Source organism: Streptomyces sp. YIM 121038 (genome assembly GCF_006088715.1).
In the GTDB taxonomy this organism is placed as follows: Bacteria; Actinomycetota; Actinomycetes; order Streptomycetales; family Streptomycetaceae; genus Streptomyces.
In genome coordinates, this window is the sequence record NZ_CP030771.1 from 8,487,873 (window position 1) to 8,545,543 (window position 57,671).

The 57,671-nt window shown below is 73.0% G+C and carries 37 protein-coding genes (2 of these 37 cut by a window edge); 32 read left to right on the forward strand and 5 right to left on the reverse strand.

Annotation, left to right across the window (positions count from 1 at the left end):
* The 7 genes from C9F11_RS35485 to C9F11_RS35520 all read left to right on the forward strand — a co-directional run.
* Positions 1-3,179: the final stretch of an AMP-binding protein gene (locus tag C9F11_RS35485; protein WP_138963446.1), read on the forward strand. 3,247 nt of this gene lie to the left of the window's left edge; the window shows 3,179 of its 6,426 coding nt (coding positions 3,248-6,426); its start codon lies beyond the left edge, outside the window; its stop codon occupies positions 3,177-3,179.
* Between the two features lie 6 nt (positions 3,180-3,185).
* On the forward strand, positions 3,186-3,968 hold the full coding sequence (locus C9F11_RS35490; protein ID WP_138963448.1) for an alpha/beta fold hydrolase: 783 nt from the start codon (positions 3,186-3,188) through the stop codon (positions 3,966-3,968).
* Entirely contained in the window at positions 3,965-7,924 is a 3,960-nt protein-coding gene (locus C9F11_RS35495) for an SDR family NAD(P)-dependent oxidoreductase (RefSeq protein WP_138963450.1), read from the forward strand. Before C9F11_RS35490 ends, C9F11_RS35495 begins: the two co-directional genes overlap by 4 nt.
* Positions 7,925-7,985: 61 nt before the next feature.
* Entirely contained in the window at positions 7,986-23,636 is a 15,651-nt protein-coding gene (locus C9F11_RS47650) for a non-ribosomal peptide synthetase (RefSeq protein WP_171075939.1), read from the forward strand.
* Between the two features lie 85 nt (positions 23,637-23,721).
* The gene (locus tag C9F11_RS35510) at positions 23,722-25,035 is read left to right on the forward strand and encodes a SidA/IucD/PvdA family monooxygenase (RefSeq protein ID WP_249402019.1); all 1,314 of its coding nucleotides are present in this window, start codon (positions 23,722-23,724) and stop codon (positions 25,033-25,035) included.
* Positions 25,032-25,277 carry an MbtH family protein gene (locus tag C9F11_RS35515; protein ID WP_138963452.1) on the forward strand — a complete coding sequence of 82 codons (246 nt, stop codon included), beginning with the start codon at positions 25,032-25,034 and terminating at the stop codon, positions 25,275-25,277. The genes C9F11_RS35510 and C9F11_RS35515 overlap by 4 nt, the downstream gene beginning before the upstream one ends.
* Positions 25,274-26,476: a cytochrome P450 gene (locus tag C9F11_RS35520; protein ID WP_138963454.1), complete on the forward strand. Its 1,203-nt coding sequence runs from the start codon at positions 25,274-25,276 to the stop codon at positions 26,474-26,476. Before C9F11_RS35515 ends, C9F11_RS35520 begins: the two co-directional genes overlap by 4 nt.
* Positions 26,477-26,584: 108 nt before the next feature.
* On the opposite strand, the gene C9F11_RS35525 is transcribed toward C9F11_RS35520, so the two are convergent.
* Complete coding sequence (locus C9F11_RS35525) at positions 26,585-27,160, reverse strand: LmbU family transcriptional regulator (protein ID WP_138963456.1); 576 nt, start codon at positions 27,158-27,160, stop codon at positions 26,585-26,587.
* Positions 27,161-27,568: 408 nt separating this feature from the next.
* Here C9F11_RS35525 and C9F11_RS35530 point away from each other — a divergent pair, with 408 nt between their 5' ends.
* From C9F11_RS35530 to C9F11_RS35585, 12 genes are all read left to right on the forward strand, one after another.
* On the forward strand, positions 27,569-27,808 hold the full coding sequence (locus tag C9F11_RS35530; protein WP_138963458.1) for a hypothetical protein: 240 nt from the start codon (positions 27,569-27,571) through the stop codon (positions 27,806-27,808).
* Positions 27,805-28,293, forward strand: a complete 489-nt coding sequence (locus C9F11_RS35535; protein ID WP_249402020.1) for a Clp protease N-terminal domain-containing protein — start codon at positions 27,805-27,807, stop codon at positions 28,291-28,293. Before C9F11_RS35530 ends, C9F11_RS35535 begins: the two co-directional genes overlap by 4 nt.
* Before the next feature lie 500 nt (positions 28,294-28,793).
* Positions 28,794-29,723: an ABC transporter ATP-binding protein gene (locus tag C9F11_RS35540; RefSeq protein ID WP_138967420.1), complete on the forward strand. Its 930-nt coding sequence runs from the start codon at positions 28,794-28,796 to the stop codon at positions 29,721-29,723.
* Complete coding sequence (locus C9F11_RS35545) at positions 29,720-30,565, forward strand: ABC transporter permease (protein WP_138963460.1); 846 nt, start codon at positions 29,720-29,722, stop codon at positions 30,563-30,565. The genes C9F11_RS35540 and C9F11_RS35545 overlap by 4 nt, the downstream gene beginning before the upstream one ends.
* 899 nt (positions 30,566-31,464) lie before the next feature.
* Positions 31,465-32,079: a response regulator transcription factor gene (locus C9F11_RS35550; RefSeq protein WP_138963462.1), complete on the forward strand. Its 615-nt coding sequence runs from the start codon at positions 31,465-31,467 to the stop codon at positions 32,077-32,079.
* 270 nt (positions 32,080-32,349) lie between these two features.
* Complete coding sequence (locus C9F11_RS35555; protein ID WP_138963464.1) at positions 32,350-33,057, forward strand: FMN-binding negative transcriptional regulator; 708 nt, start codon at positions 32,350-32,352, stop codon at positions 33,055-33,057.
* 9 nt (positions 33,058-33,066) lie between these two features.
* Entirely contained in the window at positions 33,067-33,765 is a 699-nt protein-coding gene (locus C9F11_RS35560; RefSeq protein WP_138963466.1) for an alpha/beta fold hydrolase, read from the forward strand.
* A gap of 13 nt (positions 33,766-33,778) precedes the next feature.
* A complete protein-coding gene (locus tag C9F11_RS35565; protein WP_138963468.1) occupies positions 33,779-34,609 on the forward strand; it encodes an SDR family oxidoreductase in 831 nt (276 codons plus the stop codon).
* Positions 34,610-34,646: 37 nt separating this feature from the next.
* Positions 34,647-37,613, forward strand: coding sequence for a non-ribosomal peptide synthetase (locus tag C9F11_RS35570; protein WP_138963470.1), 2,967 nt, complete (start codon positions 34,647-34,649; stop codon positions 37,611-37,613).
* Positions 37,614-37,698: 85 nt separating this feature from the next.
* Positions 37,699-38,886 carry a cytochrome P450 gene (locus C9F11_RS35575; RefSeq protein ID WP_138963472.1) on the forward strand — a complete coding sequence of 396 codons (1,188 nt, stop codon included), beginning with the start codon at positions 37,699-37,701 and terminating at the stop codon, positions 38,884-38,886.
* Positions 38,887-38,912: 26 nt separating this feature from the next.
* A complete protein-coding gene (locus C9F11_RS35580) occupies positions 38,913-40,103 on the forward strand; it encodes a cytochrome P450 (protein WP_138963474.1) in 1,191 nt (396 codons plus the stop codon).
* Positions 40,104-40,119: 16 nt separating this feature from the next.
* Positions 40,120-41,175 (forward strand): methyltransferase, encoded by a 1,056-nt coding sequence (locus C9F11_RS35585; RefSeq protein ID WP_138963476.1) that lies wholly within the window; start codon positions 40,120-40,122, stop codon positions 41,173-41,175.
* Positions 41,176-41,205: 30 nt separating this feature from the next.
* Here the strand turns inward: C9F11_RS35585 and C9F11_RS35590 are convergent, their stop codons facing one another.
* A complete protein-coding gene (locus C9F11_RS35590; protein WP_346347410.1) occupies positions 41,206-41,664 on the reverse strand; it encodes a flavin reductase family protein in 459 nt (152 codons plus the stop codon).
* A 319-nt stretch (positions 41,665-41,983) separates the two neighbouring features.
* On the opposite strand from C9F11_RS35590, the gene C9F11_RS35595 reads away from it, so the two are divergent.
* Together C9F11_RS35595 and C9F11_RS35600 are read left to right on the forward strand one after the other, a co-directional pair.
* The gene (locus C9F11_RS35595) at positions 41,984-43,582 is read left to right on the forward strand and encodes a tryptophan halogenase family protein (protein WP_138963480.1); all 1,599 of its coding nucleotides are present in this window, start codon (positions 41,984-41,986) and stop codon (positions 43,580-43,582) included.
* Positions 43,583-43,615: 33 nt separating this feature from the next.
* Positions 43,616-44,947 (forward strand): cation:proton antiporter, encoded by a 1,332-nt coding sequence (locus C9F11_RS35600; protein ID WP_138963482.1) that lies wholly within the window; start codon positions 43,616-43,618, stop codon positions 44,945-44,947.
* A gap of 98 nt (positions 44,948-45,045) precedes the next feature.
* On the opposite strand, the gene C9F11_RS35605 is transcribed toward C9F11_RS35600, so the two are convergent.
* Positions 45,046-45,924, reverse strand: a complete 879-nt coding sequence (locus tag C9F11_RS35605) for an SDR family NAD(P)-dependent oxidoreductase (protein ID WP_138963484.1) — start codon at positions 45,922-45,924, stop codon at positions 45,046-45,048.
* A gap of 280 nt (positions 45,925-46,204) precedes the next feature.
* On the opposite strand from C9F11_RS35605, the gene C9F11_RS35615 reads away from it, so the two are divergent.
* The 7 genes from C9F11_RS35615 to C9F11_RS35645 all read left to right on the forward strand — a co-directional run bounded on the left by C9F11_RS35615 (position 46,205) and on the right by C9F11_RS35645 (position 52,127).
* On the forward strand, positions 46,205-46,639 hold the full coding sequence (locus tag C9F11_RS35615; RefSeq protein ID WP_138963488.1) for a VOC family protein: 435 nt from the start codon (positions 46,205-46,207) through the stop codon (positions 46,637-46,639).
* A 190-nt stretch (positions 46,640-46,829) separates the two neighbouring features.
* Positions 46,830-47,639: an RNA polymerase sigma factor SigF gene (locus C9F11_RS35620; RefSeq protein ID WP_216676971.1), complete on the forward strand. Its 810-nt coding sequence runs from the start codon at positions 46,830-46,832 to the stop codon at positions 47,637-47,639.
* A gap of 391 nt (positions 47,640-48,030) precedes the next feature.
* Positions 48,031-48,903: an STAS domain-containing protein gene (locus C9F11_RS35625; protein WP_138963492.1), complete on the forward strand. Its 873-nt coding sequence runs from the start codon at positions 48,031-48,033 to the stop codon at positions 48,901-48,903.
* On the forward strand, positions 48,900-49,298 hold the full coding sequence (locus C9F11_RS35630) for an STAS domain-containing protein (RefSeq protein ID WP_138963494.1): 399 nt from the start codon (positions 48,900-48,902) through the stop codon (positions 49,296-49,298). Before C9F11_RS35625 ends, C9F11_RS35630 begins: the two co-directional genes overlap by 4 nt.
* A complete protein-coding gene (locus C9F11_RS35635) occupies positions 49,295-49,771 on the forward strand; it encodes an ATP-binding protein (protein WP_138963496.1) in 477 nt (158 codons plus the stop codon). The genes C9F11_RS35630 and C9F11_RS35635 overlap by 4 nt, the downstream gene beginning before the upstream one ends.
* Positions 49,768-50,859 (forward strand): ATP-binding protein, encoded by a 1,092-nt coding sequence (locus tag C9F11_RS35640; RefSeq protein ID WP_138963498.1) that lies wholly within the window; start codon positions 49,768-49,770, stop codon positions 50,857-50,859. Before C9F11_RS35635 ends, C9F11_RS35640 begins: the two co-directional genes overlap by 4 nt.
* Complete coding sequence (locus tag C9F11_RS35645; protein ID WP_138963500.1) at positions 50,856-52,127, forward strand: PP2C family protein-serine/threonine phosphatase; 1,272 nt, start codon at positions 50,856-50,858, stop codon at positions 52,125-52,127. The genes C9F11_RS35640 and C9F11_RS35645 overlap by 4 nt, the downstream gene beginning before the upstream one ends.
* Before the next feature lie 7 nt (positions 52,128-52,134).
* Here the strand turns inward: C9F11_RS35645 and C9F11_RS35650 are convergent, their stop codons facing one another.
* Together C9F11_RS35650 and C9F11_RS35655 are read right to left on the reverse strand one after the other, a co-directional pair.
* Positions 52,135-52,566, reverse strand: a complete 432-nt coding sequence (locus C9F11_RS35650) for an STAS domain-containing protein (RefSeq protein WP_138963502.1) — start codon at positions 52,564-52,566, stop codon at positions 52,135-52,137.
* Between the two features lie 186 nt (positions 52,567-52,752).
* On the reverse strand, positions 52,753-53,148 hold the full coding sequence (locus C9F11_RS35655; RefSeq protein ID WP_138963504.1) for an ATP-binding protein: 396 nt from the start codon (positions 53,146-53,148) through the stop codon (positions 52,753-52,755).
* 746 nt (positions 53,149-53,894) lie between these two features.
* Between C9F11_RS35655 and C9F11_RS35660 the strand changes: the two genes are divergently transcribed.
* From C9F11_RS35660 to C9F11_RS35675, 4 genes are all read left to right on the forward strand, one after another.
* Positions 53,895-55,172, forward strand: coding sequence for an MFS transporter (locus tag C9F11_RS35660; RefSeq protein WP_171075941.1), 1,278 nt, complete (start codon positions 53,895-53,897; stop codon positions 55,170-55,172).
* 85 nt (positions 55,173-55,257) lie between these two features.
* Positions 55,258-56,058: a phytanoyl-CoA dioxygenase family protein gene (locus C9F11_RS35665; RefSeq protein WP_138963508.1), complete on the forward strand. Its 801-nt coding sequence runs from the start codon at positions 55,258-55,260 to the stop codon at positions 56,056-56,058.
* Positions 56,059-56,074: 16 nt separating this feature from the next.
* Positions 56,075-56,659, forward strand: a complete 585-nt coding sequence (locus C9F11_RS35670; protein WP_138963510.1) for a DUF6309 family protein — start codon at positions 56,075-56,077, stop codon at positions 56,657-56,659.
* A gap of 8 nt (positions 56,660-56,667) precedes the next feature.
* A protein-coding gene (locus C9F11_RS35675; protein ID WP_249402021.1) for an amino acid adenylation domain-containing protein crosses the window boundary here: on the forward strand, positions 56,668-57,671 show its 5' portion. 3,211 nt of this gene lie beyond the right edge of the window; the window shows 1,004 of its 4,215 coding nt (coding positions 1-1,004); its start codon is at positions 56,668-56,670; its stop codon lies beyond the right edge, outside the window.

The window sequence follows — 57,671 nt, forward strand, 5'->3', positions numbered from 1 at the left end:
CCGGTGACCGCGCCGAGCTGGAGACCCTCGCGGCGCTCGACGCCGGGCACAACCCCCTCATGCCCGCGCCCTGCGAGCTGGCCGTCAACGCCACGGTGGCCGACGAAGCCGACGGGCCGCGCCTCGCGGCCACGTTCGCCGCGCCGCGGGGCGTGCTCTCCCGTGCCGAGGTGCGCGAGCTGGCCGACCTGTGGTGCGCCGCCCTGGAGGGCCTGGCCCGGCACGCGCGCGCACCGGGCGCCGGCGGCCTGACGCCCTCGGACGTGCCGTTGGTCGCCGTGGCGCAGAGCGAACTCGACGCGTGGGGCAAGGAACACCCGGGCCTCGCGGACGTATGGCCGCTGACGCCCCTGCAAGCCGGGATGGTGCACCACACGACGCTCGCGGACACGGACCCCGGTACCTACCACGTACAGCTCGTGATCGGGATCCGCGGCACGGTCGACGCCCCGCGGATGCGCGCGGCGGCCCGCTCCCTGATCGACCGGCACGCGGCGCTGCGCACCGCGTTCGCGACGACGGACGCGGGGGCCTGGGTCCAGCTGGTCGTCGCGCGCGCCGAGGCCCCGTGGCGCGAGGTCACGCTGCCCGACGACACCGCGTTCGAGGCCTTCCTGACGAAGGAGCGCGGCGAGCCCTTCGACCTGGCGGGCCCGCCACTGCTGCGGTGGACCCTCGCCCGCGTCGGCCCGAGCCGCGCCGAGCTGGTCCTCACCGCCCACCACGCCCTGTTCGACGGCTGGTCGGAACCGATCCTGGCGCGCGACCTGCTGCGCGCGTACGGCGGGGACAGCGCCGTCGCGGACCCCCGTCCCTTCAAGGACTTCCTGGGCTGGCTCGCGCGGCGGGACCGGGAGCGGTCGGCGCGGGCGCACGCGCGGGCGCTCGCCGGGCTGAGCGGGCCCACGCTGGTGGCCCCCACCCCCGCCCCCGCCCGAGCCCCCGCCCGCGCACCCGGCCCGGCCACCGCGCCTCCCGCGACCACCGACTCCACCGGCCCCGGCGAACTCGACGTACCCCTGAGCGACCGTGACGCGGACGCGCTCGCCCGGCGCGCCGTCGAACTCGGCTGCACCCTCAACAACGTCGTGCAGGCGGCCTGGGGGATCGTGCTCGGCCGGCTCACCGCGAGCACCGACGTGGTGTTCGGCGGCGCGGTGTCCGCCCGGCCCCCGGAGGTGGACGGCGTCGAGTCGATGGTGGGGCTGTTCCTCAACACCGTGCCGGTGCGGGCGAGGTGCGGGCCCTGGCAGACGCTCGCCGAGGTGGCGGCGGGGGTGCGCGCCACCCAGAACGGCCTGCTCGACCACCACCACTGCGCCCTCCTCGACGTGCACGAGGCCGTGGGTCTCGACGTCCTCTTCGACACCCTCGTCGCCTTCCAGTCCCATCCGCCCCGGCACCCGGAGATCGCCGCGGCGGGCGCCACGGGAGGCCTTGACGTCACGGCGTGCCGGTCCGTCGGCGCCTCGCACTATCCGCTGGTCGTGTACGCGGACCAGGACCACCGGCTGCGGCTGCGGCTCCAGTACCGGCGCGGCGCCTTCGACCGGACCGCGGCCACGCGGGTCGCGGACGCGTTCGGGCGCGTGCTGCGCGCGTTCGCTGACGATCCCGGCCGCTCGGTCGCCTCCGTGGCCGTGACGGAGCCCGGCGTGCCGGTCCCGGACGCCCCAGGCCCGGCACGGCCGACCGCCCGGACGCGCCGGGTCTCGGCTGCGGACCTCTGCGCCCGGCGCGCCGCCACGGACCCCGAGGCGGAAGCCCTGATCGCCGACGGCTCCGCGCCGACCTGGCGGGACCTGAACGACAGGGCGGACCGCCTCGCGCGGCGGCTGCGCCGACGCGGCCTGGGACCCGAAGCCGTGGTGGCCGCCTGCTGCTCCGACCCGGCGGACCGGGCCGTGGCGCTGCTCGCCGTGGTGAAGAGCGGCGCCTGCCTGCTGCCGATCGACCCCGGTGACCCACGGGCGTGGACCGCCGCCGTCCTGGCGGACGCCCGCCCGCACGCGCTCGTCGCGGACCCGGCAGCCGCCGCCCTGACCTGGCCCGGCCTGACGCCGATACCGGTCGACGCCCCCGGCGACGAGGGCACGGACCCCGCGCCTCCGCCGGGCGACCCGACCCCGCCACCGGCCCCGACCCCGCCACCGGCCCCGGCCGCGACCCGTCCCGTGAGGCCGGAGCACCTCGCCTACCTCCGCTACGGCCCGGACGCGGCAGCGCGGCCGTACGCCGTGGCCCTCACCCACGCCGCCCTGGCCGACGGCGCGCCCGCGACCGGCCCCGGGGCGAGCGTCTGGGACCCGCTGCTCGCCCTCTGCCTCGGCCGCGCCGTCGACGTGCGGCGCGACGCACCGCCGCCGGACGCCCTCCGCGCGGCGCCCCCGGAGCCCGCGCGCGTCCGGCTGCTCGGCCCCACCCTCGCCCCGGCCGGGCCGGGCGCCGTGGGCGAGCTGTACCTCGCCGGGGAGTTCGCCCGCGGCCTGCACCGGCGTCCCGGGCTCAGCGCCGGGCACTTCGTCGCCGACCCCTACGGGCCGCCCGGCGCCCGCATGCTCCGTACCGGAGTACGCGCCCGGCGCGGCGCCGACCACCGGATCGAGCCCGTGGGCGACCGGTCGCGCACCGAGGCCACGGCGGTGGAGACCGTGCTGCTGTCCCACCCCGAGGTGGCCGAGGCGCTCGTGGTCACCGACGGACACGGGACGACGGGGCCCACCGCGTACGTCGTCACGGTCGACGGACGCCCCGTGTCCACGCACGAGGTGCTCGACCTCGTCGTCCAGCGGCTGCCCGCCCGGGTGGTGCCCCTCGCCGTGACGCGGGTCGAACGGCTGCCGTCCGGCGGCGCGGCCGGGGCCGCCCGCCGCCCGCCGCGGAGCGCGACCGGCCGCAGAGCGCCGCGCGACGAGCGGGAGACCACGCTGGTCAAGCTGTTCACCGAGGCGCTCGGGCACGACGGAATCGGCATCGACGACGACTTCTTCGCCTGCGGCGGCAATTCCCTGCGGGCGACCAGGCTGATCAACCGCATGCGCGCCGAGCTGGGAGCGCAGGTGTCGATCCGGACCGTCTTCGCGTACCCGACCGTCGCCGAGCTGGCCGCGCGGTGGACGACCGTCGCCACGGTCGGCCGCCCCGGCCTTCGCCGGGTCACCGAGATCCCTGAGGAGTAGCCGCGCATGAGTGTCGACATCGAGGAGCTGGTCCCGGAGAGCCCCTACGTCTGGCGGGCGCGCAGGCCGGGGCACCGGCGGCGGCTGATCTGCTTCCCGCACGCGGGCGCGGGCGCCGCCGCCTACACGGCCTGGGCCGAGCGGCTTCCCGCGGACGTCGAACTGGTCGCGGTGCAGCTGCCCGGCCGTCAGAACCGGATCACCGAGGAGCCCTTCACCGAGGTCGGCCCGTTGGTCCGGGTCCTGGTCCACGCCCTGCGCGCCGTCCTGGACGGCCCGGTCGCCTTCTTCGGCCACTCCTGCGGGGCCGCGCTGGCCTACGAACTCGCCCGGGCGCTGCGCGCGCGGGGCCACCGGGGCCCCGAGCAGCTCTTCCTCTCCGCGCAACCGGCGCCGGGGCGAACGGGCGTCCGTCAGCTCCACGAACTGCCGGACGACGCGTTCCGCGCCGAGATCATCCGGCTCGGCGGGATCGAGGCCGAGATCCTCGCCGACGAGGACGTGATGGGCTCCCTCCTGACCGTCCTGCGCGCGGACTTCGCGCTGTGGGAACGACACCGCCTGACCGCGGGGCCGCCGCTGGAGTGCCCCGTCACCGTGCTCGCGGGCACCGCCGACCCCCGGTCCCCCGTGGACACCCTGAGCGCGTGGTCGGCGTGCACCACCAAGGACGTCACCACCCGGCTGTACGAGGGCGGCCACTTCTACTTCCTGGACCAGCTGGCCGACGTGGTCGCGTTCATCGGCGAGCGGACACTGGCCCCGGCGACGGATGGGGGAACGAGATGACGCACGTCGACGGGCCCGGCCGGCGCGACCGGGCCGACCGGCTTTCCCCGTCCGACCGGTTCAGCCCGTTCGGCGCGTCCGGGCAGCTCGACCAGGAGGCCCTCGACCGCGTCGCCGACGCGGCCCGGCGGCTCCCCGGCGTCGCCGACGCGGCCGCGGTCGCCCGCAGGACGGCCGGCCCCGCCGCGCCGCCCGCGTCCGCCGCCCCCGCCCCGCCGCCCGCGGCCGGCGCCGACGGCCCGCTCGCCGACCTCGACGGCGGGCCCCTGACCGTTCCCGACGGCGCGCCCGCCACGCTGCAAGCGGCCCTCCGCACGGCGGCCGCGTACGCCCCCGACCGCGGCACGCTCTTCATCAGGCGCGACCACGACGACGACGTCCAGACGTACCCGGAGCTGCTCGCCGAGGCCGAGCGCGCCCTCGGCGGTCTGCGCGCGGCGGGACTGCGCCCCGGCGACTCCGCCCTCTTCGTGTTCGCCGACAACCGCGCCTACCTCACGGCCTTCTGGGCGTGCGTGCTCGGCGGGTTCGTACCGGCGCCCGTCGCCGTCGCCCCGACGTACCGGACGCCCAACGAACCCAACCGCAAGCTGCACAACGCCTGGGAACTGCTCGGCCGGCCGGTGCTGCTCACCGACACGGCCACCGCCGGGACGCTGGCCGGGGTGCGCGCGCTGTGGGGCGAGCCCGACGTGCGCGTCCTCACCACCCACGACCTCCTCCAGGCGCCACCGGACCACGACTGGTTCCCCGCGACGCCCGATGACCCCGTGCTCGACCTGCTCACCTCCGGCAGCACCGGCGTGCCCAAGTGCGTACGGCACACCCACGCCTCAGTGGCGGCCCGTACGTACGCGGTCGCCGCGCACTGCGGACTGACCGAGCACGACGTCAGCCTCATCTGGATGCCGCTGGACCACGTGACCGTCGCGATGTACAACGTGCGCGACGTGTTCGTCAGGTGCTGGCACGTCAACGCGCGGACCGACCACTTCCTCGTCGACCCCCTGCTCTGGCTCGACTGGATGGACCGGTACCGGGTGACCAACACCTGGGCGCCCAACTTCGCCTTCTCCATGGTCAACGAGCGGGAAGCGGAGATCCGCCGGCGGTCCTGGGACCTGTCCCGCGTCCGCGAGCTGGTCAACGCGGGGGAGCCCGTCGTCGCCTCGACCAGCCACCGTTTCCTCGACCTGCTCGCGCCGCACGGGCTGCGCGCCGACGCGATGGTGCCGTGCTGGGGCATGTCGGAGACGTGCTCGGGGGTCACCTACACCCGGCAGAGCCGCGCCGAGCCCGCCGCTGGCACCGTCGCGGTGGACCCCGCGTCCCTGAGCGGCGCCGTCCGCCGGCTGCCGCCCGGCGACCGGCGCGCGGCGGTGCTCTCCACCGTGGGACGGCCGATCCCCGGGGTCCGGCTGCGCGTCACGGCCGACGACGGGGCCGTCCGGCCGGAGCACAGGGTGGGCGAACTCCGCGTCCAGGGCGCCACGATGATGCGCGGCTACTTCCGCAACGAGGAGGCCGAGCGCGCCGCGTACGACGAGCACCACTGGTTCCGCACGGGTGACCTCGCCTTCGTCAGCGACGGCGAGGTCGTCATCGCCGGGCGCGCCAAGGACCAGATCATCGTGCGCGGCATCAACTACCTGGCGCACGAACTGGAGAGCGTCGTCGAGCGGGTCGACGGCGTACGTCCCACGTTCGTGGCCGCGGCGGGGGTGCGCGAACCGGCCGCCACGTCCGACCGCCTCGCCGTCTTCTTCGTGCCCGAGGACCCGCCCGGGCACGACGGGGCCACGGCGCTCACCCGGATCGCCGAGGACACGCGCCTGGCCCTGGGGCGGGAGGCCGGGCTCGCCCCGGACCTCCTCGTGCCCCTGAGGGAGGCCGAGTTCCCCAAGACCAGCAGCGGGAAGATCCAGCGGTCCGCGCTGGTCGACCGGCTGCGCGCCGGAGCGTTCGACGACCGCCTCATCACGGCCACCGGGGAGACGGAACGACGCGCAGTCGCCCGGCGCCAGTGGGTGCCCCTGCCCGGGCCCACCCCCCGGAGCGACGACGGCGTGCGGCTGCTGCTCGCCGACAAGGAGGTGCTCAGGCGGCTGCGCCCCGACGGCCCGCTGGTCGTCGCGGCCCGGGGCGAGGGGTTCGTCGAGGAGGTACCGGACCGGTACCGCGTACGGCCGGACGACCGGGCGCGGATACGGGACCTGCTGCGGTCGGTGACCGGCCGGCACGGCGCGATCTCCACCGTCGTGTTCGCTCTCCCGCTGTCGTGCGACGGCGACCCCCTGACGAAGCTGACCGCGACGACGGCCGAACTGACCGCGCTGATCGGCGCGCTCGCCGAGGAGGAGTTCGGCAGCCCCCTCGTGCTCGTCCTCACCGCGGGAGCGCTGCACGTCCGCGACGGCGACCGGGTCGACCTCGGCACCTGCGCGGTGCCCGGCCTGGTCAGGACCGCGGTCGGCGAGTCCACCACACCGCGGATCCGGCACCTCGACCTGCCCGCCGACCACCGGCGGTGGGAGCAGGCGCTGCGCACGGAACTGACCGACCGGGACCGCACCGGCGTCGTCGCCGCACGGGACCAGCACCGCTGGCGGCCGGTCCTGGTACCCGTCCCCGAGGACAGCGGCACGGACGGCGCCGCACCGCCGGTGATCACGGGCGGCCGGTACCTGATCACCGGTGGCCTCGGTGGCATCGCCCTGGACATCGCCGGACACCTGCTGGCCGCGTACGGGGCCAGGCTGCTGCTCGTGGGGCGCTCGCCCGCCGAGGGGGAGAAGGCCGCCCGCCTCGCCGACCTTGCCGAGCTGGGCGACGTCCGACACCACCGGGCCGACGTCGCCGACGCCTTCGCCCTCGAAGCCGCGCTCGCCTCGGCCGAGGAGGCCTGGGGCGCGCCCGTGGACGGGGTGCTGCACCTGGCCGCCGCCGACCCGACCGGGCAGTGGGCGGCCCTCGAACGGCACACCCTCGCCCGGGAGACCGCGGCGACCTTCGCCGAGCAGTACCACGCCAAGGTGGCCGGAACGCTCGCCGTGGCGCGGGTGCTCCACCGCCGCCCGGACGCCACGCTCGTCCTCTTCGGCTCCGTGAACGGCGAGTTCGGCGGCCATTCGTTCGGCGCCTACTCCGCGGCGAACGCCTTCCTCGTGGGCTTCGCCGACCACTGGCGGCACGAACGCGGCCGTTCCGTACGGTGCTTGGCCTGGAGCATGTGGACCGGCGTCGGCATGAACCGGGACCGGCCGAGCGAGCCCGCGCGGCGCCGCGGGTTCCTGGCCGTCGACCCCGACGAGGGCCTGAAGCTGCTCCTGGGCGCCCTGACCTCCCCCCACCACTACCTGCTCCTCGGCCTCGACCTCGCCCATCCGCGGATCGTCGAGGAACTGGCCCCGCAAGGGCTGCGCGTCAGCGAACTCGTGGTCGCCTACACCAGGCGGGACACGCCCTCCACCCCGCGGGCCCCCGCCGCGGACGCCCACCCCGAGGCCGTGCGCGCCGCCCTGGAGTCCCATGTCCGCGCCTGCCCGGTGCCGGTGCGCCTCGTGGAGCTGCCGCGCATCCCCCGGCACGCCGACGGCACCGTCGACGCGCCCCGGCTCCTGCTCGACGCGGCCCCGCGCCGGGCCGCCCGCGCCCACACCCCGCCGGCCACCGCACTCGAACGGCGCCTGGCCCGCATCTGGTCCGACGCCCTCGACCGCCCGCGGGTGGGCAGGGACGACTCGTTCTTCGAACTCGGCGGCGACTCCCTGCGCGCCGCCCGGCTGCTCGGCCTGGTCGACGACCGGATCGCGGTCCGCATGACCACCCAGGAGTTCTACGAGGACCCCACGGTCGCGGGCATGGCCGCGACCGTCGAACGACTCCGCACGCCCCCGGCAGAAGCCACCCCCCTCGCACCCCCCTCCGAATCCCCCCTTCCGAGGCCTCCCTTCTGAAGAGCGTGCGCTGTCTACCGGCCCTGGCTCGCGTGGCAAGAACGATCGAGGAGCGGACGTAGTGATCCCTATCTCCTTCGCACAACGGCGGCTGTGGTTCATCGACCGGCTCGAAGGGCCCTCGGCGGTCTACAACGTGCCCTTCGAGGTGACTCTCCACGGCGAGCTGGACGTCTCCGCGCTGCGCGCGGCCCTGCGGGACGTCGTCGTCCGCCACGAGTCCCTGCGCACGGTGTTCATCGAGGACGAGGACGGCGTGCCCACGCAGAAGATCGTCCCCGTGGACCGCCTCGTGCTGCCCGTGCCGGTGACGGTCGTCCCGCCCGACGACCTGGAGGCCGCGGTGGCACAGGAGGCGGCCCACCGCTTCGACCTGTCCACCGACATCCCCTTACGGGCGTGTCTGCTGCGGTCCGGGCCGGACCGGCACGCGCTGGTCCTGGTGGTCCACCACGTCGCCGTCGACGGGGAGTCGACGGAACTGCTCGCCCGCGACCTGACCACCGCCTACCGGGCCCGCGTCACCGGGCAGGAGCCGAAGTGGCCGGACCTGCCGGTGCAGTACCGGGACTACGCCGTGTGGCAGCGGGAGATCCTGGGGGACGAGCACGACCCCGACAGCCTGCTCGCCACCCAGCTCAGGTACTGGAAGGCCGAACTGGCCGGCGCCCCCGCACAGTTGCGGCTGCCCACCGACCGGCCGCGGCCCCCGCGGCCGAGCCGCCGCGGCGACCTCGTGACCGTCGCGATCGAGCCCGGCCTGGTGGCCGCCGTCGAGGACCTGGCGGCGGCCAGGGGCGTCACCACGGCCATGGTGCTGCAGTCCGCCCTCGCCGTCCTGCTGCACCACTTGGGCGCGGGCGAGGACATCACGATGGGCGCCACCGTCGCGGGCCGCAACGACGACGCCATGGCCGACCTCATCGGGTTCTTCGTCAACAGCTGGGTGCTGCGGGCCGACCTCAGCGGCAACCCGTCGCTCGGGACGGTGCTCGACCGAGTCCGGGACAAGGCCCTGAGCGCGTACGACAACCAGGACGCCCCCTTCGAGCGGCTCGTCGAGGCCCTCAACCCCGAGCGCTCCACCGCCTACCACCCGCTGTTCCAGGTGATGTTCAGCTGGCAGAACAACCAGCGCATGGACCTGGACCTGCCCGGCCTGCGGGCGTCGATGCGGACCGTGCCGACACCGACGGCCAAGTTCGACCTCGAATTCAACTTCGCCGACGCCGCCCCGGGGATGGTGTGCCACCTGGAGTACGCCACCGACCTGTTCGACCGGGACACCGTCGTGCGCGTCGGGGAACGCCTGGTACGGGTGTTGCGCCGGCTCACCGCGGACGTCGACGCGCCGATCAGCGCGGTGGACGTGCTGACCCCGGCCGAGCACGCGCTGCTGACGCGGTGGAACGACACCGCGGCCCCGACACCGCGGGCGACCGTCCCCGAACTCTTCGAGCGCCAGGCCGGGGCGACGCCCGACGCGGTGGCGCTGGTCCACGACGGGCGCGAGCTGACCTACCGGGAGGTGGACGAGCGCGCGACCCGTGTCGCCCGCGCCCTGGTCCGCGAGGGCGCGGCCCCCGAGACGCTGGTCGCCCTCGCGCTGCCGCGGTCGGCGGACCTGGTGGTCGCCCTGCTGGCGATCCTGAAGTCCGGCGCCGCGTACCTGCCCGTCGACCCCCGCTATCCGAGCACCCGCCTGGAGCACGTCCTTGCCGAGGCCCGCCCGGTGTTCGTGCTCACCGAGGCGGGCACGGCCGGCGCGCTGCCGACGGGGGACCTCCCCGTCGTGTGCCTGGAGGACCTGACGGCCCAGGACACGGGCCCGGACGTCACGGTGGCCGCGCCGCACCCGGACGGCCTGGCCTACGTCCTGTACACCTCCGGCTCCACGGGCACGCCCAAGGGCGCCGCGATCACCCACCGCGGCGTGGTCAACGGCGTGACCCGGCTCGCGGCCACGCTCGGACTGCGGCCGGGCGCCCGCATGCTGGCGGGCACGTCGATCGGCTTCGACGTGTCCGTCTTCGAGATCGTCACCACGCTGGCCACCGGCGGCACCGTCGAGGTCGTGCGGGACGTGCTGGAACTGGGGGAGCGGGGCGGCTGGTCCGGCAGCGTGATCAGCTCCGTGCCCTCGGTCTTCGCCGAACTCGTCGACCAGATCGCCCCGCACACCCGCGTCGACAGCCTGGTCTTCGCCGGTGAGGCGCTGCCCACGTCACTGGTGCGCCAGGTGCAGCGGGCGTTCCCCGGGGTCCGCGTGGTCAACGGGTACGGCCAGAGCGAGAGCTTCTACGCGACCGCCCACGTCATCCAGGACCCGCCCCCGCCGGACGCGTCGAGCAGCTCGCCCATCGGCACCCCCCTCGGCAACATGCGCACCTACGTCCTTGGCCCGGGGCTCGCTCCCGTGGCCCCGGGAGTCGTCGGGGAGCTGTACGTCGCCGGCGAGGTGGGCCGCGGCTACCACGGCCGTGCCGCCCTGACCGCCGAACGCTTCGTGGCCGACCCCTTCGGGCCCCCCGGGCAGCGCATGTACCGCACCGGTGACCTCGTCCGCCAGGACACCGATGGCCGACTGGAGTTCGTCGGGCGCGACGACAGCCAGATGAAGGTCCGCGGCTTCCGGATCGAACCCGCCGAGATCGAGGCCGCGCTGACCGCACACCCCGGGGTGACCCACGCCGTGGTGACCACGCACGACCTGCCCACCGGCCGCCACCTCGTGGGCTACGTGGTCCCGACCGGGCGCACCGCGCGCGACACCGGCAGCGGCGGGCGCCACCAGAACGTCGACCTGTCCGCCGGGCTCTCGATCGCCGAACTGCGCGCCTTCGTCGTGAAGCGCCTGCCGGAGTTCATGGTGCCGGCCGCCTTCGTGGTCCTCGACCAGCTGCCGCTGACCCCGACCGGCAAGCTGGACCGCGCGGCGCTGCCCGCCCCCGAGTTCACCGGCGGCACGTACCGCGCCCCGAGCACCCCCGAGGAGGAGATCCTCGTCGCGGTGTACGCCGGAGTCCTCGGCGTGGACCGGGTCGGCGTCGACGACGACTTCTTCACCCGGGGCGGCGACAGCATCCGCTCGATCCAGGTCGTCGCCCGGGCCCGGGCCCACGGCATCGAGCTGACCTCCCGCGAGGTCTTCCAGTGCCGCACGGTGGCGCGCCTCGCGGAGCTGGCCCGCTCGCGCTCGGGCACCGACGAACACCTGGCGGAGCTGGCCGGAGGCGGCGTGGGGTTCGTGCCGCTGCCGCCCGTGGCCCGGTTCATGCGGGAGCTGGGCGGCGGGTACGACCGCTTCTCCATGTCCATGGTGCTCGACCTGCCCGAGGGCATCGACGAGGCCGGTCTCGTGGCGACCCTGACCGCCGTACTCGACCGGCACGACGTGCTCCGGTCCCGCCTCGACGCCGACGGCCTGCGGATCCTGCCGCCCGGCTCGGTGGACGCCCGCGCCCTGCTGCGCCGCGTGCCGTGGGACGGGTCGTGGGAGGACCTGGCCCGCGCGGAACTGGACGCGGCCACCGGCCGCCTCGACCCCGCGGCCGGAGTCATGGCGCAGTACGTGTGGTGCGACCCGGGGCGGCTCCTGATGGTCCTGCACCACCTCGTGGTGGACGCCGTCTCCTGGCGGATCCTGCTCCCGGACCTCGCGGCGGCGTGGGAGCGGGTGCGCGAGAACCGGACCCCGACCCTCCCCGACGTGGGCACCTCGCTGCGCCGCTGGACGCACGCGCTGGCGGAGGAGGCGCCGCGCCGGGCCGCCGAGCTGCCCCTGTGGCGCTCCGTGCTCCAGGGCCCGGACCCGGTGCTCGGCACCCGCCTCCCGGACCCCGCCGTGGACGTCATGTCCACCGTCGAGCACCTGTGGGTGCGGGTGCCCGCCCAGGTCACCGAGGCGGTGCTGACGGACGTGCCCCGGACGTTCCACGGCGGCGTCAACGACGGCCTGCTGGCCGCCCTGGCCCTCGCGGTCCGGCGGTGGCGGCGGGCACGGGGCGTCGACGAGAGTTCGCTGCTCGTCCGCCTGGAGGGCCACGGCCGCGAGGAGGACGTGGTGCCGGGCGCGGACCTGTCCCGCACGGTGGGCTGGTTCACCAGCATGTTCCCCGTACGCCTGGACGTCGCCGACGCAGATGACGTCGCCGACGCGGACGACGGCGCCGCACCGGACGACGGCACGCCGGACGGCGCCTTCGCCTCGGGCCCGGCCGTGGGCCGCGCCGTCAAGGCGGTCAAGGAGCAACTGCTCCGCATCCCGGACAAGGGGCTCGGCTACGGCCTGCTGCGCTACCTGAACGAGGACACCGAGGCCGAGCTGGCGGGGCTGCCCTCCGGCCAGCTCGCGTTCAACTACGTCGGCCGCTACTCCGAGGCCGACATGCCGGAGAACCTGCGCGGGCTCGGCTGGAACCGCGCCCCCGGCACCGCCGAACTCCTCGCCGACCTCGACCCCGACATGCCCGCCCTGTCCGCGCTCGACGTCAACGCGCTGGTCACCGACACCGAGGAGGGGCCCGTGCTCTCGGCCAGGTTCAGCTTCCCCCGCGGGGTGCTGACCGCGCCGGAGGTGCGCGAGCTGGCCGACCTGTGGTGCGCCGCGCTGACGGCCCTCGCGCGGCACGTCGCCGAGCCGGGCGCCGGGGGTCTGACGCCCTCGGACGTGCCGCTGGTGACGGTGCGCCAGGCCCAGATCGAGGAGTGGGAGCGCCGCTACCCGGCGGTGGCCGACATCTGGCCGCTGACCCCCTTGCAGTCCGGGCTGCTGTTCCACGCGATGCTGGCGGGCTCGGGCTTCGACCCCTACCACGTACAGCTCGTCCTGCACCTGTCCGGCCGGGTCGACCCGGACCGGATGCGAGCGGCCGGACAGAGCCTGCTCGATCGCCACGCGAACCTGCGCGCCGCCTTCGTACCGAACGGCGACGGCGATCACGTACAGGTCATATCGGACCGGATCGAGCTGCCCTGGCGGCACCTCGACCTCAGCGGCCGGGAGGGCCACGCCGAGCAGGGCGCGGACCTTGAGCGGTTCCTGGAGGACGACCGCAGCACCCACTTCAACCTGGCGTCGCCGCCGCTGCTGCGCCTGTCCCTGGTGACCACGGGCGCGGACACCGCGGAGCTGGTCTTCACCGCCCACCACGTCCTGTTCGACGGATGGTCGGTTCCGCTGCTGCTGCGGGACCTGCTGAAGCTGTACGGCACGGGCGGCGACGCCTCGGCGCTGCCCCGCGCGCGCGGCTACCGGGAGTTCCTCCAGTGGCGCGCGGAACAGGACCACGAGGCGGCCGCGCGCGCCTGGGCGGCGGAGCTGGACGAGGTGGCAGGGCCCACCCTGCTGGCCCCGGGCGCCTCCGCGGTCGGCGCCGCCGACGTGGGCCAGGTCGCCGTCCCGCTGCCCCCCGCCCTGGCCCGCGACCTGTCCCGGCGCGCGGCCGAGCTGGGCATCACCCTCAACACGCTGGTCCAGGGCACCTGGGCGATCCTCCTCGGCCGGCTGACCGGCCGCTCGGACGTCGTGTTCGGCGCCACCGTCTCGGGCCGCCCGCCCGCCGTCCCCGACGTGGACTCCATGGTGGGCGTGTTCATCAACACGCTGCCCGTGCGGGTGAGCTGCCCCGCCGACGACACCCTCGCCGAGCTGCTGACCCGCCAGCAGGACCGCCAGGCGGCGCTGCTCGACCACCATCACCGCGGCCTGGCCGACATCCAGCGGGCCGCGGGCCTGAACCCGCTGTTCGACACCTTCGTGGTCTTCGAGTCGTACCCCATCGACCACGTCGGCCTCAGCGAGGCCTACGCGGGCACCGGGGTGACCGTCACGGGCCTGACGCCCTACGGCGGTTCCCACTACCCGCTCGCGGTCGTGGCGGACGCCGACCCGCAGCTGCGGCTCGTCCTCCAGTACCAGCGGCACGTCTTCGACCACGAGGTGGTCACCGGCATCGCCGACCGCTTCCAGTGGATCCTGCGGCAGTTCGCCGAGGACCCGCGGACACCGGTCGGCCGCGTCACCCTGCTCGACCCGGCCGAGCGCGAGCTGGTGGTCACCCGGTGGAACGACACCGCCCACGCGGTGCCCTCCGTCACCCTCACCGAACTGATCGAGGAACAGCTCGCCCGGACACCGGCGGCCATCGCGGTGCGGTACGAGGACGAGGCCGTCACCTGCGCCGAACTCACGGAGCGCGCCGACCGGCTCGCGCGCCGCCTCGCGGCCCGCGGCGCGGGGCCGGAGACCGTGGTGGCGGTGATGCTGCCCCGCTCGGTGGAGATGGTCGTCGCCCTCCTGGCGACCCTGAAGACCGGCGCCGCCTACGTGCCGGTCGACCCGGACCACCCCGCCGACCGGATCGCCCACGTCCACGCCGACGCCCGGCCGGTGCTCACCCTCACCACGCCGGACGCGCCGCTCCCGAGCGGGGCCACCCGCGTCACCGTCGACGAGCCGGACCGCCCTGTCGACACCGACGCAGACGCCGACCCAGACGCCGGTACCGACGCCGACGCTGGCGCTGTGGCCGCTCCCGCGAGCGCCGGGCGCGGCACCCGCGCGACCCCCGCGAACCTGGCGTACGTCCTGCACACCTCGGGCTCGACCGGCCGGCCGAAGGGCGTGGCGGTCGAACACGCCGCCATCGTGAACCGGCTGCTGTGGATGCGCGACCACTACGCGGTGACCGCCCAGGACCGCGTCCTGCACAAGACGCCCCTGACCTTCGACGTCTCGGTGTGGGAGCTGTTCCTGCCCCTGATGTCCGGCGCCACGCTGGTGGTGGCGAGGCCGGACGGACACCGGGACGCGGCGTACCTCGCCGCGCTGATCCAGCGGGCCCAGGTCACGCTCGTCCACTTCGTCCCCTCGATGCTCCAGGACTTCGTCCAGGACCCCGCGGCGGCCGGGTGCACCAGCCTGCGCGAGGTCATCTGCAGCGGCGAGGCGCTGCCCCCGGCCCTGCGGGACCAGTACCACACCGTCCTCGGTGCCCGCCTGAACAACCTCTACGGACCCACCGAGGCCGCGGTCGACGTCACCGCCGCGCCGTGCCCGGCGGGGCCGGGCCCGGTCACCCTCGGCCGGCCCGTGTGGAACACCCGGCTCTACGTCCTGGACGAGCGCCTGGCCCCCGTCGCCCCCGGCATGGCGGGGGAGCTCTACCTCGCGGGCGACCAGCTCGCCCGCGGCTACGTCCACCGGCCGGGGCTGACGGCCGACCGGTTCGTCGCCGACCCCTTCGGCGCGCCGGGCACGCGCATGTACCGCACGGGCGACCTGGTCCGCTGGGACGGCCAGGGACAGGTCACCTACCTCGGCAGGACCGACGACCAGGTCAAGATCCGGGGCTGGCGCGTCGAACCCGGCGAGATCGAGAGCGTGCTCACCGCTCACCCCGGCGTCGAGCGGGCCGTCGTCCTCGCCCGCGAGAGCGGCTCCGGGCCGCTGCTGGTGGGATACGTGGTGCCGGACCAGGGCACGGCGTCGGCCGTGGCCAACCTGTGCCGCCTGCGCCGCGAGGGACGGCTCGACGGAAAGGAGCTGCACGAGCTGCCCAACGGCATGACCGTGCACGCCCGCAACCCCTCCAGCACCGCGTTCCTGTACGACGAGATCTTCGCGCACAACGCCTATCTCCAGGCCGGGATCACCCTGCCGCCGGGCGCCCGGGTGGTCGATGTCGGCGGCCACGTCGGCCTGTTCTCGCTGTTCGTCAGCCGGCAGTGGCCCGACGCCCGGATCCACGCGTTCGAACCGATGCCCGAACTCGCCCGGATGTTCCAGCTCAACGCCGAACTGCACGGCATCGACGCCGTGGTGACCAACTGCGGCATCGGCAGCGCGCCCGGCACCGCCGAGTTCACCTACTACCCCGACCTGTCCCTGCTCTCCGGGCGCTTCGCCGACGAGGGCGAGGAGCGCCGCATGCTGGAGCTGGTCGTCGGCGACGACGGCGAGCGGGCCGGGCTCGACGAGGCGGAACTCGCCGAACTGCTGACGGAGCGGCTGCACAGCGAGCGGCTCGACATCGAGATGCGCACGCTCTCGCAGGTGATACGCGACCACGACCTCCCGGTGATCGACCTGCTGAAGATCGACGCGGAGAAGAGCGAGCTGGACGTCCTGCGGGGCATCGAGGCCGAGCACTGGTCGCTCATCCGCCAGCTGGCCGTCGAGGTCCACGACATCGAAGGACGCCTCGCCCACATCTGCGGCCTCCTGCGCGAGCACGGCTTCGACGTCACCGTGCGGCAGGAGGACCAACTGGCCGGCACGGACATGCACTCCGTCTACGCCGTCCGCCCCGGGGCCGCGATCCCGCCGGCCGCCCCCGCACCCGCTGAGCAGCGCTGGTTCACCCCCCGCCGGCTCGGCGAGGACCTGCGCGCCCACGCGGCGAAACACCTGCCCGCCCACCTGGTGCCCACGACCGTCGTGGCCCTCGACGCCTGGCCGCTGACCAGCAGCGGCAAGCTGGACAGGACCGCGCTGCCCGCCCCCGACCTCGGCGCGGGCGCGGGGCGCGGCCGGGCTCCCCGCACCCGGCGCGAAGAGCTGCTGTGCCTGCTCTTCGCCGAGGTCCTCGGCCTGGAGAAGGTCGGCATCGACGACGACTTCTCGGCCCTTGGCGGCCACTCGCTGCTCGCCACCCGGCTGGTCAGCCGGATCCGGGTGGCCCTGGGCGTGGACGTGCCCATCCGCGCCGTCTTCGACGCGCCCACCGTCGCCGCGCTGGTCGAGCACCTGCCCACCGGGCCGTCGGAACGCCCCGTGCTGCGCCGCGCCGAGCCGCGGCCCGACCACGTGCCGCTGTCACCCGCCCAGCACCGCGTCTGGTTCGCCCACCGCTTCGACGGGGCGTCCGCGACCTACAACGTCCCCATCGTGCTGCGCCTGGACGGCGCCCTGGACGTCGCCGCGCTGCGCGGGGCGCTGCGGGACGTGGTGGCGCGCCACGAGAGCCTGCGCACGCTGGTGGCGCAGGACGACGACGCCGTGCCCTTCCAGCGGATCCTGCCGATCGGCCAGGTGTCCCTGGACGTCCCCGTCGTCCAGGTCGACCCCGCGGCCCTCGACGACGCCGTCGCCGAGGCCGCGGTCCACCTCATCGACCTGGCGACCGAACCCCCGGTGTGCGGCCGCCTCTTCCGGTGCGGCCCCCAGGAGCACGTACTGCTGCTGCTCATCCACCACATCGCGGGCGACGGCGAGTCGATCGCCCCCCTGATGCGCGACCTGAGCACGGCGTACGCCGCCCGGCTGCGCGGCGCCGCGCCGGAGTGGCGGGAACTGCCCGTGCAGTACGTCGACTACACCCTGTGGCAGCGGCAACTGCTGGGCGACGAGGACGACCCCGCGAGCGTGCTCGCCACCCAGGCCGACTACTGGCGGGCCGAACTCGACGGCGTCCCCCAGCCGTTGCGCCTGCCGACCGACCGCCGCCGGCCCGCCGTCATGAGCCACCGCGGCGACCTCGTCACCTTCCCCCTGGACCCCGGCCTGATGACCGCCGTGGAGGAACTGGCCACCGCCCGCGGCGCGACGACGTCCATGGTCCTCCAGGCGGCCCTGGCGGCGCTCCTGCGCGACCTGGGCTGCGGCGACGACCTCACCATCGGGTCCCCGATCGCGGGCCGCACCGAGGAGGCGCTGACGGACCTGGTCGGGTTCTTCGTCAACACCTGGGTGCTGCGCGTCCGGACACCGCGCAACCCCACGTTCGCCGAGATCCTCGACGAGGTGCGGCACCGCGCCCTGGCCGCCTACGACCACCAGGACGTCCCCTTCGAAAGGCTGGTGGAGCTGCTCAACCCGGAACGGTCCACCGCCTACCACCCGCTGTTCCAGGTCATGTTCTCCTGGCAGAACGTCACCGACGGCGACTTCGAGCTGAGCGGGCTCCGGACGGCCATGGACACCGTCGACACCGCCACGGCCAAGCTCGAACTGTCCTTCATCATGGTCGACGTCCCCGGACGCGGCGTGACGGGCTACGTCGAGTACGCGACCGACCTGTTCGACCGCGCCACCGTCGAGGACCTGGCGCACCGGTTCGTCGAGCTGCTGCGCGGCGCCGTGGCCGACCCCCGCGCCCCGCTCGGCGTGGTCGACGCCCCGGCCCCGGCCGCCGCGAGGCGGACCGCGCCCACCGTCGCGTACCAGGCGCCGCGCACGGCGACGGAAGCGGCGCTCGCCGCCGTCGTCGTCGACGTCCTCGGCATCGAGAGGGTCGGCGTCCACGACGACTACTTCCTGGCCGGGGGCGACAGCATCCGCTCCATCCAGGTGGTCTCGCGGGCCAAGGCGCGCGGTGTCGAGATCACTCCGCGGGAGATGTTCGAGCTGCGGACGGTGGCCGAGCTCGCGGCGCGGGCCGACGAACGGGCCGCCCCCGCGCACACCCCGGTGGAGCCGGGCGACAGCGGCCTCGGCGCCCTGCCGCTGCCGCCCATGGGGGCGTACCTGCTGGAGCACGGGACGATCGACCGCTTCGCCATGGCCACCGTGCTCGACCTGCCGGCTGGCATCGACGAGGCGGGGCTCACCGCCACGCTGACCGCGGTCGTCGACCACCACGACATGCTGCGCTCCCGCCTCGTGGACGGCGCGCTGCGGGTCGAGCCGCCGGGCTCGGTGGACGTCCGCACCCTCGTCACCCGGGTCGAGCGGGGCGACGACGACGGCACGGCCGGCCTCCAGCGCGCGCTGGACGCCGCCCTCGGCCTGCTCGACCCGGCGGCAGGCGTGATGGCGCGCTTCGTGTGGGCCGACCCGGGGCTGCTCGTCGTCGCCCTGCACCACCTGGTCGTGGACGCGGTGTCCTGGCGCGTCCTGCTGCCCGACCTCGCTGCCGCGTGGGACCGCGTCAGGGCCGGTGACACGCCGCGGCTCCCGGCGGTCGGCACCTCCTTCCGGCACTGGGCGCGCACGCTCGCCCACCTGGCGTCGACGGACGAGCTGACGGCGGAGCTGCCGCTGTGGCGGTCCGTCCTGGACGGCCCCGACCCGCTCCTCGGCGACCGGGCCCTCGACCCGGCCGTCGACGTCCAGGCCACGGCGGACAGCCTGGACGTGGAGGTGCCGCCCGACCTGACGACGGCACTGCTCACGACGGTGCCCGCCGCCTTCCGCTGCGGGCCGAGCGAGGGGCTCCTCGCCGCGCTCGCGCTCGCCCTCGGCCGGTGGCGCCGGGCGCGCGGCGTGACCGAGCCCTCGACGCTGCTGCGCGTGGAAGGCCACGGCCGGGAGGAGACCATCGCCTCAGGGGCCGACCTGTCCCGCACGGTGGGCTGGTTCACCAGCCTCTACCCGCTCCGCGTCGAGCTGCCGGGGACGGCGCTGCGACCGGCCGCCGACGACGCCGATCCGGCCCTCGTGGACGCGGCCGTCGGCGACGTGGTCAAGGCCGTCCGCACCCAACTGCTCCGGATGCCGCACAAGGGCCTCGGCCACGGGATGCTGCGCCACCTGAACGAGGAGACCGCCGCCGAGCTGGCGCGGTACCCCTCCGGCCAGGTGACCTTCAACTACCTCGGGCGCTTCGCGGCGACGGACCTGCCCGAGCACCTGCGCTCCCTGGGCTGGACCGAGGCCCCCTGCGCCGCCGACCTGACCGTGCGGTGCGACCCGGACATGTCCCTGATGTCCACGCTGGACGTGAACGCGTACGTCACCGACACCGCGGACGGGCCCCGCCTCACCGCCCGGTTCGGCTTCGCGGGCCGGGTGCTGACCCGGGACGAGGTGAGCGACCTCGCCGAGCTGTGGCGCACCGCCCTCGCCCAACTGGCGCGCCACGCCACGCGGCCCGGCGCGGGCGGGCCCGTCCCCGCCGACCTGCCACTGGTGGCGGTGCGGCAGGCGCAGCTCGACACCTGGCGGCAGCGCCACCCCGCGCTCTCGGACGTCTGGCCGCTCACGGCCCTGCAGTCCGGCCTGCTCTTCCAGTCCCTGCTCTCCGGCACCGGCTACGACCCCTACCACGTACAACTGGTGCACGACCTGGCCGGGACGGTGGATCCGGCCCGCCTGCGCGGCGCGGGGCAGGCCCTGCTTGACCGGCACCCCAACCTGCGTGTCGCCTTCGCGGGTGACGTCGCGGGCGAGTGGGTCCAACTGGTCCTGGACGGCGTCACGTTGCCCTGGCGGGAAGCGGACCTGCGCGACCTCGCCGAGCCGGAGCGGGACCGGGCGCTGCGGCGGCTCCTCGCCGACGACGCGGCCACCCGGTTCGACCCGGCGGTGCCGCCGCTGATCCGGCTCACCCTGGTCCTGACGGGAGCCGAGTCGGCCGTCCTGGTGCTCACCGCCCACCACGTCCTGCTCGACGGGTGGTCGGTGCCGCTGCTCATGCGCGAACTGCTGCGGCTGTACGCGGCCGGCGGCGACGCCTCGGCGCTGCCGCCGCCGCCCGCCTACCGGGACTTCCTCACCTGGCTGGGCGGACAGGACCGGGAGGCGTCCGCCCGCGCCTGGGCGCGGGAGCTGGACGGCGTCGAGGAACCCACCCTGCTGGCCCCCTCCCGGCAACCGCGGCCGACGGCGCCCGAGAGCACCGCCCGGCGCCTGGAGGTCCCGCTGCCCGAGGACGCCGCGGCCCAACTGCCGCGCCGAGCCGCCGAGATGGGCGTCACCCTCAGCACCCTGGTGCACGGAGTGTGGGGGATCGTCCTCGCGGGCCTGACCGGACGGCAGGACGTGCTGTTCGGCACCACGGTCTCGGGACGTCCCCCCGCCGTGGCGGACGTGGAGTCGATGGTCGGCCTGTTCATCAACACCGTCCCGGTCCGGCTCACCTGCACGCCCTGGACCACCCTCCAGGACGTCCTGACCGACCTCCAGCGGCGGCAGACCGCGCTGCTCGACCACCACCACCATCCGCTGACCGACATCCGGCGGCAGACGGGCCTGCCCGACCTCTTCGACACCGTCGCCGTCTTCGAGGCCGCTCCCTCCAGGGCCCTCGACCCCTCCCGTCCGCTCCCGGACGACGAGCCGAAGGACACCGGCGGCATCACGATCACCGGAGTCACCTCACCCAACGGCACGCACTACCCCCTCGGCGTCGCGGCGTCCGCCGACCCCGCCCTGCGCGTCGTCGTCGAGTACCAACAAGCCCTGTTCGCGCCCGAGACCGCCGCGGAGATCGTCAACCGGCTGGCCGCGGCCCTGCGCACCCTGGCCGAGGCCCCGGACACGCCGATCGGCGCGATCGCCACCGAGACCGCCCCCGCGCGCCGGCTGACGCCCGAGCCGGTCCCCGGCACGCTCACGGAACTCTTCGCCTCCCAGGTCACCGCGAGCCCCGACGCGACCGCCGTGGCGCACGGGCCGCACGCGCTGACCTACAAGGACCTCGACGCCCGCTCCGACCGGGTCGCCGGTGCGCTGCTCCAGCACGGGGTGGGCCCGGAGTCGGTGGTGGCGGTCTCCTCCCGGCGCTCGCCCGAGCTGATCGTGGCGCTCCTTGCCGTGGCCAAGGCGGGCGGCGCCTACCTCCCCGTCGACGCCGGCTACCCGGACCGGCGCATCGCCTACATGATGGCCGACTCGGGGGCGTGCCTGACCCTGGCGGACGCCACCACCGCCGAGGCGCTGTCACGGTTCCCCGTACCGGTGCTGCGCCTCGACCACCCGCTGCCCGAGGGCGAGGAGGTGACCGTCCCCGGCACCACCGACCCCGACGGCCTCGCGTACGTGCTGTACACCTCGGGGTCCACGGGGCGGCCCAAGAGCGTCGCGGTCTCGCACCGGGGCATCGCCGCCCTCGTCGCGGCGCACGCCGAGAGGCTGGAGGTGACGTCCGGCAGCCGCATGCTCCAGTTGCTGTCGCCGAGCTTCGATGTCTCGCTGTGCGAGATCTACACGACGCTGCTGTCGGGGGCGACCCTCGTGGTGGCCGACGAGGCCGAGCTGACGGCCGGGCCGGTGCTCGCCGCCACCGTCGCGAAGAACCGCGTGACGCACCTGATGTGCCCGATCGGGGCGCTCGCGCAGCTGCCGCCGGGAGCCCTGTCCACCGTCACCTCGCTCGCGACCGGCGGCGAGCTGATCCCGCCCGACCTGGTGAGCAGGTGGGCACCGGGGCGGCGCATGGTCAACATCTACGGCCTCACCGAGACCACCGCGGCCAGCCTCATGACCGCCCCGCTCACCGGGGACGAGGGCATCCCACCGATCGGCCGCCCCATCCCCGGCACCCAGGTGTACGTGCTCGACGCCGCGCTGCGGCCGCTTCCCGCCGGGGTCCCGGGGGAGCTGTACATCGCCGGTGCCGGAGTGGCGCGGGGATATCTCGGCCGCCGGGCGCTCACCGCACAGCGCTTCGTGGCCTGCCCGTTCGGGCCCGCGGGCGAGCGGATGTACCGCACCGGTGACGTCGTCGCGTGGACCGCGGACGGCGAACTGACCTTCCGCGGACGCGAGGACGACCAGATCAAACTCCGCGGACTGCGCATCGAGCTGGGCGAGGTCGAGGCGGCCCTCCTCGAGCACCCGGCGGTCGACCGGGCCGTGGTCGTCGTCGACGCGCCCGGCGGCGACGAGCGCCTGGTCGGATACGTCACGCTCACCGACCGGGCCGGCGCGACGGCACAGGAGGCCGAGCTGAGGGCCCACCTGCGGGAGCGCCTGCCGGAGCACGCCGTACCCGCCGTCGTCATGGTCGTCGACGAGATCCCGCTGACGGGGAGCGCCAAGCCGGACAAGCGCGCCCTGCCTGCCCCGGACTACGCCCGGTCCGCGACCGGCAGGCCCCCGCGCACCCTGCGGGAACGCCTGCTGTGCGACCTGTTCGCCGAGACGCTGGGACTTGACCGGGTCGGCCTCGACGACGGCTTCTTCGCCCTGGGCGGGCACTCCCTCTCGGCGGCGCGCCTGGTCAACCGGATCCGCGTCGTGATCGGCGCCGACGTACCGCTCGCCACCGTGTTCCAGCACCCGACCGTCGCCGAACTCGCCGAGGCCGTGGCGGCGGACGACGCCCCGGCCGGGCCCACGGACCCGCTGGCCCCCGTCCTGCCCCTCAGGACCCGCGGGGACCGCGAACCCCTGTGGTGGATCCACCCCGGCGGCGGGATCTGCTGGCCCTATCTGGGGCTCGCCGCGCTGCTTCCGCGGGACCGGCCGGCGTACGGGATCCAGGCCAAGGGGCTCGACGGGTCGGCCGCGCTGCCCCGGTCCGTCGAGGAGATGGTGGCGGACTACGCCGACGAGATCCTGGCCGTCCAGCCGCGGGGCCCGTTCCACGTGCTGGGCCACTCGGTCGGCGGGACGCTCGCCCACGCGGTGGCCGCGGAACTACAGCGCCGCGGCCACGAGGTGGGCCTTCTCGCCCTGCTCGACAGCGCGCCCGGTGAGCACCTGGCAGCCCACGCACCGCCCACCGAGGCCGCCGTGCGGGACTACTTCGCCGCACACCTCACCGGCGGGGCCGACGCGTCGTTCGTGGACACCGCGGTCGCCGCGATCGTCAACTACACCGGTCTGATGGGGGACTTCGCCTCACCCGTGTACCGGGGCGACGCCCTGCTCTTCAACGCGGTGCCGCGGCCCGGGGGCGGCTTCGCCGGGCACTGGCGCCCGTACGTCCACGGCTCCCTGCACCAGTACGACGTGCCCGGCGCACACGAGGACCTGTATCTGCCCGGCCCCGCCACCGAGATCTGCCAGGTCATCGCCCGTCATCTCGCCGGAGAACGACGGTGAACGAGGGCGCGCGCCGGTGGACGCCGGTGGGCGACGACGGCGGCCGCCGGCCGATGCCGGTGGAAGAAGACGAAGGGACTTCCCCGTGGACGTGAAAGGACCGGACACCTACGACGTCGTGGGCATCGGCTTCGGACCCGCCAACCTCTCGCTCGCCATCGCGCTGGAGGAGCACCCCGAGCCGTTCACCTCCGCGTTCTTCGAACAGCGGGCCTCGCTGAGCTGGCACCGCGGCATGCTGCTGCCGTCGGCGAAGATGCAGGTCTCGTTCCTCAAGGACCTGGCCACCTTCCGCAACCCCACCTCGCCCTACAGCTTCGTCGCCTATCTGCACGCGTCGGGCCGCCTCGCGAGGTTCGTCAACAACCAGGACTTCTATCCGACCCGCAAGGAGTTCCACGACTACCTGGAGTGGGCGGAGGCCAGGCTGCGCCCGCGCGTCCGCTACGGCTCGCGGGTCACCGCCCTGCGCACACCGGCCGGGGCCCGCACGCCGCTGGACCACGCCCTGCTCACGGTGTGCGACACGGCCCCCGGCGGCGCCACCCGCCTGGTGAAGGCGCGCAACGTCGTCATCGCCACCGGGCTCGTGCCGAGGATGCCGGCCGGGGTGGAGGCCGACGCGTCCGTGTGGCACAGCTCGGAGTTCCTCGACCGGTTCCGGCACCACCACCGCCCGCTGCGGCGCGTGGCCGTCGCCGGGGCGGGGCAGAGCGCCGCCGAGATCGTCGGGTTCCTCCACGACGCCCTGCCGGACGCGGAGATCTACGCGATCGTCCCGGCGTACGGCTACTCGATCGCGGACAACACGCCGTTCGCCAACCAGGTCTTCGACCCGACCGCGATCGACGACTACTTCCACGGGACGCGGCGCTCGCGCGACGCCTTCTGGCACTACCACAAGAACACCAACTACTCGGTGGTCGACAGCGAGGTCATCAAGGACCTCTACCGGCGGGCCTACGACGACGAGCTCGCGGGCACGGAGCGGCTGCGCTTCCTCAACCTGACGCGGGTGGCGGGCGTGAAGTCCGTCCAGAACGACGTCCGCGTCACGCTGCACTCGACGGCCCGCGAGGAGTCCTACGACGTGGACCTCGACGTGCTGGTCTGCGCCACCGGGTACGAGCCCATGGACCCCGCGGCGGTCCTGGGCGACCTCGCCCCCTGGTGCCTGCGCGACGCCGAGGGACGGCTCCACGTCGACCGGGACTTCCGGCTCGTCACCGCGCCCGGCCTGCACTGCGGGATCTATCTGCAGGGCGGCACCGAGCACACCCACGGACTGTCCTCGTCGCTGCTGTCGAACCTGGCCACGCGCAGCGGCGAGATCACCGTGTCGATCGCGAACAGGCTGGCCGGTGCGAGCGCCGGCGGAGACAAGGGAGTCCGTCCATGAGCGCCAACCCCTTCGACACGGCGGACGGGGACTTCCTCGTCCTGGTCAACGACGAGGACCAGCACACGCTGTGGCCGTCGTTCGCTCCGGTTCCCCGGGGCTGGCGCGTGGTCTTCGGCGTCGCGCGGCGGGACGCGTGCCTGGCGTACGTCGAGGAGCACTGGACCGATCTGCGGCCCCGGAGCCTGCGTGCGGCCATGGCCGCACCGGCCGACGGGCCGACGGCGGGTGCGCAACGATGACCTCCCTCGCCGAACGGTGGGGCATCCACCCCGATCAGTTCTGGCTGTACGGCCGCCCGCCGACGCGGCCCGTGCGGTACGACGAGGCCATGGACGCCTGGAACGTCTACGGTCACGCGGAGGTGCTCGAGGCCCTCGGCCTGCCCGGGGCCTTCTCGTCGGCGGAGACGGCGCGGCTCATGCCCGACAACGCCGGGGACTCCTTCACCGAGGGCGATCTGCTCCAGATGGACCCGCCCGACCACCGCTGGCTGCGCGACGTGGTGCGGCACGCCTTCACGCCGAAGGTCGTGGCCGAGCTGGAGCCCCAGATCACCCGGCTCGCCCGCCAACTCCTCGACGCCGTCCGGGACGAGGACGAGTTCGACCTGATGACGTCGGTCGCCTACCCCCTGCCGGTGACGGTGGTGGCCGAGCTGCTCGGCATCCCGGCCGGGGACCGCCATCTGTTCGAGGCGTGGATGACCGGAGTGGTCGGCGAGATGGGCGACACGTCTCTCGCCGACAGCGCCGAGGAACAGGAACGCGCCTTCGGGGCCGCGATGGAGTACATGCGCGCGATGCTCGGCTACTTGCGGGAGCACATCGCGCGGTGCCGCCGCAGCCCCCGGGACGACCTGCTGGGCGGGCTGCTCGCGGCCGAGCTGAACGGGCGGCGGCTCGGCGACGAGCACATCGTCGGCTTCGCCAAGATGCTGCTCATCGCCGGGTACCTGTCGACCACGATGCTGCTCGGCAACACGGTGCTGTGCCTGGATCACTTCCCCGGCCAGCAGGCGCGCGTCCGGGCGGACCGCACGCTCGTGCCGGGTCTGATCGAGGAGTCCCTGCGCTATCTGAGCCCCGTCGCGGCGACCTACCGGGCCACGGCCACCGACGTGGAGCTGGCCGGGCAGCGGCTGCCCGCCGGGAAGATGGTCCTGCTGTGGTTCGGCGCGGCGAACCGCGACGAGCGGGTCTTCGCCGACCCGATGGCGTTCGACCCGGGCCGCACGCCCAACCCGCAGCTCGGCTTCGGCCGGGGCATCCACTTCTGTCTGGGCGCCTCCCTGGCGCGGATGGAGGGCCGGGTCACGTTGAACATGCTCCTTGACCGCTACGCGGAGCTGCGCACCGATCCTGACAAGCCCCCCACCTTCATGCAGGCGCCCGACACCATGGGCGTCTCGTCGCTGCCGATCCGCGTCCGCGCCGGCTGAGCCGCGCGGGAGTCACGGGCGAGCGGGGCACGAGCCACGCGGAAAGGCCCGGCGCCGTCCCGCGACCCACGGGGTCGGGGGCGGCACCGGGCCGCGGGGCGTACGCCGTCATTCCACGGCGACGGCCGCTTCGTCGAGCACTTTGGCCATCCAGTCCTGGAGCGGCATGCCGACCGTGTCCGCGGCGTGCGTCCACAGGTCCTTTCGGCCGGCGTCCAGGCTCATGACGAACTTTATGGATTTCTCTGTCAGCGCTTCGTCCGCGGTTCCCTGGGTCTGGCGCAGTTCCTTACGCAGTCGCCGGGTCGACCATTTCTCTCTTTCCGCCTGTTTCAGCCAGCGGTCCTGGTCCGCTTTCGGTAGGGCGGCCACCTCGGCGTGGTGCTGGAGGCTCAGCGCGTCGCGCCGCCGGGAGGGCGGGAACCTCCGGGCCACCCAGGCGTAATTCCGCAGGGTCTTGTAGTCGAGCGTTGTCTCGTCGAGAACGACGCGATATCGCTCGGGGAACCTGTTCTCCCCGTACACCAGCCAGTCGCCGAGCCACCAACCGGAAGAGTTGGAGATCATGGTCAGGTTGCATCCGATGTGCCGCCAGGATTCGAAGGTCAGGCCCGCGGGGATGCGAAGCTCGGCACGGCGCGTCTGGATGCCGACATCGTTGCCGAGGCCTGCCGTGACGAACATCCTGTCCCTGTTCCCCGCCGCCGTGGGTCGCGTCGTATGCGAGCCACGCGTGCCACCGGACCGGTTTCCGGCCCTCGGTTCGGTCAGTGCCAGGTCCATGTTTCTCTCCACTGGTTGGAACCCGGATAAATGAGTAATCGTCCCTCCGTTTTGTGGTGCGCGCATATGAACGTGCGTAGGGGAATTGCGACTGGGCACAGTATGCACGAGTCAATCGCGTATACGCCATTGCGAACTTCATGCGTTGGTCGTGAAATTCTCATGGGAAAAGCGTGAATCGGTCCCGGTGTGCGGACGATGACCGTCCAGTCCCGGCGGGGTCGCGGTCGGGTCGCGGCCCGTGGTCCGCCCCCCCCCCGCTGAGCAACCCGACTTGACAAGCTTCGGTAGTCAACCTAGGTTGCTTGCATGGCGAGTGTGAGTGAGAGGGCCGTGTCACAGGACCCCGCCGAGCAGCTGGCGGCGGTGGTGGCGCTGCGGCGACTGGCCGATCAGATGGAGGACTCCGCCGTGGAGAAGGCCATGCGGACGGGCTGGAGCTGGATGGAAGTCGCCGAGGCGCTCGGCGTGACACGCCAAGCGGTCCACAAGAAGCATGCCCGGCGTCTGATCGATGTCGGGGTCGAGTTGAAGAGGAGGATGAAGTGAAGCGACAGCTCTTCGACGACTACGCCGGAGCCATCATGGAAGCCGGCGCGCGCGAGGCCCAGCAGGCGGGCTCCGTGACCATCGAAGCGGAGCATCTGCTCCTGTCGATCGCCGCCGAGCGCGAGAGCGCGGCGGGGCGGGCGCTCGGCTCGGCCGGGCTCGACCCCGGGACGATCCGCGAGGCGCTGCGGCAGGAGTTCCGGGCGAGCCTGGAGGTGGCGGGCGTGTCGATCGCCGAGCGCGACCTGCCCGCGCCGCGGGCGTCCACCGCGCCGCCCTCGAAGATGGGGCAGTCCGCCAAGCTGGCCCTGGAGCGCGGCGTGACGGCCGTCCAGAACAAGAAGGACCTGCGGCCCGGGCACCTGCTCCTCGGCATCCTGCGGCTGGAGCACGGCACGGTCCCGCGCGCCCTGTCCGTCGCGGGAGTCGACCGCGGCGCCCTGAGGCAGCGCGTCGAGCAGTCGCTGCGCGACGACCAGGCCTAGACGAGCGGTCCGGGGCGGCCCGGCCGAGACGTACCCGCAGGACGGTCGGCGTTCCTGCCCCCTCAGCGGCTTCGGCGCCGAACGGCTGCGCCTGTCCGGCGAATCGAGCACGAGCCGGCTCCGGCGCCGGCCCTGGCGCCGACCGCCGCCACCGTGCTCGCGGCGGCCTTCCCCGCCGCCCGGCGGCACCGCGTACCACGCGAGGCGACGCCGCACCTCACCGCCGGTCGACCCGCGGCGGCACATCCCTGAAGCCCGCGTTCCTCGCGGACCCTCCTCGCTTCGCTCTCCCCGAGAGCGTCGTCACGTCACGCCGCGACACGCCGACGGCTCGCGGCCGCGCGCCCTCTCCGCCCCGACGGAGGCCGCCCGCCCCGTACACCCCGTACGCCCCACCCATGTTCCGGTCGAGCGGCGACGACATCGGCCACCGATACGAAACACCTCCTCAAGGGACGGCCCCGATGGACGACTTACACCACGACACGAGAGGCAAGCCGATGAAACCGAGCGACGAAGTCGCCCTGAAGGTGGACGGGCTGCGCATGCGCTACGGCACCAACGACGTCCTCAAAGGCGTGGACTTCCAGGCGCGCAAGGGCGAGGTGCTGGTGATGCTGGGCCCCAACGGAGCCGGCAAGACCACCACCATCGAGATTCTGGAAGGCTTCCGGAAGCGGTCGGCCGGGCAGGTCGACGTCCTCGGCGTCGACCCGGAGCACGGCGACGAGGCCTGGTGGGCCCGCGTGGGCATCGTCCTGCAGTCCTGGCGGGACCACGCGAAGTGGCGGGTGCGCGAACTCCTCGCCCACATGGGCACCTACTACGCCGCCTACGCCACCCCGGACACCCAACGCCCGTGGGACACGACGGAGTTGATCGACCACGTCGGCCTGACGGAGCACGCCGACAAACAGGTCAGGATGCTCTCCGGCGGACAGCGCCGACGCCTCGACGTGGCGATCGGCCTGGTCGGCCGCCCCGAGGTCCTGTTCCTCGACGAGCCCACCGCCGGCTTCGACCCGGAGGCGCGGCGCACGTTCCACGACCTCATCCTCGACGTCGTCGCGACGCAGGAGACCACGATCATGCTCACCACGCACGATCTGGCCGAGGCGGAGAAGCTCGCCGACCGCATCATCATCCTCAACGAGGGCCGGATCGTCGCCGACGGCACGGCCGGTGAACTCGCCGAGCAGTTCGTCGGCGAGGACGAGGTGCGCTGGTCCATCGAGGGCCAGCGGTACGTGCGGTCGGTGAGCGACTCCACGCGGTTCGTCCGCGAGCTGTTCGAGCGGCACGGCGGGGCCGTCGCCCATCTCGAAGTCCACCGGTCCTCCCTGGAGGACACCTATCTGTTCCTGGTGCGCCGGGCCGAATCCGGCCGATCCGAGACCCGCGCCGACGAGGTGAAGGTGCCGACGCCATGAATCCCGCCACCACACCGATGCGCTCCGGGCTCTCCCGCGGCCTGATCGAGCTGCGCCAGGCGTTCGACCGCTCCGAGCTGATCAACCAGCTGCTGTGGCCCGTGCTGACCCTCACCGCCGTCTTCTTCCTGCGCAACAAGGAGTTCCAGGACAGCGGATTCGAGCTGGGCACCCTCGTGATGCCGGGCGTCCTCGGCATGTTCATCGCCCTGGGAATGCTCCTCATGATCCAGTACCTCACCGTGGAGCGTGAGGACGGCACGCTGCTGCGCGCCAAGGCGCTGCCGCACGGCATCCGCGCCTACTTCCTGGGCAAACTCGTGACCACGTCCGGGTCGATCGTGGTGTACCTCGCGATCCTGCTGATCCCCGGGACGTTCATCGTCGACGGGCTGCGGCTCGACGCGGTGAGCGCCTGGCTCACCCTGGCCTGGGTGCTTGCTCTGGGACTCGTGGCCACGCAGTCCATCGGGGCCGTGCTCGGTGCCCTGGTGTCCAACCCGCGGGCGGCGGGCGCCATGTCGGTCCCGGTCATGGGCCTGATCGGCATCTCCGGGATCTTCTACCCGATCACCTCGATGCCGGACTGGCTCCAGTGGGTCGCCCAGGTCTTCCCGGTGTACTGGCTGGGCCTGGGCATGCGGTCCGCGCTGCTGCCCGAGGACATGGTCGTGGTCGAGATCAACGACTCCTGGCGGCACCTGGAGACCCTCGGCGTCCTCAGCGCGTGGGCGGCCCTCGGGCTGATCCTCGCTCCGCTCGTCCTGGGCCGGATGGCGCGGCGCCAGTCGGGGGCCCGCGTCGCGGAGTACCGCGAGAAGGCCCTGCAGCGCACCGGCTAGGACCGGGCGAAGGCGACCGCTCACCACGGTCGGGGCGGCCGGGACACCGGCCGCCCCGACCGTGGTGCGTCCGGCCCGCGCGGGCCGTGGCCGGAACGGACCCGGCGGCGCGCGGCGGGAGAAACATGAGTCGTGAACGAAATTGTGGGGCCGCTGATACGGCGTCACCGGGCGGCAATGAGCCACATGCCGCACCAGAATTCCCGGGGGGCATCGCGCTTCCCCGAAGACATCGGCCGTGGCATGATGGGCAGTCACCTGGAGCCCTTTCACGGTACATCGAGGTACGGGTAGTGAAACCTCGACCGCCGAGGGGCTCCATGCTCGTTCCCGGTCCGGTGTCGCGCTCGTGTGACCGGCGCCCGCTGCTCACTCCGGGCATGACGTCCCGCTCGTTCGGATCACGTTCGCTGATATCGCCCCGGCACGGAGATTCTGAGAAGAGGGGAGTTGCACACATAGTGATCAGCCTGTCTGCCGCTCGCACCGGCATCGGCCGCGGTGGAGCCGCTGCGAGGATCCCGTGCACGCCGACCACTCGGATTTCCGTCCCACGGCGATCGGTCCGTCCCGCGACCAGTTCGAGGGCCACGGCTTTCGGACGCCTTTTTGATCACACGGGGAAAACCTGATGACGACACCGAACCGAGTCGTGATCCTCTCTGTCGAAAGAGCCGCCGACGCATATCGGGACAGCGCCTCTTCCTCACGCCGCACCGCCTCTCGCCGGACACGTCGACCAGCGTGGTCCGGTTGACGTACGCACCGATCAAGCGGCAGAGCGTTCAACAGTGGGCCTGCGGAGGTCCACCAGACACCCACGGCCCGTCCCGCTCCGGCAGGATTTCCTGACTGCGGTGGCCGTTCCCGGTATGTCCTGTTGAGGCAAGAGGTGAACCATGCGGGTGCTGAAAGTGCTGGTCGCCGACGAGCAACACATGGTTCGTGGGGCGCTGGTGAATTTACTGGAGACGGAACGTGACCTTCAAGTGGTGGCCAGCATCGGCCGTGGCGAACTCGTCATTCCGGCCGCCCTGGAATGCCATCCCGATGTCGCGGTCATCGACCTCGACATCGCCCGGCTCGACGGCCTGACCCTGGCGGAGACGATGCACGAGGCCCTGCCCACCTGCCGGACGGTGATTCTCTCCGGCCTCGCGCGACCGGGCGTGCTGCTGCGGGCGCGCACGGCCCACGTGGCCGGCCTGCTGCTCAAGACGGCCCCGTCCGAACGGCTCGCGGAGGCCGTGCGCGAGGTGGCGTCCGGCCACCGCCTCGTCGATCCCCAACTGGCCACGCTCATGTGGGACGTCGGGGAGAATCCGCTGTCGGAACGGGAGGCCGAGGTGCTGCGGTATGTCGCGCAGGGGGCCGAACCCATAGAGATCGCCACCGCCCTTCAGTTGTCGGTCGGCACGATTCGCAATTACCTGACGGCGGTGGTTGCGAAACTGAATGCGCGCAACAGGGTGGACGCGGTCCGCATCGCGACGGAGACCGGCTGGCTACCTTGACCGGCGCCCCCGCATCCGTCCGCGAAATGATCCTGGTAATGGCGCGCATTCGTCTGTACGGTAACCACGCTCAGGCCCCGTGGAACAGATCCGGGCGCCCCGGGAGACCGGCAGGCAAAGACCGTGATCTCCGCACCCGATTCGGGGCCATTCGACGGAGCGGCCCCCGATGTCCCGGCAGCAGGACATCGCCCGGTCTCACCTCACCTGAAGCCCGATCGACCCGGCTGCGGGAGACCGACTCGGCAGCGAGAGCGGAAGGAGCGTCCCGTGTTCGTTCCTCGTGTCTACCGCGAGCCCGAGGAGTCCTGGAAAATAGATCTTGTGCGTGGGAACCCCCTGGGCCAATTGGTGAGCAATGGAGCGGAAGGAGAGGCCCCGTGGGTGACTCATGTGCCGATCATCATTGACCCCCGGGTGACCGAGCCGGTGACCTCGCTGTCCGGCACCACCTTGTGGGGACACATGAACATTGGGAATCCCCATTGGCGTGCCCTGGGACCGGCCACACCCGTGGCCGTGACGTTCAGCGGCCCGCACGCCTATGTGTCGCCGACGGTGTACGAGACCCGGCCCGCGGCACCCACCTGGAACTTCACGGCTGTTCATATCGCGGGCGTACTGCGTAAGGTTGATTCCACCGACGAGACGCTGGCGACGGTGCAGGAGACGGTCCGGGCATACGAGCGTGAATTCGGGGCCGACTGGTCCATGACGGAATCCATCGAATACTTTCGCCGGATTCTGCCCGGCGTGGGAGCCTTCCGGATCGCCATCTCCCTCGCGGACGGCATGTTCAAGCTCAGCCAGGAGCAACCCCCGCACGTGCGCGAGCGCGTCCGGGCCTCATTCGCGTGCGAAGCGTCCACCGCCCATCGTGAGGTCGCGGCGTTGATGGGCCGACTCGGCACGGAGGACCGCGAAACCGTCTCGGCACGACCGGCCGCGGCACCACCACCGTCCATGGGTACGCCTTAGCGAGGAATCATGACTGCAGTGTCCTTCCCGCTGGTCTGCCTCCCCTTCGCCGGGAGCGGCGCGGGCTTCTACCGCGCCTGGAGCAAGAGACAGGACCACGGCGTCACGGTGCTGCCCGTGCAACTGCCGGGCCGCGAGGAGCTGTTCTGCGAGGAGCCGTTCACCGACGTCGTCGAGGCCGCCGCCGCGCTCGCCCCGCAGGTGGCCGAACTCGTCTCCGACGTACCCCGGTTCGGCCTCTTCGGACACAGCCTCGGCGCCGTGCTCTCGTACGAGATCGCCCGCGAACTCGGCAGACTCGGCAGAGCCGGCCTCGCCCACCTCTACGTCAGCGGCTCTCCCGGGCCCTGGACCGGACGCGACGACCGGGCCACGGGCCTGGACGACGACCAGTTCCTCGCCCGTGTCCAGGACTTCGCCGGATACCGGCACGCGGCGTTCGACGACCCGGACCTGCGGGACCTGCTGCTGCCCCCGCTCCGCGCCGACGTGGCCATGCACGAGAACTACAAGCCCTCGTCGAACGAACCGCTCGACGTGCCGGTGACCGCGCTGCGCGGCGCCGAGGACGCACTCGTCACGGGGGAGCACGCGCGGCAGTGGCGCGAGGTCACCAGGGGCCCGTTCAGCTATCGCGAATTCCCGGGCGGGCACATGTACTTGACCGACGGGCCCGACGCCCTGCTGCGGGCCCTCGGCCGCGACTGAACCGGGCGCGGGCATGGGCAGGTCACTCGAAGGCAAGGTCGTCGTGATCACGGGGGCCGCCCGCGGCATCGGCCGCGCGTGCGCCGTCCGGTTCGCCCGCGAGGGCGCCGACCTGGCGCTCCTCGACATCGCCGCGGACCTGCCGGGCGTCGGCTACCCCCTCGGCGGCCCCGAGCAGCTCGGCCACACCGCGACCCTGTGCGAGCGGGAAGGCGGCGCGGTCCTCACCGCGGCGGTCGACGTGCGTGATCCGCGGGCCGTCCAGGCGGCGGTCGCCGGGGCCCTCGACCGGTTCGGCTCGCTCGACGGGCTGGTCAACAACGCGGGCATCGCGGCACCGGCAGGCGTTCCGGTCCATGAGATCGCCGAGTCCGACTGGGCGCTCATGCTCGACGTCAACCTCTCCGGCGCCTGGCGCATGATCAAAGCCGTCGCCCCGGCCATGGTGGAGCGGGGGGCCGGCAGCATCGTCAACGTCTCCTCGACCGCGGGCCTCGTCGGCTACCGCGACTTCGGCGGATACGTCACCGCCAAGCACGGCCTCGTCGGCCTGACCAAGGCGGCGGCCCTCGACTACGCGCCCCACCGGGTACGGGTCAACGCGCTGTGCCCCGGGTCCGTACGCGACGATCCGCTGGTCGAGGGGCGGATGCTCCGGGAGATCGGGCACGCGCTGCGGCTGCCCGACGACGAGCACGAACAGCTCTTCCTGCGGGACCAGCCGATGAACGCCCTCGTCGAGCCCGCCGACGTCGCCGCCGCCGCGCTGTGGCTGACCGGGGACGCATCCCCCCGGGTGACGGGCACCGTGCTCACCGTCGACGCGGGTTTCACCAGCAGGTGAGCGGCCGAGACCACTCCGACACGGCAGGGGGCCGGGCATGGCGACGACGACCGGGACACCGCCGCGCGCGGCCGGGGGAGCGAGGCCCTCGGCCGCACTCCACGACCTGCCGCCCTTCCGGCACGCCCGGCCCGAACAGGGCCGCGCCTGCCACGCGGTGATCGTACGGCTGCCCCGTGCGGTCCGGCCGGCACAGGTCCACCAGCGGTGGGACGCGGCCCTGCGGCACTGGCCCGCGCTGCACGACTCGCGGCTGTGGGAGACCGCCGTTCCGGCGCCGCCCGAGGCGCCCTGTGCCCGCGAGCGGACGCGCCGCGAGGCGCTCCGCCCGGTGCGCGAGGCCGCACCGCCCCTGCGCGCGGTCCTGCTGCGGTACGCCGACGACAGTGCCGACCTCGTGCTCGCGGCCCGGCGCTCCCGCGTCCCCCACGCCGTACTCGACCAGCTCGCCGACCTCCTGGTCACCGGCTCGGCACCCGGCCCGCCCCCGGCACTGCCGGACGGGGCGGAGCCCCCGCCGCCGCGGTGCGCCGGCCTCCCCTGGGGGCTGCCCGACCCTGGACGCGCCGGTACCGTCCAGGTGCGCCCGCTGGCCCTGCCCGAGCCCGCCGCAGGAGGCGGCGGACGGCTGGTCATCGGTGCCGTGGCGCTCGCCCTGGCGCGCTACTCCGGCGCCACGACGGCCGAGGTGGGCCGGCTCGACCCGGGCCCCGGCGCGGGCCCCGGCGCGGCCGTCACCGTGGAAGGGATCGACGAGGACCGGAGCCTGGCCGACTACCTCACCCAGGTCGACGCCGCGCTCGGCGCCGCCCCCGACGCGACGGCACGCACCGAACGGCCCGGCGTGGGCATCGTGTTCTCCCCGGGGCGGGACGACCCGGGGCGGGACGACCGGATCCATCTGCCGTTCCAGGCGCCCCCCTTCCCCTGCACCCTCCAGGTCGTGGAGCGGGCCGACGGCTCGGTGGAGTCGTCCTGCTGGTTCGACGAAGGGGCGCTCTGTCCCTCCGTCGCGGCCGCGTTCTGCGCCAGCGTCGAGCGGTTGGCCGGATGCCTCGCCAAGGGCGCGGGGGAGGGCGAGGCCGCGGGCCCGGGAGCCGTGCCGCTGTCGGCGCTTCCCCTCCTGGACGCGGATGAGACGGCCCACGTCCTGCGGCTCGGCGGTGGCGGCCGCCCGCGCCCCGGCGCCGTCGACGTGCGGATCGAGCAGCGCTTCGAGGAGGTGGCACGGGCACGGCCGGACGCGGTGGCCGTCACGGGCGACGGCTCGGAGCTGACCTACCGCCAGCTCGACGAGCGCGCCGACGCCGTCGCCGCGGGCCTGCGCGCCCTGGACCTGCCCCCGGCCGGCAAGGTCGGCGTCTGCCTGGACCGCGACGCGCCCCTCGTGATCGCCCTGCTCGGCGTCCTCAAAGCGGGATACGCCTACGTGCCCATGGACCGCGGCTACCCGCCGGAGCGGCTGCGGTACATCGCCGAGAACGCCCGGGTCCCCGTGGTCATCACCGACCACGCCTCGTTCCCGGTGAGCGCCGGCGTGCGCACGGTCGGGCTCGACGACCTGGCCACGGCTACGCCCACGGCCACCGCCACGGCTACGCCCACGGCCACGGATCGCGGTCATCGGGCGCCGCCGCCGACCCGCTCCGCCGACGACCCCGCGTACGTCATCTACACCTCCGGATCGACGGGCCGCCCCAAAGGAGTGGTCGTCCCCCACCACAATGTCCTCTCCCTCCTCTTCGCTACCGCCCCGGAATTCTCACTCGGCCCCGAAGACGTCTGGACGCTTTTCCATTCCGCCGCGTTCGACTTCTCGGTCTGGGAGATCTGGGGCTGCCTGCTGACCGGCGGACGGCTCGTCGTCGTGCCCTATTGGACGGCACGCGACGCCGATGGATTCCGCGCGCTTCTGCTGGCGCAACGCGTCACCGTGCTGAATCAGACACCCTCGGCGTTCTCCGCACTGGCCCAGGCGGACCGCGGGGCGCGGGGCGACCTTCTCGTACGGCTCCTGATATTCGGGGGCGAGCCGCTCGACGTGCGGCTGCTCGCCCCCTGGTTCGCCCGCTATTCCCCCGCGCGCTGCCGCGTGGTGAACATGTTCGGAATCACGGAGACCACCGTCCACGTCACCGCGCATTCCGTCACTTTGGCCGATGTGACCGGAGAATCCCGTTCGGTCGGCCGCCCCCTGCCGGGCTGGTCGGTCTCCGTACGCGATCCCCGCGGCCGGGTGCTCCCCCCGGGAGCGGCGGGGGAGATCCACGTCGGCGGCGCGGGCGTCGCCCACGGCTATCTGGGCAACCCCGAGCTGACGCGGCAGCGCTTCGTCCTGGACGACGTCTCGGACGAACGGCTCTATCGCAGCGGCGACAAGGGCAGACTGCGCCCCGACGGGCGACTCGACCACCTGGGCCGCCTCGACGACCAGGTCAAGATCCGCGGTCACCGCATCGAACCGGGCGAGATCCGGTCCGTCCTGACGGCCGACCCCCGGGTGGGCGCGGCCGTCGTCACGGTCACCCAGGCCTCCGCGGCCGACAGCGCGAGCAGCCGGATCGACGGCTACGTGGTGCTCGTCGAGCCGTGCGACCCCCGGCAGATCCTCGCCGACGCCCGCCGGGTCCTGCCGGACTACATGACCCCGACGACCCTCACCGCCATCCCCTCGATCCCGCTCACCACGAACGGCAAGCCGGACCTGGCCCGGCTCCCTGCGCCCGCCGGCCGCGCCGCACCGCACTCCGGCACGGTACGGGACCCCGGCCCCGACGACGTGGCGGGGCGGGTCCTCGCCATCTGGAGCCACTGCCTGGACACCGAAGCGACCGCCGACGACAACTTCTTCGAACTCGGCGGCAACTCGCTGTTGATCCTGCGCGTCATCACCGCCATGCGGGAAAGGGGACTTCCTCGGGTGGCCCCCCGCGACTTCTACGTCAACTCGACCGCGAGCCGATTCATCAAGCTGGTGGAAGAGCGCTGCGCCGACGAGAGTTGAAGCGATTCCTTGACAGCCGCAAGCCCATCTTGAACGATGGGCTGGCCTGCATTTTCAGAGACTCCCCGGAAGGACGTGTTCGGAAATGCACGTTGACGAATGGGACGTCCACCCGAAGCATTTATGGCTGCATGGCCGCCGTCCGGGAAAGATCGTGGATTACGACGAGACCCTGAAAATGTGGAACGTCTACGGCTATCCGGAGGCCGTCGAAATCCTCACCCGGCCCTCGGTATTCTCGAACAACTGCGGACGTCTTGACGTCGGCGAGCTGCCCGAGGACATCTGCGCGGGCGACTTCTCCCAGATGGACCCGCCCGAGCACCGCACGGTGCGCGGCCTGGTCGAGTTCGCCTTCACGCCGAAGCTGGTGGCCGACCTGGAGACCCGCGTCGAGGCCCTCGTCCACGAGATGCTGGACGACCAGACGGGCAAGGACGGCTTCGACCTGGTGGCCGACCTGGCGACACCGCTGCCGCTGACCGTGATCTGCGAACTCCTCGGAGTGCCGCGCGAGGACCGCGCCCGGATCCACCACTGGTCCCAGAAGATGGTCGACGACTCCGGGGACTTCGAGTCGCCCGAGGCCGCGCAGGAGGACGTGCACGCGCTCCAGCGCGCCTTCGACCTGCTCCGCGAGATGCGCGAGTACTGGACCGGCCTCGCCGAGGTGCGGCGGCGCGAGCCGAGCGAGGACCTGCTCAGCCACCTCGTGCACGCGGAGGTCGAGGGCGAGAAGCTGAGCGAGACCGAGGTGTTCAACATCGCCAACCGCCTGGTGATCAACGGCCACCACAGCACGTCGATGCTCCTCAGCAACACCATGCTGATCCTGGACGCCTTCCCCGACCAGGCGGCCCGGGTCCGCGCGGACCGCTCCCTCGTGCCCACCACGGTCGAGGAGTCGCTGCGGTACATCTCGCCCATCTCGGCGGTCGGCAAGGCCACCAACACCGACGTCGTGGTGGCCGGGACCCGCATCCCCAAGGACCAGGTGGTCATGGTGTGGACGGGCGCCGCCAACCGCGACGAGCGCGTCTTCACCGACCCGCACACCTTCGACCCGGCGCGCACCCCCAACCCCCATCTGGGCTTCGGCCGCGGCGTCCACTTCTGCGTGGGCAGGCGCCTGGGACGCATGGTCGCCAAGACCGCGGTGAACGTGCTCCTGGACCGGTGCCCGGCCCTGCGCACCGACCCGGACCGTCCCCCCTCGTTCATCCAGATCGCCGACGCCGGAGGCATGGACAGCCTGCCCGTCCTGGTCAACTGACCCACCCAGCGCAGGGAGAGCCCACCATGACCACGGTCGTCGACCGGTGGAACATCCACCCCGAGCACCGCTGGCTGCGCGGCGAACGAGCCGACCCGGCCATCCAGTTCGACGAGACCCAGAACCTGTGGAACGTCTACGGACACGCCGCGTGCCGGGAGATGCTCAGCGACTACCGGACCTTCTCCTCCGGCACGGCCCGCCTGCTGCCCGTCAGCGTGGACGCCTCCCTCATGGAGGGCGACCTCTCCCAGATGGACCCGCCGGACCACCGCAAGTACCGCAAACTGCTCACCCCGGCCTTCGCGCCCAGCCGCATCGCCGCGATGGAGCCGCGGATCGCCGCGATCACCGACGAGCTGCTCGACGCCGTCACGGGCAAGCCCGACATCGACCTGGTCGCCGACCTGGCCTATCCGCTGCCGGTCATCGTCGTCGCCGAACTCCTCGGGGTCCCGGCGAGCGACCGCGCCCTGTTCAAGGGCTGGGCGGACAACGTCATCGAGAGCTTCAGCGGGTTCACCTCCCTGGACACCGAACAGGGGCCCGAGGACATCCGCGAGGGCACGCGGCAGCTGCAACCGCTCCTGGAGTACCTGGGCGGGCACATCGCCGAACGCCGCCGCCGGCCCCGCGAGGACCTGATGACCGTGCTCGCCACCGCCGAGATCGACGGCGAACGCCTCACCGACAACGAGGCGGTCAACATCGCCAACATCATGCTGATCACCGGGCACATCACCACCTCGATGGTGCTCGGCAACACCGTGCTCTGCCTGGACGCCTACCCCGAGCAGGGCCGGCGCGTCCGCGCGGAACGGTCCCTGGTCCCCGGCGCCATCGAGGACGCGCTGCGGCTGCTGCCGCCCGCGACCGTGCTCACCCGCGCCACCGAGACCGAGGCCGAGATCTGCGGCCTGCGCGTCCCGAAGGACCAGTTGATGTTCCTGTGGCTGGGCGCGGGCAACCGCGACCCCCTGGAGTTCCAGGACCCCGACCGCTTCGACCCCACCAGGGACCCCAACCCGCACTTCGGGTTCGGCGGGGGCATCCACTTCTGCATCGGCGCCGGACTGGCCCGCCTCGAAGGGCGCATCGCGCTGAACGCGCTCCTCGACCGCTTCCCCGTGCTGCGCACCGACCCGGACACCCCGCCCAGCTTCTTCGACACGCCCGACATGATCGGGGTCAACAAGCTTCCCCTCCACACCGTCTGACGAGGGAGCCACCACGATGCAGTCCCCCCTTCCCGCCATGGTGTCGGGCTACGTGTCCTCGCAGATCGTCCACGCGACGGCGGAACTGGGCCTCGCCGACGCACTCGCGGACACCCCGCGCGGATACACCGACCTTGCCGAGCGCACCGGGACCGACCCGGCCGCCCTGCGCCGCCTGCTGCGCGCCCTGGTCGGCCTCGGCCTCGTGGAACAGCTCGACGCCGACCGGTTCGCCCTCACCCCGCTCGGCGGCCAGCTGCGCACCGGGACGCCGGACTCGCTCCGCGACGACGTCCTGCTGTCCGTCACGCCGGAGCTGTGGCAGGCGTGGGGCGCGCTCACCCAGGCCGTCCGCACCGGCGAGCCCTGGCGGCACGCCAGTACCCGGCTCACGGCCCACGAGTCGGCGCTGCGCGACCCGCGGACGGCGGCGCTGTACCGCGAGGCCAAGGCGCGCGGCTCGCAGGAGTTCACACCCGGCCTCGCCGAGGTGTACGACTTCTCCCGCTTCCGTACGGTCGTCGACTTCGGCGGCGACGACGGCGCCCTCATGGCCGCGGTCCTGTCGTCCGCCCCCGAACTGCACGGCGTCCTGTACGACCTGCCCACCGCGCTCGACGGCGTCAGGGCCACCCTCGACGCGGCGGGCGTCGGCAAGCGCTGCGACGTCGTCGAGGGCGACGTCACGGGCCGGATCCGCACGGACGCCGACGCCTACCTGCTCAACCACCTGGTCCGGGACGTCGGCGACGACGCGGCGGTCGCCCTGCTCGCCCGGTGCCGGGCCGCCATGACCCCCACCGCCCGACTGCTCCTGTTCGAGACCGTGATGCCGCCGCTGCTCACCTCCGCCGACTCCGCGAGCTTCGGGCTCACCGACCTCAACAACCTCATCTACACGGGTGGCCGCGAACGCACGGCGGAGGAGTACCGGGCACTCCTGGAAGCGGCGGGATGCACCTTCGTCGCGGCCACCGCGGTACCGGCCGCCGACGGGCTGCCCGACTACCACGTCATCGAAGCCGCGCCCACGCCCGCCGAAGGCGCCACGACAGGGCCGGGGGAGAGGTGAGCGATGCGCTACGAGAGTCCAGGACCCGCCTCAGGAGTGCGGCCAGACGCTGTAGCGGCGCAGCCCGTACAGCAGCGGACGGCAGCGCGAACCGTTGGTCACCCCGTAGACCTCGCCGAACACGATGACGTGATCGCCGACGGGCTGCGGCGTACGGGTCCAGCAGTCGGCGACCGCGTGCGCGTCCTGCCGCAGGTGCGGACCGGCGCAGTCGCCGTCGAGGTGCCAGGGCACGCGGTCGAACCGGTCCTGGGCGCCCGAAGCGAACAGCTCGGCGGTCGTCTGCGCCTCGGCGTGCAGCAGATTCACCGCGAATTCCCCCCGGTCCACCACGGCCGCCAGCGTCGGGCTCTTCCCGCGCAGGCACACCAGCAGGGTCGGCGGATCGAGCGTGACACTGCATAACGACGAGCAGGTCATCCCCCACGGACGGTCGTCGAGATCGAGCGCGGTGACCACGGCCACTCCCGTCGGGAAACCACGCATCATCGCGCGGAATCCCTCGCCCCTTGTTGCCGCCCTGTCCCTGTGTTCGATCGACTCTGTCATTCCTGCCCTCTTTCTGCCGGCATCGAGCCAACGGTCGCATGCCACACCCATGAAGGAATCATCAACGGACGTGACGCGGGAGGATTTCGACTGACGGGAACGGAGCATCGCGAAGGGGCCAAGCGGTGGCCCGGACGGATCACCGTGGCGCAGTGCCCCGGGCACTGAAGCACAGCGAACGTATCACTGGCCGCCCGGCTCCGAAACCTTCGGATTCCAGCGAGTTCTCTCACACCGCGACCACGACAAGGAGTGCCCCATGGACGACAACCGCATACGGAACCTCGTAATTCTGGGCGGTGGTACCGCGGGATGGATGTCGGCGTGCTATCTCGGCAAGGCTCTCGGCCCCCAGGTGAACATCACGCTCCTGGAAGCGCCCGCGATCCCGAGAATCGGCGTGGGCGAAGCGACCATCCCGAACCTGCACAAAGTCTTCTTCGACTTCCTCGGTCTCGCCGAAGAGGAGTGGATGCGCGAGTGCAACGCCAGTTTCAAAGCGGGGATCAGGTTCATCAACTGGCGCACGCCCGGCGCGGGCGAGAGCGCGGCGCGGCCCGCGGCCGACGGCCGCGGGGACCACTTCGACCACCTCTTCGGGCTGCTCCCCGACCACGAGAACCTGCCGCTGTCGCACTACTGGACGCACCGCAGGGCGTCCGGCGCGACCGACGAGTCCTTCGACCGCGCCTGCTACGTACAGCCCCCGGTCCTCGACCACAACCTCGCGCCGCGCCACCTCGACGGCACCAGGTGGACGAACTACGCCTGGCACTTCGACGCGAACCTGGTCGCCGACTACCTGCGCCGCTTCGCCACCGGGAAGCTGGGCGTGGCCCACGTCAAGGACCGCTACACACACGCCGAGATGGACCACCGCGGGTTCGTCACGGCCATCAACACCGAGACCGGCAACCGGCTGGAGGCCGACCTCTTCGTGGACTGCTCCGGTTTCCGCAGCCTGCTGATGAACCAGGTGATGCGCGAGCCGTTCCTGGACATGAGCGACTACCTGCTCAACGACAGCGCGGTCGCCACCGCGGTCCCGAACGACGACGAGAAGGACGGCATCGAGCCCTACACCTCCGCCATCGCGATGTCCTCCGGCTGGACCTGGAAGATTCCCATGCTCGGCAGGTTCGGCACCGGCTACGTCTACTCCAGCCGCTTCCAGTCCGTGGATTCGGCGACGGCTGAATTCTGCCGGATGTGGAACCTCGACCCGGAGACGCAGCCGCTCAACCAGATCAAATTCCGGGTGGGCCGCAACCGGCGGGCCTGGGTGCGCAACTGCGTCGGCATCGGCCTCTCCTCCTGCTTCGTCGAACCACTGGAGTCCACCGGCATCTACTTCATCTACGCTTCCCTCTACCAGCTGGTGAAGCACTTCCCGGACAAAAACTTCGAGCCGATCCTGGTGAAGCGGTTCAACACCGAAGTGGAGAAGATGTTCGACGACACCCGGGACTTCATCCAAGGGCACTTCGGCTTCGCGCCCCGCAATGACACACCGTTCTGGCGGGCCTGCAAGGAACTCGAATTCTCCGACGACTTCGTCGAGAAGGTGAACATGTACAAGGCGGGCCTCTCCGTGGAGACGCCGGTCGTCGACGAGAGCAACTACTACGGCAACTTCGAGGCGGAGTTCCGCAACTTCTGGAACAACTCCAGCTACTACTGCATCTTCACGGGGCTCGGCATGCTCCCGGACCACCCGCTGCCGTCGCTGTCCCTGCGGCGGGAGGCCGTGGAGGCGTCGGGCGCCGTCTTCGCCGACATCAAACGCCGACAGGCCGAACTCGTCGACACGCTGCCGTCGACCTACGAGTACCTGCGCAGGCTGCACCACGGGCAGTAGCGTTCCGCCGGACCGCGAACGGAGAGCCGGACAGTGAGTACACACGTCGTCGCGGCCGGGTCCTCCTCCGCGACCACGGCGAGCCTGCTGAGCGCGCTGGCCCTCGTGCTCGCCGCCGCCTTCCTCTTCGCCAGGCTCGCCAAGGGCGCCCGGCAGCCCGCGGTCGTCGGCGAGATCGTCGCCGGCATCGCCCTGGGGCCCAGCGTGCTGGGCCTGCTGCCGGGCGATCCGGTCGAGACGCTGTTCCCCGCGGACATCAGGCCCCTGCTCCAGGCCCTGTCCCAACTCGGGCTCGTCCTCTTCATGTTCGGCGTCGGCTATCAGTTCCACGTCTCGCACCTGCGGCGACACGGCCGCCGCATCACGGCCGTGTCGCTCAGCTCCGTCGCCCTGCCGTTCGCCCTGGGGGTCGGGCTCGCCGCGGCCCTGGCCCCTTGGTTCGAGCGGTCGGACATGAAGACGGACGGCCTGCTGGTGCCGGCGCTGTTCCTCGGGGCCGCGATGTCCATCACCGCGTTCCCGGTACTCGCCCGCATCATCAGTGAACGCGGCCTCCAGAAGGACCCCATGGGGGCCGTCGCCATCGCGTGCGCGGCCGTCCAGGACGTCCTCGCCTGGATCATTCTCGCGCTGGTCGTCGCGCTCGCGGAGAGCTCCGGCCCCTGGCCGCTCGCCCGGATGGGGCTCGCCTCGGCCGCGCTGCTCGCCGGCCTGGTCTGGCTCGTCCGGCCCGCGCTGACCTGGGCGCTGGCCCCGGCACGCCCGTGGTCCGGCGCCCTGGTCACCCACGCCGTCCTCGTCGTGGGGCTGCTCCTGAGCGCCTGGGCGACCGAGGTCATCGGGCTGCACGCGGTGTTCGGGGCCTTCGCCTTCGGGGCCGTCGCGCCCCGGGCCGAGATCGACGCGAGCGCTCCCGAGATCCCGGAGCGCATCGAGCAGACCAGCCTGCTCCTGCTGCCGGTCTTCTTCGTCGTCACGGGCCTCGCGGTCGACCTCGGCGGACTCGGCGGAAAGGGCGCGGTGATCCTGCTGGCCGTGCTCGTGGTGGCGTGCGCCGGGAAGTTCCTCGGCGCCGCGGGCGCGGCACGGCTCACGGGGGCGACCGGGCGGGAGGCGGCCGTCCTCGGCACGCTGATGAACGCGCGCGGCCTGACGGAACTCATCATCCTCAACGTCGGCCTCGGCATCGGGGCCCTGGACGGCCAGATGTTCACCGCGATGGTGATGATGGCCGTCGTGACCACCGTCATCACCGGCCCGCTGCTGGACCACTTCCAGCGCCCGACGAGCCGGCGCGGCACACCCGGAGGCGCGAGCAGGACCGCCCTGCGCCTCCCGGCCGCCTCGCCGGACGAGGCTCGCTGACCAGTGGCGGACGGCGGCCTCGCCCGGCAGGCCCGGCCCGACCTGCGGCGCCGTCGTCGGTCGCCCTCGGTCGTCGCCGGGTCGTCGTCAGGACATCGTCAGGCCGTCGGCTCCCCGGCGGTGGTGCCCGGTGCGGCGATCGCCTGTTCCGCGGCGCGGCTGACGTCCTCCCACGCCGCCCAGGTGTCCATGCGGGTGCGCGTCAGGTCGAACGCGAGGTCGTAGACCATGCTGCCCAGAAGGAGCCGCAGCGGGGGCCTTTCGCTGTCCACGAGCTTGAGGAGGGCCTGCGCGGCGAGCCGCGGGTCGCTGTCGACGGAGCCCTCCGCGAACTGCTTCTCCAGCTCCGCCCGCAGCGGGGCGTACGCCTCCTGGGGCTCCGTGCTGCCCATGCGCGTGTAGAGGTCGGTCCAGTAGCCGCCCGGCTGGACGATGCTCACCTTGATCCCGAAGTCGGCCACCTCCATGGCGAGGGACTCGCTGAGGCCTTCGAGGGCGAACTTGCTGGCGCTGTAGAGGCCGCTGCTCGGGAAGCCGCCCAGGGCGCCGATGCTGGAGATCTGCACGAGGTGCCCGGAGCCCTGCGCGCGCAGGGTGGGCAGCACGGCCTGGCTCACCCAGAGCGCGCCGAAGAAGTTGAGGTCCATCAGGGCCCGGGCCTCGGCCTCGGTGAACTCCTCGACCATCCCCATCGACAGCGCACCCGCGTTGTTGACGACGACGTCCAGGCGGCCGAAGTGCCCCACCGCCTCGGTGACGGCCGCGAACACGGCGTCCCGGTCGGTCACGTCGACGCCCAGCGCCAGGACGCGCCCGGGATGGGCCGCCGCCAGCTCCTCCAGCGGCCCGGTGGTGCGTGCGGCGGCGGCCACGCGGTCGCCCGCCGCCAGCGCCGCTTCGGCGAAGGCGCGGCCGAGTCCGCGGCTGGCGCCGGTGATGAACCAGACGCGGTCGGTGCCGCGTGCTGTGGTCGACATGGGTCGTGCCCCCTGGTGATGGATGAACAGACGAGACGATACGCATCGTCGTGATCAATATCCCTCATGCGCCGCCGCCACGGTAGGGGCTCCCCCCCCCCGGGCCCCCCGGGCCTCCCCCCGGGCCTCCGACCGGGTTTCTGACCGGGCGTCGGGCCGGGGCTCTGGCCAGGCGTCGGACCGGGTCGGACCGGGTCTCTGACCAGGTGTCGGACCCCTCCGCTAGCCTCCCCGCATGCCTTTCACCGTTGATCAGCCGACCGGATACAGGGAGAGCCCCATGACCGGACCGGCCACCGGGACGCTCCACCACGTCGAGATCTGGGTGCCCGACCTCGCCCGCGCCGTCACCTCCTTCGGCTGGCTCCTCGAGGCCCTCGGCCACACGGAGTTCCAGCGCTGGCACACGGGGCGCAGCTGGCGGCTCGGAGCGACGTATCTGGTCCTGGAGGAGTCCCCCGCCCTCACCTCGGCCCGGCACGACCGGTGTCGGCCCGGCCTGAACCACCTGGCGTTCCACGTCCGGGACGCCCACGCCGTGGAGGCGCTGGCCGCCGAGGCACCCCGGCACGGCTGGACCCTGATGTTCCCCGACCGCCACCCGCACGCCGGGGGCGAACAGACCTACGCCGCCTACTTGGAGAACACCGACGGCTTCGAGGTCGAACTCGTCGCCGCCGACCCCACACCGGCGGCCGCCGCGCCCCGCGCTTGAGCGGCCGTACCCGGGGATCACCCGAATCCGCGTGCATGGAACAGCGAACGGCGGGCAGACGCACGTCACATCCCCCTCGGGGGAGGGGAGAGCCAGTGACGTCGAGAGAAGGGTGGAAGGTGTGGCTGCCGCGACAGGTGCAGTGTCCGAGGTCCAGGTGCCCGCAACGCACAGCGGCGCGGACGGTGAACTGCCACTGATCGAAGCGCCGCTGTCCGTCGAACCGCGCGACGCCCGGGTGTTGTCCAAGCAGTTCTTCGCCCGCCTCGCCGTGCTGGAGGAGGGCACCCATGAATACCAGTACGTCCGCAACACGCTGATCGAGCTGAACCTCTCCCTCGTCCGCTACGCGGCCACCCGCTACCGCAACCGCGGCGACGAGCGGGAAGACATCGTGCAGGTCGGCACGATCGGTCTGATCAAGGCCATCGACCGCTTCGACCTCACGCGCGAAGTGGAGTTCACCACGTTCGCCGTCCCCTACATCGTCGGCGAGATCAAACGCTTCTTCCGCGACACCAGTTGGGCCGTGCACGTGCCGCGCCGCCTCCAGGAGGCGCGCATCGAGCTGGTCAAGGCGACCGAGGAGCTGTCCAGCCGCCTCGACCGCGACCCCACCACCGCCGAGCTGGCCGAGCTGATGTCCCTGCCCGAGGAGGAGGTCGTCGAGGCCCGCAAGGCGGCCAACGCCTATACGTCCTCGTCCCTCGACACCACGCTGCTCACCGGCGCCGGAGGGGACGAGAGCGAGGCCGTCCTCGCCGACTTCATCGGCGCGGAGGACGCCGGATACGAACTCGTGGAGGACCTGAACAGCCTGGCGCCCCTGATCGGCGAACTGTCCGAGCGGGACCGGGAGATCGTCCACATGCGGTTCGTGGAGGAGCTGACGCAGGCGGAGATCGGCGAGCGGATCGGGGTGTCGCAGATGCAGGTGTCCCGCCTGCTGAACCGCATCCTCGGCCGGCTGCGCGCGGGCCTGCTGCCCGAAGGCGCCTGAGCCTCACCGGTCACGGGCCGCGGGCCGACCGGACAACTGCACGCGATGCGCGGCGTTCCCACGCCGCCGCACGACAGGAACGTGGCGGGGCCGGCATGCGGCCCCGCCACGTTCGTCTCGGTCCCTCCCTCCGTGCCCGCTCATGTGTTCCCGGGTCACCCGTAAGTGCCATGGTTCGTACGGGACAGAGGGGTACACGGAGTCGGACGAGTACGACGACCCCCGCTCCGCCGCCGCGCGGAACCCGCCGGTAGCGGCGGGAACGGGGTCGATAACATGTGCCGGGCAGCGGGCGACAACCGGCCGGGTGAGCCGCACCCCGCCCAACCCCCGGTCAGCAGCAAGAGGATGACGCCCCGTCGGGCGGCTCCGGAAGGTGAGAGGTTGGGCTGTGACTGGCAGCGACACCGCCGTACGTGAACGCGTCACCGAGGTCCTGCGCGCGAACGCCGACGACATCGCGGACCGCTGGGTGCGGCTCCAGCGCGAACAGGCCGTGCTCGGCAGCGACGTGACCGAGGGCGAACTGCACGAGGAGGCCGACGCCCTGGTGGCCGCCCTGACCGGGGCCCTCACGGGCCCGGGGCACGCGCACGGCCTCGTCCACACCCACGATGACCTCAACAGGAGCGTCACCGACCTCGCCCTGCGCCGGGCCCGCGCCGGTGCGTCGCCGACCGTGGCCTCGCTCGCCGTGCAGGCCCTCAAACAGGCCCTCCTCGAAGCCGTGCGCCGCGACACGCACGAGAGCGACGAGATGCTCGCGGCCGCGCTGCTCATCAACCAGCTTCTGGACAGCGCCGGGGCCCTGTCGTTCGAGGTCTACGTCGAGGGCCGCGAGGAGATCATCCGCCGCCAGAGCCGCCAGCTCCTGGAGATGTCCACACCCGTCGTACGCCTGTGGCGCCAGGTCCTCGCGGTGCCGCTGATCGGCACCCTGGACACCGCCCGCACCCAGATCGTCATGGAGAACCTGCTCCAGGCCATCCAGGACGACCAGGCGCTGGTCGCCATCATCGACATCACGGGTGTGCCCACCGTCGACACCGCCGTCGCCCAGCACCTCATGCAGACCGTCAAGGCGGTACGGCTCATGGGCGCCGACTGCGTCATCAGCGGGATCCGGCCGCCGATCGCCCAGACCATCGCCCAGCTCGGCATCGACCTGTCGACCATCCTGACCCGCGCCACGCTCGCGGACGCGCTCGCCGCCGCCATCAAGCTCGCCGACACCCCCGGCCCCGACGGGACGGACGGCCGGTGACCGAGCGCCCCACCGCGGGAGTGCCCATCCTGCGCCTCGGTGACGTCCTGGTCAGCGGGCTCCTCAACGAGCTCGACGACAAGTCGGCCCTGGCCTTCACCGAGGAACTCACCGAGACGATCGTGGCCGGCGGCGCGCGCGGCGTCCTCATCGACATCTCCCGCCTGGAGCTCGTCGACTCCTTCGTCGCCCGCATGCTGATGGACCTCAGCACCATGGCGCGGCTGCTCGGGGCCCGCGTCATCGTGGCCGGGATGCGCCCGCCGGTCGCCATCACCCTCGTCGAGCTCGGCATCGAGCTGGCGGGCGTCGAGACGGCGCTCAGCGCCGAACAGGGCCTGACCGCCCTGGGCTGGCGGAAGGGCACGCCGCCGCGGGAGAGGGCGGAGCCATGACGCGAGCCGACGCGGGCACCGCCGCCGCGCCCCGCACCGAGGGGGCGCCCGGCCGGGTCCGCCCGCAGGAGTCCACCACCCACACCGTGTACAGCGAGGAGGACCTGCTGCACGTCCGGCACGCCGTGCGGGCCGCCACCGTGCTCGCGGGCTTCGGCATCGTCGACCAGACCCGGGTGGTCACCGCCGCCAGCGAACTGGCCCGGAACGCCTACGTGCACGGTGGTGGCGGCACCCTCACCGTCGAGATCGTGCGCAGGCTCGGCACCACGGGCCTGCGGCTGACCGTCAAGGACGACGGGCCGGGCATCGCCGACGTGGAGGCCGCCCTCACCGACGGCTTCACCACCGGCGCGGGCCTCGGCCACGGCCTCGGCGGCGCCCGCCGGCTCATGGACGACTTCACGCTGCGCACCGAGGCCGGGCGGGGCACGGTCGTCACGGCCGTGCGGTGGCACAAGAGGCGCGCGTGACCCCTGGCCCCGGCGGTGGACCCGGCGCCGCGCGGCCCGTCCTCGCGGAGCCCACCCGCGCCGTCCCCATCGACCACTTCAGCGCCGTGCACCTGGCCGCGGCCACCGCCCGCACCCTGGCCCGGCGGTGCGGGCTGCCCGGCGCCCTGCCCGACCGCGCGGCCGTCGTCGCCTCGGAGCTGGCCAGCAACATCGCCAAGCACGCCAGCGGCGGCAGCGTCTACCTCCAGCGCCTCGCGCACGGCGAGGGCCTGGAGATCATCGTCGCCGACCGCGGGCCCGGCATGCGCGAGCTGGAGCGCTGTCTGACCGACGGCTACACCACCACCAACACCCTCGGCGCGGGGCTCGGCGCGATCCGCCGCATCGCCACCACCCTGACCATCCGCACCCGGGCGGGCACCGGCACCCTGGTCTGCGCCCGCCTCGCGCACCCGGGGCGCACCACGGACGCCGAGCGGCCCGTGGGGTCCCTGTGCCTGCCCGCCGAGGGGGAGCGGCACTGCGGCGACGCCGCGGCCGTGGCCTTCACCGACCGCGGCCCGACCGCCCTCGCCGTCGACGGGCTCGGCCACGGGGCGGAGGCGGAGGAGGCCGCCCGCGCCGCCGTGCGCTGCTTCCACCGGCTGCCCGACGCCGACCTGCCCGACCTGTTCGCCGCGGCGCACCGCGCCCTGCGCCACTCCCGCGGCGCCGCCATCGGCGTACTGCGCCTGCGGGACGACACCGTCGACTACTGCGGCGTCGGCAACGTACGCGTCGCGCTCCTGTCTCCCGACGACGTCGTCCGCAGGCTCAGCGGACAACCCGGCGTCGTCGGCTGGAACATGCCGCCACCGCAGGTCCGCCGCCTCAGCGTGCCCGCGGGCACGACGGCCGTGCTCCACACCGACGGCGTCGACCAGCGGTGGGCCCGGGACCCGGAGCCGTTCCTGCTGCGCCTGCCGCCGCCGCTGCTCGCCACCGCCCTCGTCCACGGCTTCCGCCACAGCCGCGACGACGCGACCGCCGTCGCCGTCAAGACCCCTCAGCCCCAGCCGTCCCAGCCCAAGACCCCTCGGATCGAGACCCCTCAGAGGCCCCGATGACCGCCACCGACCTGCGTTCCCTGCCGGCGCTCAGGCACGCCGTCCGCTCGCTCGCCGACACCCACCGCCTCGGCGTGGAGGCACGCGCCCGCCTCGCGCTCGCCGTCACCCGCGTGGCCGCGCCGGTCGTGGAGGCGGACCACCCGGTCACCCTGACCGCCACCCGGCAGGGCACCGGCGAGGACGGGGCGCAGCTGCTCGCCGTGACCCTCGACCACGGCGCGTGCCGCGTCGACGTACCCGACGACGAGCTGCCCCTCGCCGCGCACAGCACCACGGGGTCCACCGTGACCTGGCACATCGCCCTCGACACCGCCGGGGCCACGACGGAGCCGCGGGGCGCGGGCGAACTGCCGCACGGCGAGACCGAGGTGCTCCTCAAGGAACTCGGCGCGGCCCTGGCCCAGGTCGACGCCCTCAAGGCCGAACACCGCCTCCTCAAGCACGAACTGGCCGAGACCAACAGCGGTGTGCTCGCCCTGTACGTCCAGCTCGACGAGCGCGACCAGCAGGTGCGCCGCGCCCACGGCCGCGTCCTGCGCGAACTGGAGGACGCCCTGCGCCCGCCCGTCCTGGACGTGCCCGGCCTCGAACTGGGCGTGCACTACGCCCCGGCCGACTCCGAGGCGCCCACGGGAGGCGACCTCTACGACTGGTTCGTGCTGCCGGACGGCACCGTGCACATCACGGTCGTGGACGCGCTCGGCCACGGTGTCCGCTCCACCCGCACGGCCCTGAACGTCACGCACGCCGTCCGCACCCTGGCCCTCGAAGGCCACCCCTTGCAGTCGATCGTGGCCCGCACGAACGAGGTGCTCGCGCCCTTCGACCCCGCGCTGATGGCGACCGTCCTGCTGGCCCGGCTGCGCCCGGAGACCGGCGAGCTCCACCTCGCGGGCGGCAGCCATCCGCCCGCGCTGCTCATGCGCCGGGACGGCGGCACCGAGTACCTCGAAACCCCCGGCCGGGGCATCGGCTTCCCGCTGCCCGGCAGCGAGGAGGTCCGCCGCACCCGGATGCGCCCCGGCGACCTGCTGCTGCTCTACACCGACGGCCTCACCGAGAGCCGCAGGGACCCCGAGGAGGGCGAGGCGCGCCTCGCCCGCGCGGTCCGCGACCACGCCCACCGCCCCACCGCGCACCTCCCCAGGGCGCTCGCCAAGGAGATGCACGCGGTGATACTCCACGCAGACGACACCCTCGCCCTCGCGGTGCGCCTCGGCGCGGGGCCGACGGGGCCGGGGCGGGAGCCGGGGCGGCGGGAGTAGGGCGGGGTCAGGGGCGCGGCGCCGACGCGTCGCCCACGGGGTCCAGCGCGGCGGCGGGGCCCACCGCATCCTCCACGGTGTCTTCCACGCGGTCCTCCACGACGTGGAACACCCGCTCCGTGTGCGTCAGGCGCAGCAGATGACGGACGCTGGCGGACGGCCGCGCGAGCTGCAGCCGGGCGCCCGATTCCGCCGCCCGCTGCCGCAGGTTCAGCAGGGTGTTGAGCCCGCTGGAGTCGCAGAACGTCACGCCGTGGCAGTCCAGGACGAGGGTCCGCGACCCGACCGCGAGCAGCGGTCCCGCGGCTTCGGCGAGTGCCGGGGCGCCCTCCAGATCCAGCTCGCCACAGAGCCGCAACACGGCCCGTACTTCCGTGCGTTCGCCCTCGTGGCCGATCGCTTCCCCGTCCTCGCGGCCGAGCCAGAAGCGGTTGTCCATGGCTGCGCACCTCTCCCGGGCCGTCACCGCCCGACTCGCTGCTGACGTGCGTTCGTGGAGCTGACCTGTACCCCAACTCCACGCCCTTACCTGCGCGTCGGTGATCGGAACACGTGTCGCCTTGCTCACACGCGGCACGCGCGGCACGCCTGTGGTCGGTGAACTGGCCCGCGGGATCGCGGCAGTTCACCGCAGCGGCACGGTGGCGCGCACTCTCTTGCCGCCCGGACACCACTCGACGTCGAGGCGCCCCGCGAGGTCCCGCACCAGGTGGAGCCCGAAGCCCCCTGGTCGCGACGGGTCGAGGGGCAGGGTGCGCGGCGGCTCGTCGGCGGCGTCGTACACGGACACGGTCAGGCCCCGGTCGCTGTGGCCGAGCCGGAGGGCGGTCACGCCGCGGGCGTGCCGCAACGCGTTCGTCACCAGCTCCGACACGACCAGAAGCACCGCCTCCGCCTGCCGCTCGTCGTCGTATCCCACCGACGCCATGAAGTCACGCGCCGCCGCGCGTGCCTCGGCCGCCGACACCGCCCCGTTACGCTCCCACTCGCGCACCACTCGCTGCTCCTTCGGAGGGTGCATCACGACAACCTCCCGTCGTTCCGCGGTTCACACCGATCGCTTGCCCCGATCCCCGCGGACTACGCGGTGGTTCTGGAGCGGTACGCGGACACGGTGGACGCGGTGGCCGGACGGGCGGGGAGCCGGGGGCGGGAGCAGGCCGCGGGTGTCGATCCCGTCGGCGGGCCCACCGGCGCGCCGCCTTGCTTTCCCGGTGTCCTCGGGGGAGTGCGCGCGGAGGAAACAGACCCACTGGAATGGAAAGGGCGGCGGTCGGCTCGAATGCGGACGGGCGGCCGATGTTAACTCGCCGGTATAACTTACGAGTAGTTTATGGGGCGCGTCGGCGCCAAGGGCGCGAGCGGGCAGCGCAAAGCCCGCACATTCCCGTAGAAGTGGTGTAGACCATACTCCTGGCGCGGCACCCAGTCAACGTCTTGTCTTTCCATTCGGGGCGCGGGTAGATTCCCCGGCCAAGCACCGCCTGGAATTAGCCGCCGTTGCACATGGTGAAATCCTCGGCGTTGCACATGTTGAAATGGTCTCAGATGGCAGGACAAGGATGGTGGAACCGGAGCTTCCTGTGCTTCTCTGAGCCCGAGCCGACCGACATCCGAGGGCACCGTACGGACCACCCCGTGCGCGCTTCCGTTTTCCTTTTCTTTTCTTGGCGGGGAGGGTCAGTGATCGCTGTGCACACGCATGGGCGGCGCCCGTATGTCACCCGCTCCTCCCGTGCGGCCTGCACCCGGTGTCGGAGGCCCGTGGTGAAACGGGACGCCCAGCGGCGCGACGAGCGGCTGCTGCGGACGGCCTTCATCATTTCCAGCACCGGGGACTGGGTATTCCGCTTCGCCTTGCCCGTGCTCGTGCTCCAGCTGACCGGTTCGGCGGTCTCGACGGCGCTCACCTACGCGATCGAATTCGTGCCCTTCGTGGTCATCGGACTCTTCAGCGGAGTCGTCGCCGACCGGGCCGACCGACGGCAATTGATGATTGCCTGCGACGTCGTCTCCGCGGCGATCGTCGCCGGGATCGGCGTGCTCTGTCTGATCGATCCGCCAACGGTCCTGGTGATGGCGGCGGCCTTTCTGCTGGGGTGCGTACGGCCGTTCTCGTTCCCGGCCTTCCAGGGGTTCATCACCGAGCGGGTCGCCGAACACCGGCGGGCCTCGATGAACGCCTGGGTCCAGGGGGCGGACGGCACCCTCGGCATGCTGGGCCCGGTCGCGGGCGTCGCGGTGGTCACGCTGCTCGGCCCGACCGCGGCGAGCTTCGTGAACGCGGCGTCGTTCGCCGTCTCCGCCCTGCTGATCGCGGCCACCGCCGTCGTCACGGTGGGGCGGCGGCTGCGGGCCTCGTTCGGGGCGGCGTGCCGCTCGCTCGTGCCGGACGCCCTCGCGGCGCTGCGCATGGTGATGACGCAGAGCGCCCTCCTGTGGGCCACGGTCCTGCTGACCCTGGCGAACTTCACCTTCCCCGCCGCGGCGGCCAACCTCGTCTACATCGTGGCCGGGCCGAGCGGGGACGTCCCCGCCTCCCTCGCGGTGATCGCCGCGGCCCAGGGGCTCGGGGCCGTCCTGGGCGCCGCCGCGTCCCCCGTGCTCCTTCGGAGGTTCTCCGCGGGCGCGCTCATGGCGGCCGCCATGGCGGTGAAGGTCCTCGCCCTGACGCTGCCCGCGCTCTGGCCCGGCATCGGCGCGCTGACCGTGTGCTGGTTCGTCGTCGGCACGACGACCTCCACGTTCATCGTGCCGTGGCGGACCTATCGGCAGGGCGCGGTCGACCCGGAATTCCTCGGCAGGGTGGTGGGGCTGCAGCGGGCCATTCCGTTCGCGGCCGTTCCGGTCAGTTCGCTGCTCGGCAGCTGGCTGGTCGTCGAGTTCGGGGTGGCCACGTTGTTCACCGCCATCGCGGTCATTCAGTTCTTCGTCTGGCTCGGTACTCGTTTCTCGCCATTGGGGAGATCCGGCTCGTCGAGTGTCGAAGTGGCCGGTCCGTCCGTAATTCCGGTGGCACGGCCGAGTCGCACCGGCGGGAATTGAGCCGACAACGGTTGTTCGAGCCGGTCGCACTGATAACATCCACAATTCACTGCGTCATTCCTGGTCACAGAAAGGTGTGGGGTAGATGCCATTATCCTTTGAAGGCAGTGAGACGCTGTCGGCGCAGCGGGAGCACTTCGCGGACTCGGGCTATCTGGTCCTGCCCGGCCTGCTGCCGGCGGCGCTGCGGGACCGGCTCGTACCGGAAGTGGACCGCTGGGTCGACGAGGGGCTGCGCTCCCGCTCGATAGCCGCCTGCCTCGACCCGGGGCCCGACGACGATCCACCGCCCGTGATGGAGCTGGAACTCTCCGCGCACGGGGAACTCCTCACCTACGATCCGCTGCTGCGGATCATCGCGGACCTCCTGGGCGCGCCGTTCGTCTTCCACCATCTGCACAGCGACCGGCACAATCCGGGAGCGCCCGGCAAGTCGTGGCACCACGACCACGAACCCAACGACCTGGGCAACCGCGACCTGGTGATGGTGCACGCGCTGCACTACCTCGGCGGGCTCGACGGCACGGTCGGCACCCTGACCGTGGTGCCCGGCTCCCACCGCGACCCCTGGAGCAAGTCCGCGCTCGCCCACCTCGGCACCACCGAACTGCCCGACGAAGTGGTCATCGACGACCTGCCGCCCGGCTCGACCGTGCTCATCAACTCGGCGCTGCTGCACGCCCGCAGGCCCGCGCCCAGTCCGCCGGGCACCCTACCCCGTTACTTCGTCGACGCCTCATACTGCCAGACCGGGGCGCGCTGGCGGCCCGTGAAGCCGTACTGGCGACACATGCTGGCCACGGCCCGCGCCCGCGACCTCGACGGCGGGCGCTGGCCGGAGCTGTTCGCGGAACGGCACTTCACCGAGTACGCCCGGTCGGCGTGAGAAGGGAACAGCACGGATGCACATCATCGGCCCCATCACCTTCGACGAGGTGCGCGCCCGCTTCCACCGGGACCATCCCGTCGGCCGCGCCCACGAGGTCAACACCAACGAGGACGCGGACAGCGCGCTGCGCCTGGCCGACGCGACCTTCGGCACCTGGTCGACGATCAGGCTGTCCCGCGCCGACGTCCGGTCGGTGCTGCTGCCCTGGCACCTCAGCTGCGGCGGCGGCCGCGAACTGGTGCCGCGCACCGGCCTCACCGTCGGCCAGGCGGCGGACCTGCTGCGCGCGCACGAGGCGGAGTTCACGGCGGCCAACCCCGTCTGCACCGGCAAGATCGCCCTGTTCCGCGACTCCGCCTTCAGCTCCATCTACCTCACCACCCGGCCGATCCCGCACGACCACTACGCGGACCTGCCCACCGACGACGGCCTGGTCCACCTCGACGGCCTGCACCGCCTGCTCGCCTGGGAGCTGGCCGAACGCCTCTCGCCGAGCGAGGAGTTGACCGCGTACATCGCCGGTGACCTCACCCCGCTCGCCCCGGCCGCCGGCGGCGCGGACGCACCGAACGCCACCACCGGAGGTCTGCGCCCATGACGCGAGCGATGCGACCCCCCGCCTCGCTGCCCGACGCCACGCTGCCCGGCCTGCTCGAACTCAACGCCCGGACCCACCCGGACCGCCCCGCCCTCAGCGACGGGGCCCGCACCCTCGACCACCGGCAACTCGACACCGCCGCCGGGCACATAGCCGCCCGCCTCACCGGCCTCGGCACCGACCGCGGCGACCGCGTCGCCCTGTTCGGCCCCCGGGACGCCCGCATGTGCGCGCTGCTGTACGGCGTCCTGCGCGCGGGCGCCGCCGCCGTCCTGGTCGACCCGGGGTGGAGCCCGCGCGACGTGCACCGGCGCCTCGACGCGGTCAAGGTGCGCCACGCCCTGACCACCGCGCCCGAGCTGCGCGCGCCCGAGCCGTACCGCACCGAGGTCGTCGACGTCGACGCGCTCGCCGCGAGCGCGCCCGCCACCCCCGCCGCGCCGCCCTGCGCGCCGGACGACCTGGCGTACCTGTCCTTCACCTCCGGGTCCAGCGGGGAGCCGAAGGCCGTCGCGGTCACCCACGCCAACGCGGCCCACTACGCGCTCGCCCTGCGCGACCGGCTCGGCCTCACCGACGCCGACGCGCCCCGCGTCGCCCACGTCACCACCCTGGCCGCCGACCTCGGGCACACCTCCTGGCTGCTCGCCCTCGCGACCGCGGGGTCGGTGCACGTCGTGCCCGACACGGCCGCGCGGGACCCCGAGGCGTTCTGGGCCGCGATGCGCGAGGCCGGGGTCTCGGTCCTCAAGACGACGCCGTCCCATCTGACGGCGCTGCTCGCCGGGCGGCCGTCCGACGCGCCCGCCCTGGACACCGTCCTGCTCGGCGGCGAGGCCCTGCCCCGGTCGCTCGCCGCGCGCCTGCTCGACGAGGGGATCGCCGCACGGGTCGCCAACCACTACGGCCCGACCGAGACCACCGTCGGCGCCACCTGCTTCCTCGCCGCCGCCGCGGCCGACCTGCCCGCCGACGAACCCACCGTGCCCATCGGCACCGCCATCGGCGAGGC

Excerpts from the sequence above, each read along its gene's own strand:
- C9F11_RS35490 (WP_138963448.1), top strand. The coding sequence starts at position 3,186 with ATGAGTGTCGACATCGAGGAGCTGGTCCCGGAGAGCCCCTACGTCTGG.
- C9F11_RS35495 (WP_138963450.1), top strand. The coding sequence starts at position 3,965 with ATGACGCACGTCGACGGGCCCGGCCGGCGCGACCGGGCCGACCGGCTT.
- C9F11_RS35515 (WP_138963452.1), top strand. The coding sequence starts at position 25,032 with ATGAGCGCCAACCCCTTCGACACGGCGGACGGGGACTTCCTCGTCCTG.
- C9F11_RS35520 (WP_138963454.1), top strand. The coding sequence starts at position 25,274 with ATGACCTCCCTCGCCGAACGGTGGGGCATCCACCCCGATCAGTTCTGG.
- C9F11_RS35525 (WP_138963456.1), bottom strand. The coding sequence starts at position 27,160 with ATGTTCGTCACGGCAGGCCTCGGCAACGATGTCGGCATCCAGACGCGC.
- C9F11_RS35530 (WP_138963458.1), top strand. The coding sequence starts at position 27,569 with ATGGCGAGTGTGAGTGAGAGGGCCGTGTCACAGGACCCCGCCGAGCAG.
- C9F11_RS35540 (WP_138967420.1), top strand. The coding sequence starts at position 28,794 with ATGAAACCGAGCGACGAAGTCGCCCTGAAGGTGGACGGGCTGCGCATG.
- C9F11_RS35545 (WP_138963460.1), top strand. The coding sequence starts at position 29,720 with ATGAATCCCGCCACCACACCGATGCGCTCCGGGCTCTCCCGCGGCCTG.
- C9F11_RS35550 (WP_138963462.1), top strand. The coding sequence starts at position 31,465 with ATGCGGGTGCTGAAAGTGCTGGTCGCCGACGAGCAACACATGGTTCGT.
- C9F11_RS35560 (WP_138963466.1), top strand. The coding sequence starts at position 33,067 with ATGACTGCAGTGTCCTTCCCGCTGGTCTGCCTCCCCTTCGCCGGGAGC.
- C9F11_RS35565 (WP_138963468.1), top strand. The coding sequence starts at position 33,779 with ATGGGCAGGTCACTCGAAGGCAAGGTCGTCGTGATCACGGGGGCCGCC.
- C9F11_RS35570 (WP_138963470.1), top strand. The coding sequence starts at position 34,647 with ATGGCGACGACGACCGGGACACCGCCGCGCGCGGCCGGGGGAGCGAGG.
- C9F11_RS35575 (WP_138963472.1), top strand. The coding sequence starts at position 37,699 with ATGCACGTTGACGAATGGGACGTCCACCCGAAGCATTTATGGCTGCAT.
- C9F11_RS35580 (WP_138963474.1), top strand. The coding sequence starts at position 38,913 with ATGACCACGGTCGTCGACCGGTGGAACATCCACCCCGAGCACCGCTGG.
- C9F11_RS35585 (WP_138963476.1), top strand. The coding sequence starts at position 40,120 with ATGCAGTCCCCCCTTCCCGCCATGGTGTCGGGCTACGTGTCCTCGCAG.
- C9F11_RS35590 (WP_346347410.1), bottom strand. The coding sequence starts at position 41,664 with ATGATGCGTGGTTTCCCGACGGGAGTGGCCGTGGTCACCGCGCTCGAT.
- C9F11_RS35595 (WP_138963480.1), top strand. The coding sequence starts at position 41,984 with ATGGACGACAACCGCATACGGAACCTCGTAATTCTGGGCGGTGGTACC.
- C9F11_RS35605 (WP_138963484.1), bottom strand. The coding sequence starts at position 45,924 with ATGTCGACCACAGCACGCGGCACCGACCGCGTCTGGTTCATCACCGGC.
- C9F11_RS35615 (WP_138963488.1), top strand. The coding sequence starts at position 46,205 with ATGACCGGACCGGCCACCGGGACGCTCCACCACGTCGAGATCTGGGTG.
- C9F11_RS35635 (WP_138963496.1), top strand. The coding sequence starts at position 49,295 with ATGACGCGAGCCGACGCGGGCACCGCCGCCGCGCCCCGCACCGAGGGG.
- C9F11_RS35645 (WP_138963500.1), top strand. The coding sequence starts at position 50,856 with ATGACCGCCACCGACCTGCGTTCCCTGCCGGCGCTCAGGCACGCCGTC.
- C9F11_RS35650 (WP_138963502.1), bottom strand. The coding sequence starts at position 52,566 with ATGGACAACCGCTTCTGGCTCGGCCGCGAGGACGGGGAAGCGATCGGC.
- C9F11_RS35655 (WP_138963504.1), bottom strand. The coding sequence starts at position 53,148 with ATGCACCCTCCGAAGGAGCAGCGAGTGGTGCGCGAGTGGGAGCGTAAC.
- C9F11_RS35665 (WP_138963508.1), top strand. The coding sequence starts at position 55,258 with ATGCCATTATCCTTTGAAGGCAGTGAGACGCTGTCGGCGCAGCGGGAG.
- C9F11_RS35670 (WP_138963510.1), top strand. The coding sequence starts at position 56,075 with ATGCACATCATCGGCCCCATCACCTTCGACGAGGTGCGCGCCCGCTTC.